At 36.1% G+C, this 57671-nt stretch carries 56 protein-coding genes (2 of these 56 cut by a window edge); all 56 read right to left on the bottom strand.

All coding sequences use genetic code 11. The features are described from left to right. On the bottom strand, window positions 1-1609 hold the 5' portion of the coding sequence (pnp, locus tag K9V48_RS06575; RefSeq protein WP_224137913.1) for a polyribonucleotide nucleotidyltransferase. It extends 542 nt beyond the left edge of the window; the window shows 1609 of its 2151 coding nt (coding positions 1-1609); the start codon lies at window positions 1607-1609; its stop codon lies beyond the left edge, outside the window. Between the two features lie 211 nt (window positions 1610-1820). After that, complete coding sequence (rpsO, locus tag K9V48_RS06570; protein ID WP_224137912.1) at window positions 1821-2090, bottom strand: 30S ribosomal protein S15; 270 nt, start codon at window positions 2088-2090, stop codon at window positions 1821-1823. Between the two features lie 125 nt (window positions 2091-2215). Next, window positions 2216-3163 (bottom strand): bifunctional riboflavin kinase/FAD synthetase, encoded by a 948-nt coding sequence (gene ribF, locus K9V48_RS06565; RefSeq protein WP_224137911.1) that lies wholly within the window; start codon window positions 3161-3163, stop codon window positions 2216-2218. Window positions 3164-3256: 93 nt separating this feature from the next. Continuing rightward, entirely contained in the window at window positions 3257-4177 is a 921-nt protein-coding gene (truB, locus tag K9V48_RS06560; protein WP_224137910.1) for a tRNA pseudouridine(55) synthase TruB, read from the bottom strand. A gap of 253 nt (window positions 4178-4430) precedes the next feature. Then, a complete protein-coding gene (gene rbfA, locus K9V48_RS06555; protein ID WP_224137909.1) occupies window positions 4431-4787 on the bottom strand; it encodes a 30S ribosome-binding factor RbfA in 357 nt (118 codons plus the stop codon). Between the two features lie 16 nt (window positions 4788-4803). Further along, on the bottom strand, window positions 4804-5082 hold the full coding sequence (locus tag K9V48_RS06550) for a DUF503 domain-containing protein (RefSeq protein WP_224137908.1): 279 nt from the start codon (window positions 5080-5082) through the stop codon (window positions 4804-4806). Further along, window positions 5079-7253 (bottom strand): translation initiation factor IF-2, encoded by a 2175-nt coding sequence (gene infB / locus K9V48_RS06545; protein WP_224137907.1) that lies wholly within the window; start codon window positions 7251-7253, stop codon window positions 5079-5081. The genes K9V48_RS06550 and infB overlap by 4 nt, the downstream gene beginning before the upstream one ends. Window positions 7254-7272: 19 nt before the next feature. After that, window positions 7273-7578: a YlxQ family RNA-binding protein gene (locus K9V48_RS06540; RefSeq protein ID WP_224137906.1), complete on the bottom strand. Its 306-nt coding sequence runs from the start codon at window positions 7576-7578 to the stop codon at window positions 7273-7275. 5 nt (window positions 7579-7583) lie between these two features. Further along, window positions 7584-7856, bottom strand: a complete 273-nt coding sequence (rnpM, locus tag K9V48_RS06535) for an RNase P modulator RnpM (protein ID WP_224137905.1) — start codon at window positions 7854-7856, stop codon at window positions 7584-7586. A 13-nt stretch (window positions 7857-7869) separates the two neighbouring features. Continuing rightward, window positions 7870-8997 (bottom strand): transcription termination factor NusA, encoded by a 1128-nt coding sequence (gene nusA, locus K9V48_RS06530; protein WP_224137904.1) that lies wholly within the window; start codon window positions 8995-8997, stop codon window positions 7870-7872. 169 nt (window positions 8998-9166) lie between these two features. Next, window positions 9167-9640: a ribosome maturation factor RimP gene (rimP, locus tag K9V48_RS06525; protein WP_224137903.1), complete on the bottom strand. Its 474-nt coding sequence runs from the start codon at window positions 9638-9640 to the stop codon at window positions 9167-9169. Between the two features lie 715 nt (window positions 9641-10355). Then, the gene (locus tag K9V48_RS06520; RefSeq protein WP_224137902.1) at window positions 10356-14669 is read right to left on the bottom strand and encodes a PolC-type DNA polymerase III; all 4314 of its coding nucleotides are present in this window, start codon (window positions 14667-14669) and stop codon (window positions 10356-10358) included. Between the two features lie 284 nt (window positions 14670-14953). Continuing rightward, complete coding sequence (locus K9V48_RS06515; RefSeq protein ID WP_224137901.1) at window positions 14954-16657, bottom strand: proline--tRNA ligase; 1704 nt, start codon at window positions 16655-16657, stop codon at window positions 14954-14956. Window positions 16658-16941: 284 nt separating this feature from the next. Beyond that, the gene (rseP, locus tag K9V48_RS06510; protein WP_224137900.1) at window positions 16942-18201 is read right to left on the bottom strand and encodes an RIP metalloprotease RseP; all 1260 of its coding nucleotides are present in this window, start codon (window positions 18199-18201) and stop codon (window positions 16942-16944) included. A 16-nt stretch (window positions 18202-18217) separates the two neighbouring features. After that, window positions 18218-19369 (bottom strand): 1-deoxy-D-xylulose-5-phosphate reductoisomerase, encoded by a 1152-nt coding sequence (dxr, locus tag K9V48_RS06505; protein ID WP_224137899.1) that lies wholly within the window; start codon window positions 19367-19369, stop codon window positions 18218-18220. A gap of 357 nt (window positions 19370-19726) precedes the next feature. Next, window positions 19727-20521, bottom strand: a complete 795-nt coding sequence (locus tag K9V48_RS06500) for a phosphatidate cytidylyltransferase (protein WP_224137898.1) — start codon at window positions 20519-20521, stop codon at window positions 19727-19729. A 16-nt stretch (window positions 20522-20537) separates the two neighbouring features. After that, complete coding sequence (uppS, locus tag K9V48_RS06495) at window positions 20538-21317, bottom strand: undecaprenyl pyrophosphate synthase (RefSeq protein ID WP_285872563.1); 780 nt, start codon at window positions 21315-21317, stop codon at window positions 20538-20540. 127 nt (window positions 21318-21444) lie between these two features. After that, entirely contained in the window at window positions 21445-21966 is a 522-nt protein-coding gene (frr, locus tag K9V48_RS06490) for a ribosome recycling factor (protein WP_410429688.1), read from the bottom strand. A gap of 38 nt (window positions 21967-22004) precedes the next feature. Then, window positions 22005-22727 carry a UMP kinase gene (gene pyrH / locus K9V48_RS06485; RefSeq protein ID WP_224137896.1) on the bottom strand — a complete coding sequence of 241 codons (723 nt, stop codon included), beginning with the start codon at window positions 22725-22727 and terminating at the stop codon, window positions 22005-22007. Between the two features lie 572 nt (window positions 22728-23299). Next, window positions 23300-24181 (bottom strand): translation elongation factor Ts, encoded by an 882-nt coding sequence (tsf, locus tag K9V48_RS06480; protein ID WP_224137895.1) that lies wholly within the window; start codon window positions 24179-24181, stop codon window positions 23300-23302. A gap of 179 nt (window positions 24182-24360) precedes the next feature. Next, the gene (gene rpsB, locus K9V48_RS06475; RefSeq protein ID WP_111614959.1) at window positions 24361-25062 is read right to left on the bottom strand and encodes a 30S ribosomal protein S2; all 702 of its coding nucleotides are present in this window, start codon (window positions 25060-25062) and stop codon (window positions 24361-24363) included. A gap of 181 nt (window positions 25063-25243) precedes the next feature. After that, window positions 25244-25768 (bottom strand): hypothetical protein, encoded by a 525-nt coding sequence (locus K9V48_RS06470; RefSeq protein ID WP_224137894.1) that lies wholly within the window; start codon window positions 25766-25768, stop codon window positions 25244-25246. Between the two features lie 63 nt (window positions 25769-25831). After that, window positions 25832-26599 (bottom strand): FliA/WhiG family RNA polymerase sigma factor, encoded by a 768-nt coding sequence (locus tag K9V48_RS06465; RefSeq protein ID WP_224137893.1) that lies wholly within the window; start codon window positions 26597-26599, stop codon window positions 25832-25834. A gap of 40 nt (window positions 26600-26639) precedes the next feature. Then, complete coding sequence (locus tag K9V48_RS06460; RefSeq protein ID WP_224137892.1) at window positions 26640-27140, bottom strand: chemotaxis protein CheD; 501 nt, start codon at window positions 27138-27140, stop codon at window positions 26640-26642. Continuing rightward, window positions 27130-27771 carry a chemotaxis protein CheC gene (locus K9V48_RS06455; RefSeq protein WP_224137891.1) on the bottom strand — a complete coding sequence of 214 codons (642 nt, stop codon included), beginning with the start codon at window positions 27769-27771 and terminating at the stop codon, window positions 27130-27132. Before K9V48_RS06455 ends, K9V48_RS06460 begins: the two co-directional genes overlap by 11 nt. 10 nt (window positions 27772-27781) lie before the next feature. Then, window positions 27782-28234, bottom strand: a complete 453-nt coding sequence (locus K9V48_RS06450; protein ID WP_224137890.1) for a chemotaxis protein CheW — start codon at window positions 28232-28234, stop codon at window positions 27782-27784. 30 nt (window positions 28235-28264) lie between these two features. Continuing rightward, window positions 28265-30310: a chemotaxis protein CheA gene (locus K9V48_RS06445; protein WP_224137889.1), complete on the bottom strand. Its 2046-nt coding sequence runs from the start codon at window positions 30308-30310 to the stop codon at window positions 28265-28267. 123 nt (window positions 30311-30433) lie between these two features. Continuing rightward, a complete protein-coding gene (locus K9V48_RS06440; protein ID WP_224137888.1) occupies window positions 30434-31537 on the bottom strand; it encodes a protein-glutamate methylesterase/protein-glutamine glutaminase in 1104 nt (367 codons plus the stop codon). A gap of 5 nt (window positions 31538-31542) precedes the next feature. Further along, a complete protein-coding gene (locus K9V48_RS06435) occupies window positions 31543-32406 on the bottom strand; it encodes a MinD/ParA family protein (protein ID WP_224137887.1) in 864 nt (287 codons plus the stop codon). Window positions 32407-32416: 10 nt separating this feature from the next. Beyond that, window positions 32417-33580 (bottom strand): flagellar biosynthesis GTPase FlhF, encoded by a 1164-nt coding sequence (flhF, locus tag K9V48_RS06430; protein WP_224137886.1) that lies wholly within the window; start codon window positions 33578-33580, stop codon window positions 32417-32419. Then, a complete protein-coding gene (flhA, locus tag K9V48_RS06425; protein ID WP_224137885.1) occupies window positions 33577-35613 on the bottom strand; it encodes a flagellar biosynthesis protein FlhA in 2037 nt (678 codons plus the stop codon). The genes flhF and flhA overlap by 4 nt, the downstream gene beginning before the upstream one ends. 50 nt (window positions 35614-35663) lie before the next feature. Continuing rightward, a complete protein-coding gene (flhB, locus tag K9V48_RS06420) occupies window positions 35664-36764 on the bottom strand; it encodes a flagellar biosynthesis protein FlhB (protein ID WP_224137884.1) in 1101 nt (366 codons plus the stop codon). Then, window positions 36751-37542, bottom strand: a complete 792-nt coding sequence (gene fliR, locus K9V48_RS06415) for a flagellar biosynthetic protein FliR (RefSeq protein ID WP_224137883.1) — start codon at window positions 37540-37542, stop codon at window positions 36751-36753. Before fliR ends, flhB begins: the two co-directional genes overlap by 14 nt. Before the next feature lie 2 nt (window positions 37543-37544). Continuing rightward, entirely contained in the window at window positions 37545-37814 is a 270-nt protein-coding gene (gene fliQ / locus K9V48_RS06410; protein ID WP_111614971.1) for a flagellar biosynthesis protein FliQ, read from the bottom strand. A 15-nt stretch (window positions 37815-37829) separates the two neighbouring features. Further along, the gene (gene fliP / locus K9V48_RS06405) at window positions 37830-38495 is read right to left on the bottom strand and encodes a flagellar type III secretion system pore protein FliP (RefSeq protein ID WP_111614972.1); all 666 of its coding nucleotides are present in this window, start codon (window positions 38493-38495) and stop codon (window positions 37830-37832) included. Beyond that, complete coding sequence (locus tag K9V48_RS06400) at window positions 38488-39183, bottom strand: flagellar biosynthetic protein FliO (RefSeq protein ID WP_224137882.1); 696 nt, start codon at window positions 39181-39183, stop codon at window positions 38488-38490. Before K9V48_RS06400 ends, fliP begins: the two co-directional genes overlap by 8 nt. 13 nt (window positions 39184-39196) lie before the next feature. Next, window positions 39197-39562, bottom strand: a complete 366-nt coding sequence (locus tag K9V48_RS06395) for a response regulator (RefSeq protein WP_224137881.1) — start codon at window positions 39560-39562, stop codon at window positions 39197-39199. A gap of 26 nt (window positions 39563-39588) precedes the next feature. Continuing rightward, window positions 39589-40785, bottom strand: coding sequence for a flagellar motor switch phosphatase FliY (fliY, locus tag K9V48_RS06390; RefSeq protein ID WP_438803870.1), 1197 nt, complete (start codon window positions 40783-40785; stop codon window positions 39589-39591). Beyond that, window positions 40778-41776 (bottom strand): flagellar motor switch protein FliM, encoded by a 999-nt coding sequence (gene fliM, locus K9V48_RS06385; protein ID WP_224137880.1) that lies wholly within the window; start codon window positions 41774-41776, stop codon window positions 40778-40780. Before fliM ends, fliY begins: the two co-directional genes overlap by 8 nt. A gap of 159 nt (window positions 41777-41935) precedes the next feature. Beyond that, complete coding sequence (gene fliL / locus K9V48_RS06380) at window positions 41936-42364, bottom strand: flagellar basal body-associated protein FliL (RefSeq protein WP_224137879.1); 429 nt, start codon at window positions 42362-42364, stop codon at window positions 41936-41938. Then, window positions 42357-42578 (bottom strand): flagellar FlbD family protein, encoded by a 222-nt coding sequence (locus K9V48_RS06375; protein ID WP_224137878.1) that lies wholly within the window; start codon window positions 42576-42578, stop codon window positions 42357-42359. The genes fliL and K9V48_RS06375 overlap by 8 nt, the downstream gene beginning before the upstream one ends. 57 nt (window positions 42579-42635) lie before the next feature. Continuing rightward, window positions 42636-44135: a flagellar hook-basal body complex protein gene (locus tag K9V48_RS06370; protein ID WP_224137877.1), complete on the bottom strand. Its 1500-nt coding sequence runs from the start codon at window positions 44133-44135 to the stop codon at window positions 42636-42638. A 209-nt stretch (window positions 44136-44344) separates the two neighbouring features. Further along, window positions 44345-44773, bottom strand: coding sequence for a flagellar hook assembly protein FlgD (flgD, locus tag K9V48_RS06365; protein ID WP_224137876.1), 429 nt, complete (start codon window positions 44771-44773; stop codon window positions 44345-44347). A 9-nt stretch (window positions 44774-44782) separates the two neighbouring features. After that, complete coding sequence (locus K9V48_RS29390) at window positions 44783-47524, bottom strand: flagellar hook-length control protein FliK (protein ID WP_224137875.1); 2742 nt, start codon at window positions 47522-47524, stop codon at window positions 44783-44785. Between the two features lie 17 nt (window positions 47525-47541). Further along, window positions 47542-48144 (bottom strand): MotE family protein, encoded by a 603-nt coding sequence (locus tag K9V48_RS06355; protein ID WP_224137874.1) that lies wholly within the window; start codon window positions 48142-48144, stop codon window positions 47542-47544. 11 nt (window positions 48145-48155) lie between these two features. Then, window positions 48156-48599, bottom strand: coding sequence for a flagellar export protein FliJ (gene fliJ, locus K9V48_RS06350; protein WP_224137873.1), 444 nt, complete (start codon window positions 48597-48599; stop codon window positions 48156-48158). Further along, window positions 48599-49918, bottom strand: a complete 1320-nt coding sequence (gene fliI / locus K9V48_RS06345; RefSeq protein WP_224137872.1) for a flagellar protein export ATPase FliI — start codon at window positions 49916-49918, stop codon at window positions 48599-48601. Before fliI ends, fliJ begins: the two co-directional genes overlap by 1 nt. A 13-nt stretch (window positions 49919-49931) precedes the next feature. Next, entirely contained in the window at window positions 49932-50690 is a 759-nt protein-coding gene (gene fliH, locus K9V48_RS06340) for a flagellar assembly protein FliH (protein ID WP_224137871.1), read from the bottom strand. Next, complete coding sequence (fliG, locus tag K9V48_RS06335; RefSeq protein ID WP_224137870.1) at window positions 50683-51702, bottom strand: flagellar motor switch protein FliG; 1020 nt, start codon at window positions 51700-51702, stop codon at window positions 50683-50685. The genes fliH and fliG overlap by 8 nt, the downstream gene beginning before the upstream one ends. Before the next feature lie 12 nt (window positions 51703-51714). Beyond that, a complete protein-coding gene (gene fliF, locus K9V48_RS06330) occupies window positions 51715-53319 on the bottom strand; it encodes a flagellar basal-body MS-ring/collar protein FliF (RefSeq protein ID WP_224137869.1) in 1605 nt (534 codons plus the stop codon). Window positions 53320-53395: 76 nt separating this feature from the next. After that, a complete protein-coding gene (gene fliE, locus K9V48_RS06325) occupies window positions 53396-53716 on the bottom strand; it encodes a flagellar hook-basal body complex protein FliE (protein ID WP_224137868.1) in 321 nt (106 codons plus the stop codon). A gap of 10 nt (window positions 53717-53726) precedes the next feature. Further along, the gene (gene flgC / locus K9V48_RS06320; RefSeq protein WP_224137867.1) at window positions 53727-54176 is read right to left on the bottom strand and encodes a flagellar basal body rod protein FlgC; all 450 of its coding nucleotides are present in this window, start codon (window positions 54174-54176) and stop codon (window positions 53727-53729) included. Window positions 54177-54178: 2 nt separating this feature from the next. After that, a complete protein-coding gene (flgB, locus tag K9V48_RS06315; protein ID WP_224137866.1) occupies window positions 54179-54568 on the bottom strand; it encodes a flagellar basal body rod protein FlgB in 390 nt (129 codons plus the stop codon). Between the two features lie 503 nt (window positions 54569-55071). Then, on the bottom strand, window positions 55072-55851 hold the full coding sequence (codY, locus tag K9V48_RS06310; protein ID WP_224137865.1) for a GTP-sensing pleiotropic transcriptional regulator CodY: 780 nt from the start codon (window positions 55849-55851) through the stop codon (window positions 55072-55074). Between the two features lie 30 nt (window positions 55852-55881). Then, the gene (gene hslU / locus K9V48_RS06305; protein WP_224137863.1) at window positions 55882-57282 is read right to left on the bottom strand and encodes an ATP-dependent protease ATPase subunit HslU; all 1401 of its coding nucleotides are present in this window, start codon (window positions 57280-57282) and stop codon (window positions 55882-55884) included. Between the two features lie 17 nt (window positions 57283-57299). Next, window positions 57300-57671, bottom strand: the 3' portion of a protein-coding gene (gene hslV / locus K9V48_RS06300; RefSeq protein ID WP_224137861.1) for an ATP-dependent protease subunit HslV. The gene runs 171 nt beyond the window's last position; only the last 372 of its 543 coding nucleotides appear in the window; the start codon falls outside the window, past its right edge; it ends in the stop codon at window positions 57300-57302.

Raw genomic sequence — 57671 nt, 5'->3', positions numbered from 1 at the left:
ATTTTAAAATTTCCATTCTGCCTTTTTTAGCTTGTTGGAGGGCTTCCTCAAGAATTTCACGGGAAAGTCCATCAATTTTAATATCCATTTGTAAAGCAGTTACACCTTTTTCTGTACCTGCAACTTTAAAGTCCATATCACCTAAAGCATCTTCCATACCTTGGATATCTGTCAATACTGTATAATGCTCTCCAGATTTCACAAGACCCATTGCAATACCAGCTACAGGAGCTTTTATCGGCACACCAGCATCCATCATCGCTAGCGTACTTGCACAAATACTTGCTTGTGACGTAGAACCATTTGATTCTAAAACTTCTGATACAAGACGAATTGTATATGGGAAATCCTTTTCTGAAGGAATAATTGGTTCCAATGCTCGTTCACCTAATGCACCATGACCAATTTCACGACGCCCCGGTCCTCTCATCGGTCCTGTTTCCCCAACACTAAATTGTGGGAAATTATAATGATGCATGAAACGTTTAGATTCTTCGATACCAAGACCGTCTAATATTTGCACATCTCCAAGTGCTCCAAGTGTACAAATACTTAATGCTTGAGTTTGTCCACGTGTGAACAAGCCAGAACCATGTGTTCTTGATAATAAATTAACTTCAGATGAAAGTGGTCGAATCTCGTCAACTCCACGGCCATCAGGTCTAACTTTTTCTTCTGTAATTAGGCGACGAACTTCAGCTTTCACTAGCTTAGAAAGGATTTGCTTTACTTGTTTAAGCGTGCTTTCATCAGCATCTTTTTCTTCAAATTTCTCAACTACTGCATTTTTCACTTCAGAAATAGCTGCTTCTCTTGCATGTTTTTCTTGAACTTGAATCGCTTGTAATAAATCATTTTCTGCAAGCTCGCGAATTTCTTTTTCTAGATTAGCGTCTAATTCAAAAAGTGAAACGGCCGTTTTTTCTTTCCCAACTGCTGCAGCGATTTCTTCTTGGAAGACAATTAGACGTTTAATTTCTTCATGACCAAACATAATTGCTTCAAGCATTGTTTCTTCCGGAACTTCCTCTGCACCAGCTTCAACCATATTGATTGCATCCTTAGTACCAGCAACAACTAAATGGATATCGCTTTTTTCAGTTTGCTCAACATTAGGATTAATAATAAATTCATTATCTATTCTGCCGACTGTTACACCAGCAATTGGTCCTTCAAACGGAATATCAGAAACGCAAAGTGCAAGTGAAGATCCGAACATCGCTGCCATTTCTGATGAACAATCTTGATCAACACTCATGACGATGCTGATTACTTGTACTTCATTTCTAAAGCCATCTGCGAATAATGGTCTAATTGGACGATCGATTAATCGACTCGCCAAAATTGCCTTTTCACTTGGACGACCCTCTCTTTTAATAAATCCACCCGGAATTTTACCTACCGCGTATAAACGCTCTTCATAATTCACTGTTAAAGGAAAGAAATCAAGCGGCTTTGGCTCCTTTGAAGCAGTTGCTGTACTTAATACTGCAGTATCGCCGTATCGAATGAGAACTGCTCCATTTGCTTGTTTAGCTAGTTGCCCGATTTCAACAGACAGGTTTCTTCCAGCCCAATCTATGGAAAATATTTTCTTTTCTTGACCCATGTACGTAAAAACTCCTCTCTTATATAGTAACGTTATGTATTAATATGAACCATTTAAATTCAACATATCAATGTTGTTATTGTATGTAAATGGGTTTATAAAAAAACGTGTTTTGTTTTGCTAATTTCACTACTTTTTTTAAAAGTTCAATTATTTATTTCCCAATTTTAAATACACTAAAAAAGCGGGAAAAATCCCGCTTTTGAAGTAATTATCGACGTAAACCAAGCTTGTTGATTAATTCACGATAACGAGCTACGTCTTTATTACGTAGGTAAGTTAGTAAGTTACGACGTTTACCTACCATTTTTAATAGACCGCGACGAGAATGGTGGTCTTTTTTGTGAACGCGTAAGTGTTCGTTTAAGTTATTGATGTCCTCAGTAAGGATAGCAATTTGAACCTCTGGTGATCCAGTATCAGATTCATGTGTTTTGAAACTTGCGATTAGTTCGTTTTTACGTTCTTGTGTGATAGCCATCCTTTTCACCTCCTTAATTTACAAAAAACCCCTATTACTGAGCAATCGTTGGTGAATCGATTTGCCAAGCAACGGTTTTAAGTTACGTCAATTAGAATACTATTTTTTGAACAATATTGCAAGGGCTAAACTGTTTTTTGCATAAAAAATTGTAATGCAGCTGTTTTATCTTTTGTAATTTGTTCAATAAGTTCCTCTACATTATTAAACTTTTGTTCACTTCTTATACGCTTATACCAAGAAACTGCTACATTTTCATCATAAATTTCACTATGAAAATCAAAAATATGTACTTCAATACTTGGTCTTGCGGCTTTTTCTTTGTTGAACGTAGGTTTGAATCCAATATTACATACCCCTTTGTATTCCTTCCCACGAACGGTTGCTGTTACAGCATATACCCCTGTTGGAGGTAATAAATAGCCCTCACCCACTTCAATATTCGCTGTGGGAAAGCCAATTGTTCTTCCTCTTTTATCACCATGAATGACTAAGCCATTGACTGAATAGGGTCTTCCCAGAAGGGTTTGTGCGTATGTTACATCTCCACTTCTTACTACTTTACGGATTAAAGATGAACTAATCTTGCGAGCATGGTCAGTTTGTTTCTCAACCGTCGTATATAAAAATTGATTTCGAGAATGGAACGGTAAGGTCTCCATCGTCCCCTTCCCTAAAGAACCATATGTAAAATCATAGCCTGCAACTACATGCTTCACATTTAAATTTATTATATACTCGTCGATAAATTGCTGAGGTAATAAGCTTGCAAATTCTTTTGTAAATTCTACAATAAACAAAAGATCAATCTCAAATCTCTCAATCAATTGAATCTTTTCTTCAAGCGATGTAATACAGTCTTCTTCCACTTGATTTCGCAGAACGGTGAGTGGATGAGGGGTAAATGTCATAACTGCACTTTTATACCCTTTTGTCTCAGCTATTTCTTTTGCTTTTAGGATTACCTTTTGATGTCCTTTATGAACACCATCAAAATACCCTAAAGCTACGACCATTTCATCGAAATCTTGCTTATTAAAATTATGCGCTTGAGATAATTTAATTATTTTCACTGTCAACTTCACCTTTTTCCCACTTAAAATACAGTTTAATAAAGAAGACTAAAAAGTTAACTTAGAGACTTTTTAACACCTTCTTTAAACTTATTAAGATTCATTCATCAGCACCTTCGTAGGCTTCATGAGATGTTGCTTAGTAGGATGTTTCGCATAAATAGCAATGCAGCTTCCATCTTCACCATAAACGGCAATCGGAGAGCCAACTTCAAACTCAAGAAACTCAGAAGGTAACTCAAGTACAGCACCATTTCTCACTTTCTCTGTAAGCGTATCATGGATAATTAATTTCGGCAAATCTTTTAACGCTTCACCGATTGTAAGTAAAGAATCTTGAAGCTCACCACATTCGATTGCTGCTTCGATTTCTTCAAACGTTAGACAATTGGCGATGTCAAATTCTCCAGATTTTGTGCGGATAAGATGTGACATATGGGCAGGATATCCAAGTCTCTCTCCAATCATTACCGCTAAAGTTCGGACGTAAGTACCTTTTGAGCATGTCACACGGAAACGAAATTTAGCTAAACCATCCTCATTGTTGACTGAACTTAATAGAACTAATTCGCTGATCGTAATCATTCTAGAAGGTCTCTCAACCTCTATTCCGGCTCTTGCATATTCGTATAGCTTCTTACCTTTCACTTTAACAGCTGAATACATTGGAGGAATCTGTTCAATTATTCCAGTCATTGAAAGTAATACTTGCTCTACTTCTTCTTGTGTAATCTGAGGATTTACACTTTTTCTCTCTATTACCTCTCCAGAAGCATCTTCAGTTGTTGTTGAAAAGCCAATCGTCACTTCTGCTTCATATGTTTTTGAGGATGCAGTTAAATATTCAACAATTTTCGTTGCTCTACCTAAACAAAGAGGTAATACACCTGTCACATCTGGATCAAGAGTACCTGTATGACCTACTTTTTTTGTCTTTGCAAGCCTCCTCATTTTCGCTACACAATCATGGGATGTCATCCCAGCTGGCTTATTCAGTAATAAAACACCTTCCATTAATAACCCACCAATCCTATTTTTTTATCTTTTCGAAGTTTAATATGTACTTTGACATTCACTCACTATATTAAGTAGCTAGTTACTTGTACCAATCAACATATGCGCAACTAATTGCTTGCACGTCATTTCCCGTCTACATCAATCTTAGAGCTGTAAATTTATATGGAACGCTTTTGTATAGGACAAGTATATTACATTTCTAAAAGCTAAAGAAAGGGATAGACAAGGTGTCTATCCCTTTAAAAAGGAGTTATTCCTCCTCTTTATTTTGTGCATTTATTTCATGAATTAATGTTTCAATTCGATTTCCATAATCAATTGATTCGTCAAATTCGAACTGGATTTCAGGTGTCTTTCTTAAGCGGATTCGTTGACCAATTTCTGAACGAATAAACCCTCTCGCCTTTGCCAATCCTTTTAAAGTGTTTTGTCTTTGTTCCTCATCACCAAGTACTGAAATAAACACTTTCGCAATTTGCAAGTCACCTGACACACTAACATCTGTTACAGTTACAAAGCCGATACGTGGGTCTTTGATTTTTCGACCAATGATATCGCCAAGTTCTTTTTTCATTTGTTCACCGACACGGTTTGCTCTTAAGCTCATGTCATCACCTCTTCATCTACAACCATTCAATCGTCGTTACTGTACGTTCAATTTCAGGAAAAGAATCGATAAAATGTAAAACACTTTGCAATTCTTTTTCTGTTTGCACTTTTTGGGAACTAATAGCAACAATACCAAACTTCGTCCGTTGCCATGTATCTTGAAAGTCAATTTCTGAAATTGAAACATTGTATTTTTGTTTTATCCTTGTCAAAACCCGCTGCAATACTGCCCGTTTATCTTTTAATGACTGTGAATCATAAATGATGCACTCGCAGTCAACATATCCGATCATTTGCGTTCGATTTCCACCATAATGTAGGATTCAATAATGTCGCCTTCTTTGACATCATTGTAGTTTTTAAGCGTAATCCCACATTCGTAATTTCGAGCTACTTCCTTAACATCATCTTTAAATCGTTTTAGTGCATCAATTTCACCTTCAAATACAACAATACCATCACGAATCAATCTTACTCCACTATCGCGAGTGATTTTACCCTCGGTTACGTATGCACCAGCAATTGTACCAATTTTAGATACTTTAAAGGTTGTACGAACTTCAACTTGACCAATAACTTTTTCTTCATATTCTGGGTCAAGCATACCTTTCATCGCTAATTCAATTTCTTCAATTGCTTTATAGATGATACGGTGGAGGCGAATATCTACTTCCTCAGCATCAGCTGTTTTCTTAGCACCACTATCAGGACGGACGTTAAAGCCGATGACAATGGCATTTGAAGCAGACGCTAGGATAATATCCGACTCAGTTATCGCACCTACACCTGTATGGATGATTTTAACGCGGACACCTTCGACTTCTATTTTTTGTAAAGATGCTGCTAATGCTTCAGCAGAACCTTGTACATCCGCTTTTAAAATTAAATTAATATCTTTAATTTCACCTTGCTTAATTTGTTCAAATAGGTCATCAAGGCTTAATTTAGAACCTTCGCTACGTTGGGCGTCAAGCTGCTTTTGCGCTCTTGCTTCCCCTACCTGACGAGCTTGCTTCTCATCCTCAAATACCATAAATTGATCTCCAGCTAATGGTACATCATTTAAACCTGTGACTTCAACAGGAGTAGATGGACCAGCCTCTTTTACTCTTCGACCAATATCATTGACCATTGCACGAACACGACCAAATGTATTTCCTACGACAATTGGGTCACCTACATGAAGTGTACCATTTTGAACGAGAAGTGTAGCGACTGAACCGCGACCCTTATCTAATTGTGCTTCAATTACGGTACCAGTAGCACGTCTGTTTGGATTTGCTTTAAGTTCTTCTACTTCTGTTACTAAGATAATCATTTCAAGTAAATCATCAATTCCTTGACCATTTAATGCGGAGACAGGTACAAAGATAGTATCTCCACCCCAAGCTTCTGGTACTAGACCATGTTCTGTTAATTCCTGCATAACCCGGTCTGGATTTGCAGTTGGTTTATCAACTTTGTTAACAGCAACAATAATCGGTACCTCAGCTGCTTTTGCATGGTTAATTGCTTCGACTGTTTGTGGCATTACACCGTCATCAGCAGCAACTACTAGAATGGTAATATCTGTTACTTGTGCACCACGAGCACGCATTGTCGTGAACGCAGCATGACCTGGTGTATCCAAGAAGGTAATCTTCTGATCGTTTGAAACAATTTGATATGCACCAATATGCTGTGTGATTCCACCAGCTTCGCCCGCTGTCACTTTCGTATTTCGAATCGAGTCAAGAAGAGTCGTTTTACCATGGTCAACGTGACCCATGATTGTCACAACTGCAGGACGAATTTGTAGATCTTCCGCACGGTCTTCTTCTTCGTATTTCTCGAATTCAGTTTTTTCAAATACAATTTCCTCTTCAACTTCGACACCATAATCACCAGCGATTAATTCGATTGAGTCTTTATCAAGTTCTTGATTAATTGTTGCCATTGTCCCAAGTAGAAGTAGCTTTTTAATGATTTCTGATGGCTCTTTACCGAGCTTTGAAGCTAATTCTCCTACAGATAAACTACCGATGAATGTAATTTTGCTTGGTAGCTCTTTTTTAGGTTTAGGTTGCGCAGGCTGTTGGAAATTACCTTTATTTTTCTTAGCGTTATTATTTTTCTTCCCTTTGTTTTGATTAAAAGGTTTATTATTTGCTTGGTTTGGCCTGTTATTGTTTCGATTGGAATTCGTCGCAGGCTGTTTTTTGCCATTATTTGTGTTTGTATTTTCTGATTTGTTATTACTTGTATTAGTATTATTCACTTGATTCCCCGTTTTCTTAGTTAATTCGTTACTTGTATTTTTTTTGTTAGCTGTATTAAATTTTTGATCAAGCTTAACAATTACATTGTCTTCGATCGTAGACATGTGATTGCTAACTTCAACATCCATCTCTTGTAACGTAGAAATAATGTCTTTACTTGACACATTTGTTTGTTTTGCATATTCATATACGCGCATCTTTGTCATACGTCCACCCCCAAGAATATTAATCGAGCAAGGTTTTTAATTTTGCAGCAAAGCCTGCATCATTTATCGAGACAACAACTCTCGCGTCTTTACCAATCGCCTGACCCAATTGGTAGCGATCTTCAACAGTTTTAAAGGGGACTTGATAAAACGTGCATTTATCTTTTACCTTCTTCATTGTATTAGCGGATGCATCTTGTGAAAGCAGTACAAGCTTAGCTTTTTGTTGTCTAATTTCTTTAACAACAAGTTCCTCTCCAGAAATAACTTTTCGCGCTCGATTTGCTAAGCCTAATAAGGACATCCATTTTTGCTGCTGATTCATATTATTTATTGTTTCTCCTTCTCAGCCAATTGAAGTAACTCTTCATATACAGTTTCTTCGATATGTGTCTTTAAATGATTGGCAAGAATATTTTTCTTTTTCGCTTGCAGGATACACTCTTTATCGAGAGTGATATAAGCACCGCGTCCATTTTTTTTGCCGGTTAGGTCGACAGAAACATCGTCATCCTTTGACCTGACAACTCGGACAAGTTCTTTTTTTGTTTTCATTTCTCCTGTTGCAACACATTTACGTAAGGGAACTTTGCGGTTGTTCATGTGCATTCACCTCTTATTCACTAAGCTTTGGTTCATGGAAACTAGTTAAAAGTGGTTCGTCATCAACAACGTCAGTTTCGAATTCTCCTACTGGATAAATTCCAGCCTTTTCTGCATCTGTTTCACTTTTGATATCTATTTTCCAACCGGTAAGTTTAGCAGCTAAACGGGCATTTTGTCCTCGTTTCCCAATAGCTAACGATAATTGATAGTCAGGGACAATAACTGTCGTAGCCTTTTCTTCCTCATTAACGAGAACCTCAACTACTTTTGAAGGACTTAATGCATTAGCGACAAATTCGATAGGATCCGCAGACCATTTTACAATGTCAATTTTTTCACCTTTTAATTCATTGACAATCGCTTGTACACGTTGACCTTTTGGACCAACACATGAACCAACAGGGTCAACCTCTAAATTATCTGAATGCACAGATATTTTCGAACGATCTCCAGCTTCACGAGATACAGATTTTATTTCAACTGTCCCATCATAGATTTCTGGAACTTCAATCTCGAATAATCTTTTTAATAGCCCCGGGTGAGTTCTTGACACGAAAATTTGAGGACCCTTCGTCGTCTTTTCAACCTTCGTAATAAATACTTTAATTCGATCATGTGGTCTATATGTTTCATTTGGCATCTGTTCACTAACAGGTAAAAGAGCTTCAATCTTCCCTAAACTTACATAAATAAATTTAGAGTCGATACGCTGCACAATCCCAGTCATGATATCTTCTTCACGGTCAATAAACTCACTATATATCACACCACGTTCAGCTTCACGGACTCTCTGAGTCACGACTTGCTTAGCTGTTTGTGCTGCAATACGTCCAAAATCTTTAGGAGTTACTTCCATTTCAATCACATCATTTAGCACATAATTTGGATTGATTCCTCTTGCTTCCCCAATCGAAATTTCAAGACGTGAATCATATACTTCATCAACAACATCTTTCCTTGCATAAACTTTCATTGTACCTGTTTCTCGATTTAAATCAACACGAACATTTTGTGCTTGATTAAAATTTCTTTTGTAAGCAGAAATTAATGCAGCTTCAATCGCTTCAATAATTATATCCTTACTAATGCCCTTTTCCTTTTCTAAAATTGTTAAGGCATCTAATAGTTCACTACTCATTTTAACGGCTTCCCCCTTAAAAAATAAAACTTTCTGTTTTACCATATCCATCTTCTTCAATTTAAGTATATGAGCTTATTGCATATAAGAAGTAAGTGGAAAAATTATAGCGGGATTTGCATTGGGGAAAACCCCAACAAATCCCTTGGAAAAACTATTCTTTCAAGTATTAGTTGAAAGTGACAGCTAATCGAGCTTTTGCCACTTTATTATAAGGGATTTCCACCTGTTTTTTTCTAGTCTTAATCGTTACTGTAACTGTAACGGTTTGACCGTCAAAATCAGTTAAGACACCTTCAAATAATTTTTCTCCATTGATCGGTTCATAGGTTTTAATATGGACCTGCTTACCTATTGCTTTCTTTAAATCTTCTTCTTTTTTTAATGGTCTTTCCGCACCAGGCGACGAAACCTCTAAGAAGTAGTTATGTTGAATCGGGTCTAGTTCATCAAGCTGTTCGCTTAATCGTTCACTTACAATCCCACATTCCTCAATATCAATGCCTGTCTCAGAATCGATATATAATCGTAGAAACCAATTAGAACCTTCTTTAACATATTCGATATCAACCAATTCTAATTTCATGTCAATTAAAATTGGTGTCACTAATTGTTCCACAATTTCTGTTACTTTTTTGCTCATTCTCTTCCTCCTTGCTAAGAAAAGCGCAAGCGCGTTGCTTAGTCTAAAAACATGACATAAGATGATCATGATTAGAAGTCGTTTTTCCCTTCATTTCATGGGTGACTTATGGCTTCAAAGGGCTAGACGCTTGCGCTAGACGCAAAACTAAGTTGAAAAGCTCATGCATTTTTTAACTCGCTGTTATAGCGAGACTTATCGGGCATTTACGGGCAGTTACCCCACACCTTCGCTATTTTGATTACTCAAGCTTAAAGGTGAGGGTATTACTGCCCGTTAATGCGGGACAAAAGCACAAGCGCCTATATCTGCCTCGGACAATTATGAATCCACTTCATAAAAGGTATATTTCACCTTCTATTTTTCTGTGGTTAGGCACTTGCACTAAACATGTTAAATACGCTATAAATCCACTGTTTTCATATCATTATACAGCCTGTTTCAAGTTTTAGTAGCTGAAAAACCCTGCCTTTTGAGCAGGGAATGGTATGTATATACTATCCGAGTGACGAGGACGATAACAATACGAAAGAGTGGGTTTCCCCACTCTTTTTCTCTGCCTATCGTTAGCATTTCCATTAAAAGCATAACATAACCGTAATTTTTATGCAAACAATCCTTAACTCACACAGGGTCTTCCCCCTCAAAAAACTAAAACTTTTTATTTAAAGTAGACTAATTAGGGACAGTCTCCCATGGTTGAGGCCTAGAGTTTCTAGAATAGTGATAATTGATTTTGATCGGGTAGCTCATCTAAACAGCCATGAGTATTAAGGAACTCAATAATTGTTTTTGAGACTTTTCCTCGTTGTTGGAGATCCTCTTTTGAAAGAAATTCTCCGTCTTCTCGAGCTTTCACAATATTAATTGCTGCGTTGGTTCCAAGTCCTGGAATAGAGTTAAATGGTGGAATTAGCGTATTTCCATCAATGATAAACTCAGAAGCACTTGAACGATACAGATCTACTTTTTGGAAGGCAAATCCTCTTTCACACATTTCTAACGCCAGTTCTAAGACCGTTAATAAATTTTTCTCTTTTGGAGAAGCTTCTAATCCTTTTTGATTGATTTCATCAATTTTTGCTCGAATCGGTGTTGAGCCTTTTACCATAGTATCAATATCAAAATCATCCGCACGAACGGTAAAGTATGCTGCGTAATATAATAATGCATGATGTACTTTAAAATAGGCAATCCGTACTGCCATTAAAACGTAGGCAGCAGCATGAGCCTTCGGGAACATATATTTTATTTTCAAACATGAATCAATATACCAAGCAGGTACCTCTTGCTTTTTCATTTCCTCTTCCATCTCATCTGTTAAACCTTTCCCTTTACGAACAGACTCCATAATTTTAAAGGCAAATGAAGGCTCTAACCCTTGATAGATGAGGTAAACCATTATATCATCACGACAACCAATTACTTCACTTAACGTACAAGTATTATTGTGAATTAACTCTTGAGCATTACCGAGCCATACATCAGTTCCATGCGATAGTCCCGAAATTTGGACAAGTTCAGAGAACGTTGTTGGTTTTGTATCTTCAAGCATCTGACGAACAAATCGTGTACCGAATTCAGGAATCCCTAATGTTCCAGTTTTACACATAATTTGTTGTTCCGTAACTCCTAATGATTCAGTACCGCTAAAAATTTTCATTACTTCTGGGTCATCTGTAGGAATTGTTTTTGGATCAATGCCACTTAAATCTTGAAGCATACGGATAACTGTTGGATCATCATGTCCTAGAATATCAAGTTTTAATAAATTATCGTGGATCGAATGGAAATCAAAATGTGTCGTCCGCCATTCAGACCCAGTTGCATCTGCTGGAAATTGAATCGGTGAAAAATCAAAGATATCCATATAATCTGGGACAACGATAATTCCCCCTGGATGCTGTCCAGTTGTTCGCTTTACCCCTGTACATCCTTGTACGAGCCGATCCACTTCAGCCCCTCGATAAATAAGGTTACGATCGTTTGCATACCCTTTTACATACCCATAGGCTGTCTTTTCTGCTACAGTTCCAATTGTCCCCGCACGATAAACATTATCTTCACCGAAAAGGACCTTTGTATAGTTATGTGCTGTTGGTTGGTATTCACCAGAAAAATTGAGATCGATATCGGGAACTTTATCTCCTTTGAATCCAAGGAACGTTTCGAAAGGAATATCATGACCATCCTTTTGATAGTTTGCACCACAATTAGGACACTCTTTGTTAGGTAAGTCAAAACCTGATCCGACAGAACCATCATTAAAAAATTCAGAGTGCTGACAATCTGGACACACATAATGGGGAGGTAACGGATTAACCTCCGTTATTTCGGTCATCGTTGCAACGAATGATGAACCTACAGACCCACGTGAACCAACTAGATACCCATCATCAAGTGATTTTTTAACAAGTTTATGAGAAATTAAATAAATGACGGCAAACCCATGTCCAATGATGCTCTTTAGTTCTTTTTCTAAACGGGCTTCCACGAGTTCAGGTAGATTGTCTCCATATATACTTCTTGCTTTTGTATAGCTCATTGCTCTAATTTCTTCATCTGCACCATCAATTTTTGGTGTGTACAGATCATCTTTTATCGGCTTGATTTCATCAATCATATCGGCAATTTTATTTGTGTTTTCAACGACAATCTCTTTCGCCTTTTCATTACTAAGAAAAGAAAAGGCGCTAATCATTTCGTCAGTCGTTCTGAAATGAACATTAGGTAATTCATGACGATTTAATGGATTTGCACCGCCCTGAGAGTTTATTAAAATTTTGCGATAAATTTTATCAACAGGATTTAAATAATGAGCATTACCTGTTGCTACGACTGGCTTATCTAATTTTTCTCCAAGGTTTACAATGTTTGTGATGATTTCCTTTAAAGATGTTTCATCCTTAATATAATCTAATTCGATTAGGTGATTGTAAACTTCTGGGGGATGAACCTCTAAATAATCATAGTAAGCAGCAATCTCTTCTACTTCTTCAGGAGATTTTTGCATCATTCCCTCGAAAACCTCACCTTTGTCACAAGCTGATCCTACAATTAGACCTTCTCTAAATTTATTTAGTAACGATCTTGGAACACGTGGAACACGATAAAAATAGTTCATATGTGAAATTGATACAAGTTTAAATAAATTTTTTAAGCCTGTCTCATTCTGAGCAAGGATGATTGCATGATATGGCCGCGAACGGCGGTAAGCATTACCTTTCCCCATATTGTCATTAAACTGATTGTGATTTTCAATGCCCTTTTCAGCTGCATCCTTTAGCATTTTTATGAGCAAATATCCTGTTGCTTCAGCATCGTAAATCGCACGGTGATGTTGAGTTAATTCGATATCAAATCTTTTACAAAGTGTGTTTAGTCGATGATTTTTAAGCTCTGGATATAAAAATCTTCCGAGCTCTAACGTATCAATGACAGGGTTCTTTGCTTTTTCTTCACCAAGAAGTTTTTTATAACCTACGTTTAAAAACCCCATGTCAAAGCTCGCATTATGAGCGACTAAGATGTCATTGCCAATCCAATCCTTAAATTTCCTCAATACCTCATCAACATTTGGTGCATCTTTCACCATATCGTCTGTAATACCTGTTAAATCAATCGTGATTGCCGATAGCGGGTGATGAGGATTAGCAAATGATTCAAATCGGTCAACAATTTCTCCACCGCGAACTTTTACCGCTGCTAATTCGATGATTGTATCGTAGACTGCTGAAAGACCTGTTGTCTCGACATCAAACACGACATATGTTTCATCCGGAAGGAACCGATTATCATCATTGTAAGCAATAGGCACACCATCATTGACTAAATTGATTTCAACCCCATATAAAACTTTTATTCCATTCTTTTTACCTGCGGAATACGCTTCAGGGAACGATTGAGCGATTGCATGATCCGTTAAGGCAATCGCCTTATGCCCCCACTTCTTAGCTTGCTCAATATACTTGCCCACCGAAGTTACAGCATCCATTTGACTCATTGGTGAATGAAGATGGAGTTCAACTCTTTTCTCACCTTCTGGAGCTTGGTCTTGGCGTTCTAGTGGTTTCACTTCATTAATATCATTTGCAATCATAACAAGATCTCTTACAAATGTATCATTTTGAATGCTACCACGAACTCTTAACCACATACCCTTTTTCACAGCTTGTACTAATACTGCATCCTCTTTATCTCGTGCAAACATTTTAACAAGGATGGAGCTAGTATAGTCCGTTATTTTAAAGGTAAGAAGGGTTCTCCCACTTCTCAACTCTTTCGTTTCAGCATCAAAGACATATCCCTGTATCGCTATTCTTCTCTCTTCATCTTCTATCGAGGCTAGCGTCCGTATTTCCTCATCATTTTTAATCGTATAACCGATTGTTAATGGGCCAGTTAATTCAGGTTGACTAGCCTCTTCTTTCTCTGCATTAACCATATCTATTAAAGCTTTTAACCCTTTTTCTTTATCTTCCTGCAGCTTTTGATCTTGGAATTTCTGAATTTCCTCTTCTGTCACTGCAACAGTTGTCTCTATTTGAAATGCAGGAAAACCAAACTGTTGAAAGCTATCTTGAATAAGTGGTGCATATTTTCGTTTAATCGTCATCGATTCGGTATCATTTTTCGTTTTAACAATGACCTTTACTCCTTGAACAGATGGCTTTTGCTCATTTAAAAGGGCAAGCATTGGTGGTGAAATCCCATCCATTTGCTGAATACAGAGCGACCAATAATCCTGTACATTTTTTTCATCAAAAAACGGATCTTTCGTTTCAATTGAAAATGTCACATCCGCTATATGAGAAAACGACTTTACAAGTCTAGTTTGAAACAATTGAAACACATCAAAAGGCAGAATTTTTTCAAATTGAAAATGGAAATGCCATTTTTTTATTTTTTTATGAACGACCAACCTGGCAATTGAACCATTTTTAAAATGAACGACCGCTGCATCTTCAGTCAAATTTATTTGTTGAAGCAGGAGATGAAATCGCTCGATTTGGTTGATTTGCATATCCATTCTTACATCCCCTCTCTTTCTTATTCTCCATCCATTTGTTAGACAAATTGGACTTATTTCGCGGGATTCGCCTTTATTCAAAATTTATTTTATCCCATTCTTGTTAGGCAGTAAAATTCCTACCTCATATTTAGGTAAGTTTCACTTTATCACAAGTGAAGAGGCTGCCTCATTGAAAAACAATAGCATTTATATACTCTTTCGTATATAAATGCTATGTCCACTACATTCGAGTCAGCCTCTTTTAGAATCAATTTTTTGTTTTATTCTTTATTATAAATCGTTTAGTTCCCAAGTAATTGTTTTAGTAGACCTTGAAGTTCACTAAGTGCTACTTCAAAAGATTCACCTGTTTTACGAACTTTTACTTCAACAATACCTTCTTCAGCTTTTTTCCCAATCGTTACACGTACAGGTAAGCCGATTAGATCAGCATCTGCAAATTTAACACCAACACGCTCAGGACGATCATCAAGTAAAACTTCATATCCTTGCTCGATAAATTCAGCATAAAGTTTTTCTGATAAATCCTTTTGTGAATCATTTTTCATATTTACTGGAATCAGATGAATTTGGAATGGGGCAATTGAATTAGGCCAAACAATTCCATTTTCATCATGATGTTGTTCGATGATCGCTGCAAGAGTTCTTGATACCCCAATACCGTAGCAACCCATTATCATTGGTTGTGTACGACCATTTTCATCTAAAAACGTTGCATTCATTGCTTCACTATATTTAGTACCGAGCTTAAATACGTGACCGACTTCAATCCCTTTGGCAAATTTAATTGTCCCTTCACCATCTGGAGATACGTCACCCTCTTGAATAAAGCGAAGATCCGCATATTGTGAAACCTTAGTATCACGATCAATGTTGACACCTTGGAAATGGAATTGCTCTTCGTTTGCTCCACATACTCCATTTACTACCGAAGCAATCGCATGGTCAGCCACAACTTCTACATTCTCAGATACATTAATCGGACCAACAAATCCTGGAACACAATTTAGAGCTTCTTTTGTTTCATCCGCTGTTGCCAAATCTACATTTGTCGCGTCATATAAATTCTTCAATTTGATATCATTAACTTCATGGTCACCACGAACGAGAACGAGAACGAAACGATCATCAACCTTAAATAATACAGATTTAATGCAAGCTTCTTTTGTTACATTTAAAAACGACGATATTTCTTCAATCGTTCTTTGATCTGGTGTTTCGGTTTTTTCAAGCGGCTTTAGCTCATCTGTCTTCTTTTCATATACAGCATTGACCGGTGCCATCTCAATATTCGCAGCGAATTGTGAAGTATCTGAATAAGCAATTGTATCCTCACCAATCTCAGATAATACGATGAATTCATGCGTATCTGTACCACCGATTGCACCTGAATCCGCTATAACCGCTCGAAAATCTAAACCGCAACGTGAAAAAATATTTTGATAAGCTGTAAACATTTTATTATACGCTTCATCCAAACTCTCTTTTGTAGCATGGAATGAATAAGCATCTTTCATAATAAATTCGCGTCCACGCAAAACGCCAAAACGAGGACGTTTTTCATCACGGAATTTTGTCTGAATTTGATATAGTGAAAGTGGCAAACGCTTATATGATTTAATTTCATCGCGAACTAAGCTAGTAATTACTTCTTCATGTGTTGCCCCTAAAGCAAACTCTCGATTATGACGATCTTTTACTCTCATAAGCTCAGGACCATATGAATACCAACGTCCTGACTCTTGCCAAAGTTCAGCTTGTTGCAGAGCAGGCATTAATAATTCAGATGCTCCGGCAGTATTCATTTCTTCACGGACAATTTGTTCAATTTTCTTTAGCACAATGTTAGCTAAAGGTAAATAACTATATACACCACTTGCGTTTTGTCTTGTAAACCCAGCTCGTAGCATAAGCTGATGGCTTTTCACCTCAGCGTCAGATGGAACTTCTCTAAGAGTAGGAATAAACGTCATACTTTGTTTCATTACGAGCACCTCTATCTAATTTCAAATATACATTCTATTTTAATGAAAAACTTGCTAAAAAGTAAGAAAAAGTTTTAAATTTTCTCGTCGTTTAGAAAACGATAAAATTCTTGTACTGTTGATAAGCGCACGACATTCAGCATAAGCGTAAGCCCCTCTTGAAATGAAGGTAAAAAACACCTTCATTTCAAGAGCATCTTATTTACCTAAGGCTGACCAAGGCGCTTACACTGATATTCTTCTAACCTATCCCACTTAATTCTAAAAAAGGCGCATACGTTTTCTTATAAAAATAAACGTTGAATGTCATTCCAAGTAACGACTAACATCAATAGCATTAATAATGAGAATCCGATAAAGTGAACAATACCTTCTTTTTGGCGATCAATCGGCTTCCCTCTCAATGCTTCAATAAATAAGAATAATAATCGACCACCGTCTAAAGCAGGGAGTGGTAATAGGTTTACAATTCCTAAATTAATACTTAAAAGGGCAGCCCATCTTAGTAAATTAAGTGTACCTGATTGAGCAACCTGATCCGTCATATCGTAGATACCAACCGGCCCGGAAAGCATTTCAATGGAGAATTGACCTGTAATTAACTTACCAAAACCAATTAATATTTCTTTTGCCCATGTATAAGTTTCAACAAATCCATATTTGAAAGAGCTAACAAATGATTTGTCTACTGGATTATAAGCACCAATTTGTCCAATTGTTTCCTCACCTAATTTGGCTGATTTTGGTACAACCTCATACGAAAGAATTTGTCCCGCTCTCTCTACTTCAAATGTTAATTCTTTTTCAGGATTTTCGCGAATAATCTCGACTACTTCCCCCCAAGAGGATGTAGATTGTCCTTCAATTGTCTGAATGACATCATTTTCTTGCAATCCAGCTTCCTTTGCAGCTCCATCAGCTGTGAGCTGTCCTAATCTTGGGTCATCCACAGGAGCACCTTGAATAAACCCTAATACAACTAAAATGACAAATGCAAGGATAAAATTCATCAATGGTCCAGCCGCAATCGCTGCTATTCTCTGTCCTACTTTTTTCGATTGAAATTGACGGTTGTATGGAGCTAGTTGTATTTCTTGACCGTCGACAACAAAATAAGATGTTTCACTTACATCAAAACGCTTGATGAAATCTTCTTCACCATGCTCATAACCAGAAATAAACATATTATGTTCTAAATCGACGTTTTCCACTTCAACAATTCGTGCATTTGGGTACTTCTCTTTATTATTTAAGATAATCTTTTCAACTTTACCTTCTTTATTAAAAAGTAACCCTACGTTATGACCGGGTTTCACCTCAATTACTTCAGGATCCTCACCGGCCATCTTCACAAATCCACCTATTGGTAACAGGCGAATCGTATAAACCGTTTCATTCCTTTTAAAAGACAAGATTTTCGGTCCAAAACCAATTGCGAATTCCCGGCATAGTATTCCCGCTCGATTAGCAAGAACTAAATGGCCTAGCTCGTGAAAAAATACAAGGGCACCGAAAATGAGAACAAACGCTATCACTGTATTCATTTTGTATGACCACCTTTTAAGAGATTAATGTTTGGACAAACTTGCGTGTTCGTTGATCAACTTCTTGGATTTGCTCTAAACCTGGCTGTGCAATGCACACATGTTTATCCATGGCCCTTTCAATAAATTCTTCGATTTGAAGAAATTTTATTGAACCTTTTAAGAATGCAGCTACAGCTTCTTCATTAGCAGCATTTAAGACAGTTGGCATTGTTCCACCAATTTTACCTGAATCAAATGCAAATTGTAAGCATCTAAATCTGTTAAAATCTGCTTTTTCAAAATGTAGTTTTCCAACTTCCCAGAGCTCAAGCCCTTTAACTTCTGGTAATGATAATCTCTCAGGGTATGTTAGGGCATATTGAATCGGTACTCTCATGTCTGGCGATCCTAGTTGGGCAATGATGCTCCGATCATGAAACTCAACTAAAGAGTGGATAATACTTTCTTTATGTAATAATACATCAATCTTTTCATATGGCATGTTAAATAACCAGTGTGCTTCAATAACTTCTAATCCTTTATTCATCATCGTAGCTGAATCAATTGTTATTTTTGCGCCCATTGACCAATTTGGATGATTCAATGCTTGTTCAACTGTAACATCTACTAGTTCTTCTCGCTTTTTATCACGAAAGCTTCCTCCAGATGCTGTAACGATAAGACGTTCAATGGATTTTACATTTTCACCTTGTAAACATTGAAAGATTGCCGAGTGCTCACTATCTACTGGTAAAATATCAACATTGTATTTTTTCGCATGCTCTGTCACTAAATGCCCAGCGGTAACAAGTGTTTCCTTATTAGCAAGCGCAATCGTTATTTTATTTTCAATTGCTTTTAACGTAGGGATTAATCCGACGCTTCCAACAACAGCGTTGACTAAAATTTCGACTCCATCAAATACTGCTGCTTCTATGAGGGCCTCTTGTCCATAGCCGATTTTCACCGATTCTCCCGATAGCTCTTGTTTCAGATGGTCATATGTTTCTTTATCCTTTACTGCTACAAATTGTGGCTTGAATTTTTTAATAATTTCGCTACCGGATTTATAATTGCTTCCGAATGACATTGCTACTAGCTTAAATTCTTCTGGGTGGGCTGCAATTACATCTAAGGTTTGAATTCCAATGGAACCTGTTGCACCTAATAAACTGATTTTCTTCATAATGTCACGTCCAATCAAAAAAAGAAATACGCAAGCGTCTAAAAAAACTGATAAAAAAGCTAGACTTCAATTAGTGGAGGCTTTATCCCTCACTGATTGTTAGTGAGAGTTATCTTAGCTGTTTCCCCCACCTTCACTTCCTCGATTCAGTAAAATCTATTTTAGGTGGGGATATTACAGCTAGTTTAAGCGGGATAAAGCGCTCGAGAAAGGAAGATGTTACTAACCTTTTGTTTTTAGTTGCTAAATTGTAGACACAAGTACAAACGCGTAGTTAAGCACTACTACTGCTTTTGCACTTCATGAGTTTAACTCTAGAATCAAAACTAAATACAATAGATACATTCCGTCTATCCTTTAAAAAAGTATATTCATCAAGAAATGTAAGATAGGTAATACAAATAACAGACTATCAAATCGATCTAAAATCCCACCATGTCCAGGTAGTATCGTACCCGAATCCTTTACTTGGTAATGACGTTTTAATGCCGATTCTACAAGATCACCAATTTGTCCAAAAACAGATAGGAAAATTGTCATGACCGTCACAATCAAATAGTTATCAAGAACACCTGTGAAATAATGATAGATCCAAGAGAATAATACCGCAAATACTACGCCACCAATGGCACCCTCTATTGTTTTATTTGGACTTATCTCTGGCCAAAGCTTATTCTTACCCATTGCGCGACCTACAAAATAAGCACCTGAATCAGTTACCCATATTAATAGTAACGCATAAAACACAAGCTCTAGACCAACATTTCTCGTTTCAATTAGAAAATAAAAGCCAATTCCTAAATAAAAGATTGCGATGACAACAAATCCGACATCATCAAACGTAAATTTATTTTTCGTTACAACTGTATATGTCAATAACAACAGTAAAGCCAATAATGCAAATTCAGCCTTTGAAAAATTAACCTCGTCTAATATTGTTATGTACGAAGTTGGAATTAATAGAACCCATAAAATCACTAAACTCACTAAACCTGGAATACTTGCTAATGATATTTTTTTCATTTTTAATAATTCATGCAATGCAATCGAGGCTAGTAAATAAACAAATATTGTAAACGGTAATTTCCCGTAAATGACAAATGGTAGAAATAGAGCTGCAGCTATAACTGCAGTTAAAATTCGTTGTTTCATTGTATCTCATCACCTTTTATACGCCACCAAATCTGCGTCCTCTTTGTTGATATGTATAAATTGCTTGTAAAAAGTTTTGTTCATCAAAATCTGGCCACAGCACATCAGTAAACCAAAATTCTGTATAAGCAAGCTGCCACAACATAAAATTACTAAGTCTAATTTCACCACTTGTACGTATTAATAGATCAGGATCATTCAAAGACTGCGTCATTAAATAGTCGGCAAAAAGGGATTCATCAATTGATGTACTATCAATTTGGCCACTTTTTACATCTTGAGCAATTTTTTGTACCGCAGAAATGATTTCTGCACGGCTACCGTAGTTAATGGCAAAATTGAGAATTAACCCTTTATTGTCCTTTGTGTCTAACATAGCTTTTTCAACCGCTCTTTGCGTATGAGTTGGAAGTCTGCCCATATCACCGATAATCCGAACTCGTACATTCTCATCAATTAACTCCGGTAAATATGTATTTAAAAATTCCTCAGGCAGTCTCATTATATAATCAACCTCTGTTTTAGGTCTTTTCCAATTTTCTGTTGAGAAAGCATAAAGTGTTAGAACTTTAACACCGAGTTGACTTGCTTGTTTTGTAATTTTCCGGACAACCTTCATTCCTTCATGATGTCCAGCTATTCGCGGAAGTGCCCGTTTTTTTGCCCATCGGCCATTGCCGTCCATAATGATCGCAATGTGATCTGGTATTTCTCCATTTACTATATCCTCATTGACAAGTGTTTGTTCATTGGAAGGTTGAGGACTTCCTTTCCACATCTTTAATAAGTTGAGCATGTGATTCCTCCATCACCCAATAATTCATGACCTTTTTATATCATGATGATATGTTAATAGTATTAACAAAAAAACCCCCTGTAAACATTAGAGGGTCTTTCACATATCAATTGTACATATGCTTTAATTAAACATCCATAATTTCTTTTTCTTTATCTTTTGCCACATTATCCACTTTTACAATAAATTCATCCGTCAATTTTTGGACATTCTCATTGTTGTTTCTTAGCTCATCCTCTGTGATTTCACCATTTTTTTCAAGCTTTTTCAACTCATCGTTAGCATCACGTCTAACGTTGCGGACAGCTATTTTTGCTTCTTCCGCATATTTTTTAACCAATTTGACAAGTTCTTTACGTCTTTCTTCTGTAAGAGCAGGAATTGATAAACGAATCAGTGAACCATCATTTGATGGAGTTAATCCTAGGTCTGACTTCAAAATAGCCTTTTCGATGTCTGCTAGTACAGTCTTATCATAAGGTTGAATAACAAGAAGACGAGCTTCTGGAACACTAATTGATGCAAGTTGATTAACAGGTGTTGGTGCACCATAGTATTCAACAGAGATTTTATCTAATAAATTTGCGCTAGCTCTACCTGCTCTTACTGAAGCAAGTTCACGACTTAGTGATGATACTGCTTTTTCCATTTTATCTTTTGTGTTTGCTAATATTTGTTTAGCCAAGGTTATTTCCCCCTAACGATTGTTCCAATATTTTCGCCAGTTACGGCACGTTTAATGTTTCCTTCTTCCATTATAGAGAAGACAATTAATGGGATATCATTATCCATACATAAAGAAGAGGCAGTTGAATCCATAACAGCAAGACCTTCTTTTATTACGTCTAAATAGGATAGTGAATCATATTTTACAGCACTGTCATCAATTCTAGGATCTGCGTTGTATACACCATCCACATTGTTTTTCGCCATTAAAATGACATCCGCTTCAATTTCTGCAGCACGTAAAGCAGCTGTCGTGTCTGTAGAGAAATATGGGTTACCTGTTCCAGCTGCGAATATCACAACACGTTTTTTCTCTAGATGACGAATAGCCTTTCTTCTTATGTAAGGCTCCGCAACTTGTCTCATTTCAATAGAAGTTTGAACACGTGTTTGAATACCTTGAGTTTCAAGACTGTCTTGTAATGCTAAAGAGTTCATGACAGTTGCAAGCATGCCCATGTAGTCAGCAGTCGCACGGTCCATCCCCATTTCACTACCGATTTTACCACGCCAAATATTTCCACCGCCAACAACCACAGCAACTTCAACATCTAGCTCTGCAATTTCCTTCACTTGTTTCGCGATTGATTGGATTACAGATGGATTAATACCAAATCCATTATCACCTGCAAGTGCTTCACCACTTAATTTTAGAACAATACGTTTATATTTAGGATTACTCATGTTTACCTCCATCATTGTTGCTTGTTAGAAAAGCAGAAGCGCCTAAAGGAATATACCAGTCATAACTAGACGCTGGAGCTAGCTTCCAAATTTAAGTTCAAAATTTTTTTCTAAGAAACGAGTAACTACCATACTTAGAGTAGGTTAATGCGAGACTCCAGGCAGTGAATTTTCTATTTCCCCCATTAATGTGAGATAAATAAGAGCCTCAATAATCAAAGGTGTACTTTACCTTCAATTATTGAGTTGCTTATAATCTCCCGAAAGTTAAAAAATTCGACGTTTATTCGTGTCTTCAATTTTTTAAGTACAGCTTTTTGTTACACTCATTTATATTTTCTTTTTTGCAAATCTACCCTGTAGCCACTATACAAGGTGTTCACGAAAAGATGATATATTTAGCAATATTTCATACCTTAATATAGATCATCTACAAACAATCAGTAAGGAAAACAAACCATTTATTTCGAAAAGAAGGGAACACAGCCTGTGTTCCCTTTTTGCATTTTTTGAAATGTATAATCATTCGTTCTAACATGTAAGGTGACTAAAGCTAGTGTTCGAAAACAGGATTATTTTTTAACTTGGTTCATTACTTCTTCAGCAAAGTTGTCTTGGCGTTTTTCGATTCCTTCGCCAACTTCGTAACGGATAAATGTGTTAACTGTACCGCCATGAGACTCAACAAATTGTTTTACTTTTTGATCTGGATTTTTAACGAAGCTTTGATCTAATAAACAAATATCTTCAAAGTATTTGCTTAAACGACCTTCAACCATTTTCGCAACGATATTTTCTGGTTTACCTTCGTTAAGTGCTTGCTCAGTCAATATTTTACGCTCATGCTCAGCTTCTTCTGCAGAAACTTGATCACGTGATACATATTTAGGATTAACTGCAGCGATATGCATTGCAACATCTTTAGCAGCAACTTCATTAGTAGTACCTTCTAATAATGTTAGAACGCCGATACGTCCTCCCATATGTAAATATGCACCAAAAGCATCGTTATCTGTTTTTGTAACAACTGTAAAACGGCGAAGTGTAATTTTCTCACCAATTTTCGCAATTGCAGAGTTAATGTAATCTTCTACAGTTGAACCGTTATCCATTGTTTCTGCTAATGCAGCATCTAAATCAGCAGGCTTTTTAGCTAATAAGAAATCAGCTAAACCATTAATTAACTCAATGAAACCTTCGTTTTTCGCAACGAAATCTGTTTCAGAGTTAACTTCTAAAATAACAGCTTCATTACCTTCTACTTTTACTAAAGTAGAACCTTCAGCTGCAATACGGTCAGCTTTTTTAGCTGCTTTTGCAATTCCTTTTTCACGAAGGTAGTCAATCGCTTGATCCATATCTCCGTTTGTTTCAGTTAACGCCTTTTTACAATCCATCATTCCAGCGCCAGTTTTTTCACGTAGTTCTTTTACCATTTGTGCAGTTACTGCCATAATAGTATTCCTCCTTAAGGTTCATTGTCATTTATTATTTGTTTAATAAAATAAAGTCTCTTCTTTTAGCGACAGCGACATTTGCGATACTGACTCAAAGCAAAGTGCAGTGTAAGTTTTATGTAACTTGCTTAAAAAAAGGTGATAAAAGGCCAATTCCTCTTATCACCCTTTGCAAATTAAGCAGGTGTTGTTTCTTCACCTTGTTTAGATTCTAAAATTGCATCTGCAATCTTTGCAGTAAGAAGCTTAACAGCGCGAATTGCATCATCGTTTGCAGGGATTACGTAATCAATTTCATCTGGATCACAGTTTGTATCAACGATACCAACGATCGGAATGTTTAATTTACGAGCTTCTGCTACAGCGATACGCTCTTTACGAGGATCGATAATAAATAATGCATCCGGTAATTGCTTCATGTCTTTAATTCCACCTAGGAATTTTTCAAGACGCTCAAGCTCTTTATTAAGTTGAACAACTTCTTTTTTAGGAAGCACTTCAAAAGTACCATCTTCCTGCATTCTTTGAATATCTTTTAAACGTTTAATACGTTTTTGGATTGTTTCAAAGTTCGTTAACGTACCACCTAACCAACGTTGGTTAATATAGTACATGCCTGAACGTTCTGCTTCTTCTTTAACAGAGTCCTGTGCTTGTTTTTTCGTACCAACGAAAAGGATTGTACCGCCTTCAGCTCCAAGTTCTCTAACGAATTTGTAAGCTTCTTCAACCTTTTTAACAGTTTTTTGAAGGTCGATAATGTAGATACCGTTACGCTCAGTGAAGATGTAACGTTTCATTTTTGGGTTCCAACGGCGTGTTTGGTGGCCGAAGTGAACACCAGCTTCTAGCAATTGCTTCATAGAAATTACTGACATGTGTTTGTTCCTCCTAATGGTTTTGTTCTCCTCCGCTTATATCATCTTTAGGCATAACTGTAAAAACAGCACCAATGCTTAAATCTATAAGCGTGTGTATTAACACCAAAAATTAATATACCATAACCTAACTTGACAATCAAGGTTAAAGTGCAACTTATTACAGGACAAAGTAGGGTATCTATTTTTGACGAAATTTTAGCAGAAGCTCGATTTCAATCTTCCCTTTATTTAATTTTTTAGCAATCTGTTCCACAGTATGGCCATTTTTAAAAAGATTTATAGCCTCTAATTCAAAGGGAATCATTTTTTCTTGTGGTGCATTCGTTATTTCGATAATGTCTTCTACCAAATTGGCTGCAGCTAAATAATCAGGTAAGTCTTCTTGACGTTCTACAATTAAGTCATTCCTTCTACTTTCTTTAGATGGAATCTCATTTTGTTGAAGGTCTTTCTTTTCCAACATCACTGACTTATTTCTTTGTTGTGGATGTTCAGAGCTAGAATTTAAGTGTTGAAGCAGTCTTTCGTTCTCATCCTTCATTTCAATTAAAAAACTAGTCATTGCCTGTTCCGTTTCCTCAATCATCTTTTTTTGCGTGTCTGAAAGTTCTTTAATCGTTGAATATTTCATATATAAAACGGCGATAAAATAAAAAGCTACTACATGAAGTAGTAAACTTATCGAAAGTAATATTGCTGTCATAGAGATCCTCTCTTAACCATGCTCCTAAGTAAGCCAAATTTCAACTCCAGATTCTATAGATCGTTAATGAATCAAATTTTCTAGTATTTTTCTTAATTTAAATAAAGCTTTTGAATGGATTTGCGAAATTCTGGATGTGGATAAATTCATAACTTGTCCGATCTCAGTTAACGTTAATTCTTCTTTGTAAAAAAAACTAATAACAAGCTGTTCTTTTTCACTTAATTGTGTTATGACTTCTGATAGTTGTGCAATTAGTTCATCCTTCAGGACTTTATCCTCTGGAGTATGTTGATGATCATCCTTAATGGTAAATCCAATGCTTTCTCCATCATCTTGATCAAAAAGCTGATCATCAATAGATAGAATATGTGCAAAAAAGCCTTCGTTCATTACATGAACAACTTCCCCTTCTGAAAGTCCTAATTCATTAGCAATTTCTTTAGGAGAAACATTTCTCAAATATTTTTGCTCTAACTTCTCAATTGTTGCTTCAACCCGTTTCGCCTTTTCTCTTGAGCTACGTGGTAGCCAATCCTCTTTTCGTAACCCATCAATAATGGCTCCCCTTACCCGAAATGACGCATACGTATCAAATTTCAAATCACGAGTTGGATCGAATTTTTCCAAAGCATCATACAACCCGAATATACCTAAACTCATTAAATCATCTTTATTAACGGTTTTAGGAAGCCCAATCGAAATCCGTTGAACATAATAAGAAACGAGCGGCATATACTTTTTGATAAGGACATCACCAGCATGTGGGTCACGTACATCCTTCCATTTTCGCCATATCACTTGTTCATCAGTCAATGTTAATTGTGTCATTATTCTCCCTCACCCAGAGTTGTTTATTTACCAATTCGCATCAAATTACTTTTGTACCTTGATTCACCGTTCGTATCATTAATTCACATGTTTTCGGATCAAATTCAATTGTTCTCCCTTTGTTTCCGCCCACTTCTTCACTTATTAGAGGAATGTTTTTCAAAATCAGCTGTTGCTTTATTGCTTCTACATTTCTTGGACCTATTCTTATCGTATCGCTTGCCGATTGAAATTGGAACATCTGTGCACCACCTGCCATTTTCGCTTGTAATGAGCTAATTCTAGCACCTGCTTCCGCTAATTTAGTCATTAGTTTTGGTATCGCGGTATCTGCATATTTCGCATGGTTCAAAGAATCTTTATTCGCAAGCGAGGAATCTGGTAGCATAATATGGGCTAATCCAGCTATACTATTTACTTTATCGAATAAAACCACACCTACACATGAACCTAATCCCATGGTTCGAATAAGCTTTGGTGACTTAACTACATTTAAATCAGCAATACCGACCTTTATGATTTCTGAGGGTTCACGTTTCATCTGTAACACCTAACGCCTCGAAAAGCTTTTTAAATGATTCTGGGTCAGGTAATAAGAAAAAGTGCCCTTTTACTGTATCTACTTCAAAATGATCCTCTTCCTTAATCACCGTGTCGATGATAATCGCATAGTCACTAACATGAGAGAGCTCGATTAATCCGTGACTAATCACCGCACCAAACATATCGATTGATAAAGAAGGTACAGAAGGATAAAGATTTGTTCCTGTTAAGTCTGACAAAGATGAAAGGTAAGAACCAGTTAATATGTTTCCAAGTTCCTGAAAAGCAGATAAACCAAGCTCGTGTTCAGTTGAATTAATAAGTGAAAAATGATCATCGGCTATTAATTGTTTTATGAAACGTTCCGCTTGCTCAATACTAAGGACAAAAAATAGCGATCCAGAAACATCTCCTTTAATCCTTAAGTAAACACTCGCAATGACAACTTCCGAACCACCGAGCCACTCCATAAGTTCATTAAATGAAACAATCTCGACATTTGGGACCGTCATATTGATTTTTTTATTTATAAGCATGGATAGAGCAGTAGCAGAATGACCCGCCCCGATATTTCCGACCTCTTTCAAAATATCTATATGCTTATTCGTAATACTATTTATATAATCCATTTGTTTGGCCCTATATATTTACAAAAGATTGTCCTATTTCAACCTTTAAAACTTCTTCTAAATCAATCATTACGATTAATCTTTTCTCCACCTTTGCTACACCTTTAATATATTCAGCTTGAACAGATCCTACTACATCTGGTGCTGGCTCAATGGTGTCTTCACCAAGATCAATGACATCATTTGCTGCATCTACAATAAAACCAACATCCATATCCTCATTAGAAACAATGATTATCCTCGTACTTTCATTAACACTAAGCTCTGCAAGACCAAGGCGGATACGCAAGTCAATGATTGGAGTTATTACCCCTCTTAAATTAATGACACCTTTAATAAAGGGTGCTGTTCTTGGTACTCGAGTAATGTGTTGTACCCTTTCAATCGAACGAACTTGTTGAACTGGAATTCCATATTCCTCATTCTCTAATTGAAACACAATGACTTTCATATCTTCAGACATAGATTCACTAGACTCCTTTCCAACAATCCACTATTTTATTAATGAATTACAATCAATAATTAAGGCTACTTGCCCATCTCCTAAAATTGTTGCTCCGGAAATTGCAAATACATTATTTAAATAATTTCCAAGTGATTTTAAAACAATTTCCTGTTGACCAATAAATGAATCAACTACTAAAGCAGCCATTTTATCTCCTTTTCTTACAATTAATAAGGATATAAAATCATCATTAACATGTTCCACAGGCACATCAAAGATCTCAGTCAAAAAGACCAATGGAACAATTTTCCCGCGGAAATCAATGACCTTTTGATTATGTGCTTGAAGAATTTCCTCTTTTTTTATAACTGCCGTTTCAATTATCGAGGATAACGGGATTGCGTATTTTTCATTTTGTAATTCAATCAACATGACAGAAATAATAGATAAGGTTAATGGGAGTTGAATCGAGAATAGTGATCCCTTCCCTTCCTCTGAATCTATCGTTACTAAACCGCCAAGAGATTCTATTTTACTCTTAACAACATCTAGGCCAACTCCACGTCCTGAAACATCAGAAATTTGATCAGCAGTAGAAAATCCTGATGAGAAAATTAGCTCGTAAATTTGTTGGTCAGTTAATGTTGGTGCTTGTTGTTCCGTAACGACACCTCTGTCAAGAGCCTTTTTAAGAACACGGTCACGATTTATTCCTGCACCATCATCTTCAATCTCTATAAACATATGATTTCCACTATGATACGCTTTTAGGAAAACATTACCTTCCTCCCGTTTACCATTTTTCATACGATCCTCTGGCATCTCTATACCATGATCGATTGCATTTCGTAAAAGGTGAACGAGCGGATCACCGATTTCATCAATAACTGTCCGATCTAATTCCGTTTCAGCACCGATAATTTCAAGATTGATCCTTTTATTTAAATCCTTTGCAAGCTGACGAATCATTCGAGGGAAACGATTAAATACTGTTTCTACCGGAACCATGCGCATGTTTAAAATAATTGACTGAAGATCACCTGAAATTCTTGACATTCTTTCAACTGTTTCGTCAAGTTCATTATTGTTTAATTCTTTAGAAATCTGCTCTAAGCGACCACGATCAATAACGAGCTCTTCAAACAAATTCATTAAGATGTCTAAGCGTTCAATATTTACTCGAATTGTTTTTGCATTTTTAGCGGAACCTTGTTTTGCAGCAGTTTTCTCTGTACTTTCTTGTTCTGAATCTTGTTTAGTATCTTTTTGCTCTATACCATTCTGCATAATAGATTGCGAGTTTGATTGAGTATTTACGCTATTTATAGGGTCTAATAAATGAACCTTTACTTCTTCAATTTCAGATACTTTCATTATTTTACTGTGAATATCAGCACTTGACTCTTTTGAAACAATTGCTACAGTAAATTGTGAATCGAATTTTTCATCTTCTAGTTGATCTACCGAAGGAACAGCTTTTATGATTTCACCGATTTTTTCTAAAATTTCGAATACCATAAACACTCTTGCTGCCTTTAATAAGCAATCCTCACGAAGTGTTATAACCAATTCATAAGCAAAAAATCCTTGTTCCTTTGATTGTTGAATAACTGCATTTTCAAAGTCATCATATTCTTGGTTGATGTGATTTAGAGAATAATTTTCAGAAAGTTGATTTGTATCCTCGCTCTTCATTTCTTTTTGATTAACACCCTGACCACTTTCTAACTTTTTTAGCATTTCAACAACAACCGTTACATCCTTTTTCCCATCTCCGCCCTCAGCAATTGAAAAGACCATTTCTTCAAGATTATCAACGGAAGCAAAAACGATATCTAAAAAAGTAGGCGTTACTGAAAGCTTTTCATTTCTGATTGCATCTAGAACATTTTCCATTTGATGGGTCAAATTAGCCAAATCTTCGTAGCCCATAGTGGCACTCATCCCTTTAAGAGTATGAGCAGAACGGAAAATATCATTTACAATTGATAAATCATTTGGATTTTTCTCTAATACTAGTAATTTCTCATTACATGCTTGTAAATGTTCCTTGCTCTCTTCAATAAACACTTCTAAATATTGATTCATATCCATACGGTAACACCTCTTAGTTTCGTATAAAGCACAACGTCTATCAATAGGGGTTATTTCCACCAATGATTAGTTGAGCTTATCGGACTTTTACTGGCAGTTCCCCCTTACTCGAATTGTCTTACCTCAATAAAGGGGATTTCTTACATACTTCATAATTGTATCGCCTATATCTTCTACATCTTCAACTCTATCGATAAGTTGTGTGTTTATTGCTGATTTTGGCATGCCGAATACAATAGCAGTTTGCTCTGATTCGGAAATGGCTTTGACAGTGCCTGTTAATTTTAGTGACTTCAATCCTTCTGTTCCATCAGCTCCCATTCCTGTCATAATGACAGCAATTTTTAGATACCCCTGGAGTTCACTGATTGACTCAAACAACACATCTACTGAAGGTCGATGCCCATTTCTTACTGCTGATTGATCAATGTTAATCTTTAATGAAGTTCCAGATTTTTCGATTTTTAAATGGAAGCCTCCAGGTGCAATATAAGCAACTCCATTCTGGGCCAATTCATTATTTTCCGCTTCTTTTACAGTAATCATTGAAACAGAATTTAAACGTTTGGCTAACGATTTTGTAAAGCCTGGTGGCATATGCTGGACAATAAAAATCGGTGCGTCAATCGGTGCTGGTAATTTTGTCAGTACTTGTTGTAAGGCTCGAGGTCCTCCAGTTGAGGTTCCGATACAAACAATTTTTTTATTTTGATGGATGTTGTCGCTAAATCCAGGACTTTTGTCTTTTTTTAAATCTATTTTACTGCATTCCAACTTTTCAACGGGATTCTTTTCTCTATTCACTTCATTTGACAATTTACGAACGTTTGCAAACTTTGCAAGGGTAACTTTTTCGATAATTTCGGCTTTTATTTTGTGTAAATCCATAGAAATGGCGCCTGACGGTTTAGCAATGAAATCGACTGCACCATATTGTAACGATTTTATTGTATTTTTAGCGCTTTCTTTCGTCGCACTAGACAACATGATAACCGGTCTTGGGAATTGCTCCATTATCACTTGTAATGCTTCAAGTCCATTCATTACTGGCATTTCTATATCCATCGTGACAACATCTGGCTTTAATAATTGGACCTTTTTTATAGCATCTTGTCCATTTCTAGCCGTTCCAACGACTTCAATCCCTTCTTCTTGATTAAGAAAATCTGATATTAATTTTCTCATGAAGGCTGAATCATCGACTACTAGTACACCTATTTTCCCCATCTATCTTACCTGCCTTTCATGAAGAAATGCTTTAATTTCAATATAAAAGGTGTTGGTTCTTGAACAAAGTTATTTAATTCTTGCCTATTTACATACTCCTTAGATATCCTAACGATCGCTTTACTAGCTTGAGAATTAGGCTGATATAATAAAAAGGGATTTTGATTGATTACAGCTTTCATAATTGTTGAATCATCTGGGATAATTCCTAATAACGTAGGGTTCCGTTTCAAAAACTGAGTCATCGTTGTCGATAACCTATCAAACGTTGAATGACCTACATCATGATGAAACGCACGATTTACTACGATTAAAAATTGCATCGTTTCATGATTTACACAAATACTTTTTATCGCAGAATAAGCATCTGTCATCGATGTGGGCTCTGGTGTTGTAATAATAATGATTTCATCCACTGAGAGTAAAAAACGTAGGCTATCTTCTGAAATGCCTGCACCCATATCAAAAATAACAAAATCATATGCTTTAAACAGGAGGCCAAGCTCATCAATGAATCGTTGAAATTTCTCTTCATTAAGACTAAAAATTGTCCCTAAACCAGTGCCACCTGAAATGTAATCGAGACCACAAGGACCCGTTGTAATAATATCTGTTAATGATTGTTGGTTTTCAAAAAAGTCAACGATCGAATACCGCGAACTTTCTCCAATTAGAATATCAATATTTCCCATCCCAATATCTAAATCGAATAAGAGAACTCTTTTATTGAGCTTTTTTAAGGCAAGCGAGAAATTTAATGAAAAATTTGACTTACCTACCCCACCTTTTCCACTCATTATTGCGATGGATTTTGCTTGGGTTCTCAAAGCTTTTATTCGCTCTCTTAAACGTTCTGCTTGATCATTCACCATATCACCACTATCTTAATATCTGTTCGATTATGCGATCTTTTGTTGTTACTTCGATATCATCAGGGACATTTTGACCATGAGTTGTATAGGCAATACCTTTGTTCGTTTTCATCATCACTTCAAATAAAGAACCTCTTGTTGAAGTTTCATCGAGTTTTGTAATAATGAGTCTCTTAATCGGAATGATTGAAAACCGTTCATAAATCGCTAACATGTCTGCCGTTTTAGCGGTTGCAGCAAGTACAAGAAAGGTTTCCATCTCTTCGTTAAAATCAATAATTGATTGTAGGTCTTTCACATATTGTGATTCTAAAAAGTTTCTCCCAGCCGTATCAATAAAGATAAAATCATATCCATCAAGTTTCTTTTTAGCTTCCTTAAAATCGTCAAGGCTATAACAAACTTCAATCGGTACATCTAAAATTTTCGCGTAAGTCTTTAATTGATCAATCGCAGCAATTCTAAAAGTGTCGGTCGTAATGAATGCTACTTTTTTATTTTTTTGTAATACACATTCTGCGGCAAGCTTTGCAAGCGTCGTTGTTTTACCAACACCAGTGGGACCAACAACGTTAATATATTTCCTTTGGTGGGAAATCCCACCAAAGGAAATATTCTTTAGTTTCTGAGCAAATAATTCTTTTTCTTTTTCTTGTAATTGATTATTTGTCAAATTTCCATTCATTTGATACCAATAGGCTAAAAGCTCCGCCATAATTTGTCCTTTAAGGGAAGGATTGATCTCTTGCTTCGTCATTTTCTGTAAGATTGCTTTTAATGGCTCGGGATAAAGTTCACTTTTATCATTCGTAGCTATGGATTGAAGCATATCTTTCAATTCTTTTATTTGTTCGGCTAAATGTAGATTATTCTCTTCACTAATGGGCGATTGAATCTGTTCTTTTGAATTTAATCCTCCATTGGAAGTTATCGGGTAAACCAGCTTTTCTTGGAAAAAGGGCTGTTCTTCTTTCCCTTTTGAATGGACCGGTACATCTAGTTCTTGATCCAAAGCAGCGATAACTTCTATCTTCTTTTTAGCAAAAAGTCCTAAGAATCCGCCTGACTGAATCGCCTTTGAATTCAAAATAACTGCTTCGTTCCCCATTTCAGAACGGATTTTTTTCATCGCCTCTTGCATAGAGGGTGCGATATATTTTTTTACCTTCATTCTACATTCACCACCCCAATACTCTGTACTTCAACATTTGCTTCTAATTCGTTATAGGATAATATTGGCACCTGAGGAAAATAGCGATTTGTTAGCTGTCTAACATACATTCTTACTGCAGGTGAACATAGTAATATTGGAGTTTGCTGTTGTAACGATAGGTTTTCTATTTCTTTCGCAATTGCCTCAATGATTGATTGAGATACGTCAGGACTTAATGATAAGTAGTTACCATGTTCTGTTTGTTGTACGCCATCAGCAATGATTTTTTCAATTTTCCCCGACAAGGTTACAACTTTTAGCATTTGATCTTGGTCTACATATTGTGTCGTTATTTGTTTAGCCAAAGCTTGTCTCACATATTCACCAAGTAACTCCGCATCAGACGTCATTTTCCCAAAATCGGCTAATGTTTCAAAGATAATTGGCAAATTTCGAATTGAAACCTTTTCTCGTAAAAGCTTTGCAAGTACTTTTTGAATATCACCTATGCTAAGTGGAGTTGGTGTTACTTCCTCCACTAATATTGAATACGATTCTTTTAAGTGGTCAACTAATTGTTTAGTCTCTTGTCTTCCAAGAAGCTCATGTGCATGTTGTTTAATGACTTCCGTTATATGCGTTGATACAACAGAAGGCGGATCAACAACTGTATAACCATACATTTCAGCTGTGTCTTTCATTTCTTCTGTGATCCATTTAGCCGGTAGACCAAAAGAGGGCTCTACTGTGTCAATCCCTTCAATAGAATCATCCTCTATTCCCGGAGCCATAGCTAAGTAATGATCAAGAAGGATTAAACCCTTGGCTACTTCATTTCCCTTTATTTTCAGACGGTACTCATTTGGTTCTAACTGAATATTATCCCTTATTCTGACCACAGGGATGACAATGCCAAATTCAATTGCTAATTGTCTTCTAATCATGATAACCCTATCGAGAAGGTCGCCACCTTGGTTCGTATCTGCAAGCGGGATTAAACCATAGCCAAATTCAAATTCAATCGGATCAATCGTTAACAGGTTTATGACACTCTCTGGACTTTTCATTTCATCCATCTCAATTTCCTGCTCGATCTCTTCCTCATCAGAAATGGGTTGATCTTTCGTTTTAGAGATGCTATAGCCAGCAAAAGCGAGTAAACCAGCAATCGGTAATGGTATCAAAATACCAATCGGTGTAAACAATCCTAATGCAAAAATCGTACCGGCAGCTACATAAAGCATTTTCGGATAGGCAAATAATTGTTTGGTAATATCCGATCCCAAGTTACCTTCAGATGCTGCTCTCGTGACTACGATTCCTGTCGCTGTTGAGATTAATAAAGCAGGGATTTGACTAACAATCCCATCTCCGACAGTTAACATTGTATAGTGAGAGGCTGCTTCACCAATTGCCATCCCATTTTGCATCATGCCAATAATGATACCAACGAGCATGTTTATGATCACCATGATGACTCCGGCAATCGCATCACCTTTAACAAATTTACTCGCACCATCCATTGCACCATAAAAATCTGCTTCATTTGCAACTTTTTCCCGGCGCTCCCGAGCCTGTTGTTCTGAGATCATTCCTGCATTCAAATCAGCATCAATACTCATTTGCTTACCTGGCATGGCATCCAACGTAAAACGTGCGGCAACTTCAGATACACGTTCAGAACCTTTCGTTATGACAATAAATTGGATAATAATGAGAATGATAAAGACAACGAACCCGACAAGGATGTTTCCACCGGTTACAAACGTACCAAATGTTTCGACAACCTTACCTGCATCACCTTCTGATAAAATTGCTCGCGTCGTTGATACATTTAAACCGAGGCGAAACAAGGTTAGAAGTAAGATTAATGAAGGAAAAATCGAAAATTGTAACGGTTCATTCATATTCATTGACGTAAGGATAACTAATAGCGCAAGAGAAATATTGATGATAATTAAAAAGCTTAATAACCACCCTGGAAATGGGATGATTAGCATAGCAACAATTAAAATAACACTTAGTAATACAGTTAAATCTCTTGCCTTCATGGATTTTTCTCTCCTTAAAACCAATCAAATCTTTTTAGTGCTTGGTGTTTTTAAAATATGGTCTGGTTGTTTACCATCGACTTTGCTTGGTAAACATAAGCAATAATTTCTGCAACAGCCTGGAAGAACTCCTCCGGTACAGCTTGACCTATATCTACTTGATCATAAAGCGCCCTGGCAAGAGGTCTGTTTTCAACCATCATGATGTCATTCTCTTTCGCAATTTCTTTTATTTTTTGTGCAACAAGGTCAACACCCATCGCAACAACAAATGGAGCATCCATTTTTGATTCATCATATTTTAAAGCAATCGCATAATGAGTTGGATTTGTAATGACAACATCTGCGGAAGGTACATCCTCCATCATTCTTCTCATTGCCATCTCACGCTGCTTTTGCTTAATTTTCGACTTTATCAGTGGATCACCTTCAGATTTTTTATATTCATCCTTTATGTCTTGCTTTGACATTTTAAGATTCTTTTCATAATCAAAGCGCTGGTATAGATAATCTAATAAGGATAAAAACAAAAGTGCAACAGACGCAAATAACCCCATTCTAACTGTTAATGAAGCAATATAAAGTAGAGATTGTTCAACAGTCATGTACGATAAGCGCAAAATATTTTCCATATCAAACCAAATGACAGCAAACGTTACAAAACCAACAAAAGAGATTTTTAAGAGTGATTTTAATAACTCCACAATTGCACGCATTGAATAAATTCTTTTGAAGCCTTTGATTGGATCCAATTTATTAAATTTCATTTGAATCGCTTCAGTTGAAAACAGGAACCCTACTTGAAGATAGTTTGCTAATACACCCGCAACTAACGCAATGCCCATAATTGGTGCAAGAATCATTCCTGCTTGTAAAGCCATTGTTAAAAAAAATTCATGCACGTTTTGATCGGTTAAATCGAGAAGTAAATAATCTTGAAAAGTCCCTCTTATCATAAGAATAATTCGGTCTCTCATAAATGCCCCAATGAATAAAAACGATAAAAACACAGTTAGGAGTGAGAGTGCAGTGTTAACATCTGCACTTTTAGCAACCTGACCTTTCTTTCTTGCATCAAGTTTTTTACGTGGCGTCGCTTTTTCTGTTTTTTCTCCTGAAAAAAACTGTAAATCCAATTTAAGAAGGTTCATTGCCCATCACTCCAAATAATTCCATGAGACCTCGCATTGTAATTGCCATCGTATCAAATAGCTGCTGCATTGAAACAAATAATGCTGCCATCACGACAATGAGCAATATAAAACTAACTCCAATTTTTAAAGGTAACCCAACGACGAAAATATTTAATTGAGGTACAGTCCTCGCTACAATTCCGAGTGCAATGTCAACTAAAAATAATGATCCAACAACAGGAATTGACATTTGAAAAGCAATCAAAAACATTGAATTAAATGATCTGACTATGAATTCAATTACATTGTCTTTCCCTAATGGCAAATAAAGTTGATCAATTGGAACAAACTGATAGCTATAAAACACACCGTCTAATAATAAATGATGTGCATTCACACTAACCATTAACAGCAAAGCAAAAGTATAAAGAAATTGTCCTATTAGCGGACTTTGTGCACCGGTTTGCGGATCAATTACATTTGCGATTGCAAACCCCATTTGAAAGTCAATAAAGCTACCTGCTATTTGCACAGCAGCAATAATAAAATAAGCTGTAAAACCAGTTAGTAATCCAAAAAGCGCCTCTTTTAGTATTAACATAAAATACTCGCCATCAATTTCAATTGGTGGCGGCTCGATCGCAATGAACATGATCCAAGCTAACAAAAATGAAAAGCTAATTTTATACATATTGGGAATATTTCGATAAGAAAACAACGGCAACGTAACAAAAAATGCTGTTATTCTCATAAAAACTAGCAGGAATGCTGGGTAATTTTCAATAACAGTGACCATCTTTACCCCACGAACCTATTTAAATTACCGAAGATATCTTGCGCATAGGAAACTAGTGTTGTTAACATCCATGGACCGAAAAGAATTAAACATAATAGCACACCGACGATTTTTGGAATAAACGCAAGCGTTTGTTCTTGAATTTGCGTTGTCGCTTGAAAAATACTAACGACTAAACCAATCACAAGTGCAACTAATAGTAATGGTCCACAAATGATTAACGTTGTATAAACTGCTTTCTCGGCTAATGAAATAACAAACTCTGAACTCATTCGATCTCACCCATTCTAAAAGCTTTGTAGCAAAGATTTTATAATTAAATGCCAACCATCTACTAATACAAATAAGAGGATCTTAAATGGTAGTGAAATCATCACTGGTGGAAGCATCATCATTCCCATCGACATGAGAACACTAGCAACGACCATATCAATAACTAAAAATGGAATAAAAATCATAAACCCAATTTGAAAGGCAGTCTTAATTTCACTAATTGCAAAGGCAGGTACTAAAGCCGTTAGTGGGATATCTTCGATTGAATTAGGACTTTCAATACCAGCATAATTGAGGAAGAGAGCTAGATCCTTTTGCCTCGTATGTTTGCTCATAAACTCCTTAAATGGAAGAGCTGCGCGGTCATATGCTTCCTCTAAGTTAATTTCTTCATTAAATAATGGTGTTAGCGCTTGATCATTCACCTCTGAAAAAGTCGGTGCCATAATAAAAAAGGTTAAAAACATCGCAATCCCAATCAATACTTGGTTAGGTGGCATCGATTGTGTTGCTAGTGAAGTCCGTACAAACGAAAGAACAATAATAATACGAGTAAAACAGGTCATTAAAATTAAAATACTCGGGGCAATTGAAAGAACAGTTAATAATAGTAATAGCTTTACAGATGTACTAACAGTACCGGCATCACTATTATTAAAGAACTCCATAAATTCATTCATTCTTGTTTAAACCCTTTCTTTTAACTTCCTCAAACTGTTTTGTCCGCTCTTTCTTTACCTTTTCCAATTGGTCCTTGAAGGTTGTTGAAAATGATGATTGTGTATCCTTCGTTACCCTGTTTAACTTTTTGCTTTGATTAACAAACATTGTTAACGTATGTAAAAAATTTTTCGATACCATAACTTGTTCTTGCTTCCACTCAAATTCTTCAATGAATTTCTTTCTCTCTTGCTCGCTCTCAATTTCTTTCAGTAATGAAATCGATTCTCCAACACCTACTACTAATACCCTGTTCCCTACTTTAATTAGTTGAATTGATTTATTCTGGCCTAAACTTGTACCGCCTAGATTGACAATAGACTTTCCTTGCTGAAACAATTGGTTCCGCTTTGTGACGAACTTTAATAGAACGTAAATCAACATAAGCACAAATGCTAAAGCAATGAACATTTTAATAAAATCAAATGCTGTAACAGATAGTGAATCATTTTCTGCTTTTGGTTCTAATTCTTCATCTTGAACATTTGAAATCGGATTACCATCTTTCGATTTTTCTGATTGCTCTTTATTTAAATTTCCATATTCACTCTCATCAATTGCATCCTCCGCAAATATCTTTATCATGGCTTGCGGAGAAAAGGTTATAAGCGCGACTAACATCAATATGAAGTAATTTCTATGAAGCAATTTCACTCCACCTTTAGTTGCTTAGTATTTTGCCAACTGCCTCTAAAACACGGTCTGCTTGGAATGGCTTAACGATAAAATCTTTTGCACCTGCTTGAATTGCATCAATAACCATCGCTTGTTGCCCCATCGCTGAGCACATAATTACTTTTGCGTTTGGATTGATTTGCTTTATTTCTTTTAATGCTGCAATTCCATCCATTTCAGGCATTGTAATATCCATTGTTACAAGGTCTGGTTGGTGCTCTTTATATTTTTCAACTGCTTGTGCCCCATCTGCTGCTTCTGCAACAATCTCATATCCATTTTTCGTTAATATATCTTTAATCATCATTCTCATAAATGCTGCATCATCAACGATCATAATTCTTTGTGCCATAATTTTCCCACTCCTAATTCAATTCATTATTTTAATTTATTTAAGCGTTCCTTTTGACTGACGATATCCGTTACACGCACACCAAAATTTTCATCAATTACTACGACTTCACCTTTAGCGACAATTTTGCTATTCACTAAAATATCTACTGGTTCACCAGCTAGTTTATCAAGTTCAATAATTGAACCAGATGATAATTCAAGAATCTCTTTAACAGAACGTTTTGTTCTTCCTAATTCAACTGTTACCTGTAGAGGTATATCGAGTAACATATCAAGATTTTGCATCTCTTGTTGTTGATAGGAAGCTTGTTCAAATGTAGTAAACTCTGCTGGTTTGACATCAACGGTCGGCTGCTGTTTCGTTGGTTGTGGTGCTGTGTACATCTGTTGTCCAGGCTGCTCCATATAGTGTTGCTGCTGAACATGATCGGTCTCTGGTTGATGATCATTTGTCTGAGCGTATGTGTCTTTCATAACTGGATCTGATTGTTGGACCACACTGCTTGGTTCAGCTACAACTTCTTGTGTTGGATTCATTAACTCGTTGATTAAATCCTTCGCAAATAATAATGGTAATAATTGCATAATATTTGAATCTATAAGTCTGCCAATTTTGAGTCTAAATGAGACTTTTGCCAGTAAATCTTCGTCAGCGATTGAATTTGTTCCTTCAGTCGCATAAGCCTCCAGCAATTCGACTCTTGGTGGTGAAATATCAACTTTTTTATTAAAAATTGTAGACATCGATGTTGCCGCAGATCCCATCATCTGATTCATTGCTTCCTGGACAGCACTAATTTGAATGTCACCAAGCATTTCATCAGGATTCGTCCCGTCACCACCAATCATTAAATCAGCAATGATCGCTGCATCACTTTGCTTAATAACAAGTAAATTGCTACCAGAAAAGCCAGCTGTATAATTTACTTCTATCGCGACATATGGCTGTTGAAATTCATCACCTAACTTACTCTTTTGGATAACTGAGACACTTGGTGTCGTAATTTCAACTTTCTGTTGTAGCAGTGTTGATAATGCAGTCGCAGAATTTCCGAATGAAATGTTACCAATTTCTCCGATTGCATCCTCTTCCATTGCATTGAAGTAATCTTCATTCTTAAGTACGTATTCCACTTTCGTTTCTGCAGGAGTTTCTTTATCAACGCTTGTTCCTTTTAATAGGGCATCGATTTCATCTTGTGATAACATTCCATTACTCACGATCTTCGTCACCTCTCGATAAGTGGTCAATAATTTGAACCGCTATTTTTTTGTTCAATTTCCCTGGTTGCCCAATAAACTTTGGCTTATCGCCTATTTTAACCACCAATGGTTTATCTATGGAACTATCCAATTGAATGACATCTCCAGGATGTAGTTGGAGAAAATCTTGAATTGATAATTCTGACGATCCTAGTTCTGCAGAAACAGTTAAATCAGCAAGTTGAATCTGTGATTTTAGAGCTTCAATTTCGATTGACTTAGGTTCCTTCCGATCAGACTGCATCCAATAATGAGCAGATAATCTAGGGATAATCGGTTCTAGAACAACATGTGGTATACATAAATTGATCATTCCACTTACTTCGCCTACTTGAACGTTTAATGAAATAACAACGACGGTTTCATTTGGTGACACCATCTGTAAAAATTGTGGATTCACTTCAAATTCTTCCATTATTGGCTCTATTTCAATGATTGATTCCCATGCTTCTTGGTAATTTTCAAGTGATTTTTCAAAAATATTCGAAATAATTTTCGTTTCAATTTCGGTCAGGGTATCAATTTTGTTAACACTGGCACCAATTCCCCCCATAATCCGATCCATCATAGCGTATGCTATATTAGGACTAACTTCCATTAGTATTCTTCCTTGAAGCGGTTGAACCTCAAAAACATTTAATACCGTCATTTTCGGAATTGAACGAATAAATTCTTCATATGGTAATTGATCAACTGAACCAACCATTATTTGGATATATGTCCTTAATTGTGCTGAAAAATATGTCGTTAATAACCTAGCAAAGTTATCATGGATACGGGTCAGGCTACGGACCTGATCCTTTGAGAAACGCAGAGCCCTTTTAAAATCGTACACCTTTACTTTTTTTCTCGACTCTTCCTTCTTTAACTCATCTGCATCCATCTCACCTGTTGAAATCGCAGAGAGTAAGGCGTCAATTTCACTTTGTGATAATATATCACCTGCCAAAGTTTTCACCTCCTAAAGGTAAGGGACGGAACCCGTTTTCTATTAAATCCATTTGACTAAGTAGGCAAACGGATCTGTTTTGCGAGATAACATCGTGTTGAACTTGTAGCAGTGCTCAATTTTCTGTTCATTTTAATCTTGACGCTAATACATCTTTAACTATTGAAGGATATAGGAAGTGGTATAAACCTTATTGACCTTGCCTCCATGCATTAGTTCATTGGTTTTCGTTTTTACTGTTTCTTTCAGTTTGTCCATTCCTTCTTTACCATCAAGCTGATCAGCACTCATATTTGCCAATTCTGAAATGATAATATCTCGAATTTGAAACTCTCGTTGCTGTAATTCTTCCTTTGCTTTCTTCGAATCTGTTTCAACCTTAAAAGACAAGCGTACAATATTTCCACTAGATAAATTAGTCGTTATCTCTGGAATATCAACAGATGCTGCTACTACTTCTTCAATAGTGGGTTCAGAATTATCCCCTTCGTTTCCTAAAAATTTCATAACGACAACGAGTGCTGTTACACCAATTAATGTTATTGAAACGATAATGACAAGCATAATACTTAAAAGCTTTTTATTCATCGTCCAAAACCTCCGAGCCCTTTCTTAACGACAGAACATTTATCTCTCTATAAAAAGAAGCTATTTTTTTACAAACCTCTTGTTCTGTCTCCTTCACAACGTATTTATGTCCATTTGTTAAAGTAATCGTTGTATCAGGAAATGATTCAATGACTTCAATAAATAATGCATTTAGTGAAAATGTTTTTCCATTTAACCTTGTTAATTGAATCATATATTGAGAGACTGACTAAACGAATTGAAAATATAAAGCCAGCCCCCTTCCCCCTTATTAACGTTTTAAGCCCATGAGCTCTTGAAGAATTTCATCAGATGTTGTTATGATTTTTGTATTTGATTGGAATGCACGTTGAGCTACGATCATTTCTGTGAACTCTTCTGATAAGTCCACATTCGACATTTCTAATGCACCGGCAACGATTGAAGCAACTCCATCTTCTCCTGCAACAGATAATTCATCAAGTTGAATGCCATTGTTGTTTTTATCAATCAATCCAGAGTTTGCAGATTGTCTAAATGAATTGCCTCCAACTTTCTCCAAACCGCTTGCATTGGAAAAAGTCGCGATTCGAACTTGTCCAGCAACGTTCAATTCACCTTTAGCATTTACAAAAGTTACTGTACCATCTGATCCGATACTAAAGCTTTGAGCATCTAATGGGATTTGAATTAACCCTGCTTCTCCGCTTAATTTATTTGAGAATTGTGGTTTTTGCAGGTCTTCTGCTAGTCCTTCAAAATTCACAACAGACTGTCCGATTTTTTCCAAGTCGATCATGTAACTATTTAAGTTAGAGATGACTGTATTCATAGTTGATAAAGTTGTATCAGGAACTGCAGTCCCCTGTCCTGGAGCAGTAAAAGGACCTACAATTGGAGAAACAGTTGTTGTAAACTCTCTAACGATTGTTCCAAATGGTTGACTGCCATTAAATTGTGTAACTCCTCCGTTTAGTGTAGTTATACTGTTCCTAAAATTATTTGCAAGGTTCGAAAAATTCGTTACTGCAGGAGTAAATTGATTAAGAATCGTTGTTAATGCACCATATGAGCTAACCATCGAATTGTATAGTGTACCTTGTGCAGGTGATTCATTTTTGAGATAGTTCGTTTGTGCGTCATTATATTCTTGGTATGCGTTGAGTAATTCATTGGCTTCTTTTGAAATGTCCTCTAAGCCTGTCATCATATTTCCATAAGGTGTACTGAAATTACCAATCGAATTCAGTGCATTTTGTGATTTTTGAATCGCTTGTGTTGAAGGAACCGTCTTTTCACCAGCCTCACCAATCACATACATCCCATCAGCTGTTACTAGGTAACCTTTATCATCCATATATAAATTTCCTGCTCTAGTGTAATTTAAGTCAACAGCGCCATCAATTACACCAATAATTAAGTTGTTACCGATTTGATTTCCTTGGTCAATATTAATTCTACTTAAATCCGTTAATGTTCCAACTGGAAAGAACCCATCCCCAGATAATGCTAAATCTAGTGTTCTAGAAGTAGTTTGTGTTGCACCTGAAGAGTGAATTGTATCAATTGAGCTAATTTGTGATCCAAGTCCAATTTGTTGTGGGTTCGTACCAGCAGTTGTTTGCGTTGCCCCTGCTGCACCTGCGATCTGTTGGCTAACTAAATCCGAAAAAGTTACACGTGATTTTTTAAATCCATAAGTATTTACATTGGCAATGTTATTCCCAATTACATCTAACTTCGTTTGAAAGTTTTTCATACCACTTATTCCAGAGTATAGTGAACGTAACATTAATTATTCTCTCCCTTTGCTAATTCTATCAGTTGCTTCTGTCATTTCGCTGCTACAGGCCTCTGTTTCTGGTTCAGTTATTTATCGATCATAAGCTTTCCATTACTGTTAGTGTAAAGCTCTATTTTTTACTTGTTGATTGCAGTTGTGGCTTTAGCGGCTGAGCATTTTTTAATTGAACAATTCGAACTGTCATTTGTTTACACACATTAATCAGGCTTACTAACTTTTATGACAGAATCATTTGAGATCTCTTCTCCATTTTCAAGCTCAAGAAGGATGCCACCTTCACTTTGTTTAATTGATTTTACAATGTCACTTTCATTTTCTGCGTCATCGTTCTTCCATTCTACTTTCTTGCCAATCATTTCAGAGTATTTTAAGATGGAATCATTTTGTGTTTGCGTATTAATTAATTTTTCCAACATACTTGCCATATTTGTCGTTTGTTCAAGTGTTGAGAATTGAGCCATTTGTGCAATAAATTCTTTATCTTCCATTGGATTCATTGGATCTTGGTTTTGCAATTGGGTCATGAGGATTTTTAAAAATTCATCTTTTCCTAGATTTGAATTACCTGTCCGCGCCGTATTAGGTTTGTTCGATAATAATAAGCTCGTATCAATTGATGTCATCATTTCCCCTCCTTATACAGTTATATTGAATACCTCGTTTAATGAATCAATAAAGCTTTTTTCGTTCTCTTGTTCATCTTCATGATCAGTTGCTTCATGTTCTTTCTCATTTTTATCCTTATGATTTGACTGCCCCCGCAATTCTCTTGAGAATGGCTCTGTAAAAATTTCAAAGCGCTCGATTTCAATTTGAACTGAAGGAAGTACTTGTTTAAGTTGATGCACACTGTGGTCTAATAATTCTTTTGCTGATTCAGTTGATGCCATAATTCGAGCAATCATTTCACCGTTTTTTTGGACGAGCTTAACTGTTAAAGAACCAAGATGATCAGGGTTCAGTTTAATGACTAATCGATTTGCGCCATTTGGTAATTGCGCAAACTTGCTTGTTTTAAATACGTTCAGAAGCTGATTGGTGAATTCTTGTCGCGTTGGTAATTCTGTTTTTGTGAATTCCAACGGTGTGCCTGTTTGATTCGTTATAAATTTATCTATTTGAATCGTGAACCTTTCTTCATTTCCTTCAACCTTTTTTGTCAGTTCGCGAGATTGAAATTGTGAATAAGTCATCTTTATCCTTTGTTGATTCAGAGATTCAATTGGATTTTCAGTTAAAATTTGACTGGCAAATGGATTATTTATCTTTGGCGTAACCGTCTCATTAGCTGCTGACAATTGTTCACTTATTTTGCCCTTTAATTTCCCATCCTGTTTTGACAAGTTCGATACTAAAAACTCGTACAAATGAGGAACGTCATCAATCAACGTTACTTTTTGACCTTCCAGTGCAAATTTAAAAAGCTCAGTCTGAAGACTATTTTCAACTTTGGAAAAAATTTCAGTTAATTCAATTGATTTCTCTGTTGACAGCAGTTCGACCCCTTTTATAAATTGGCGAACACTTTTCATAAGTGGAACTATTTGACGAATAACTTCATTTCGGACAATACCGTTTGATATTTGTTGGTCATTACGATTCAGACTAGGTAAATTCAAAAAATCATATCCGATTTTTTCAATCTCAGGAAAGACTTCGTTAACATCAACTGAAAGTTCATCCGCTACATCATCAACTGTTTTGGAAATTTCCATTATGTTATCAATGATTGGCGTTGCTTTTCTTTGCTCAAAGATTCTGTCAAAAGGGAGTGCCGTTTCTAAGCTTATCTTTGATTTCAATCGATCAGTCTTTAAATCAAATGGTTCTTGAATTCGGTGGAGATGGGTATATGTCCTATCGATAGACGTTTCACGACCCATTTGTACCTGCTCAATTATGTTCATATTATTTGTAAAATCATTCCGTACGTTTTTCTCTAATTGTTTACTATCTTCATTACTACTAGTGTATTGATTTAACAAACTAACAAATTCTTTAAGTATATGTGAAAGATCTATTCCTGACGTCTCACTAAGTTGATTTAGTTCTGAATATAACAAATTTATCGTTGCCTCAAATGTTTTGGCAGAGGGGGTATACTCCCGATCTTCTATGTTTTCTTTACATGTTTTTACTACAGAAATTTCATTATTTTCTTCATTTTCAACCTGATTATTCTGAGTTATCCAAGACTGGTTCTTACTCTCATTTTGCAAATCATTCAGTAGACGATTATCATTAGATATTTCTGTTGAATCAATGGACATAAATTGATCTTGGATAGTTGCCTCAAATGTTTTGAAAGAGGGGGTATACTCCCGATCTTCTATGTTTTCTTTACGTGTTTTTATTACAGAAATTTCATTATTTTCTTCATTTTCAACCTGATTATTCTGAGTTATCCAAGACTGGTTCTTACTCTCATTTTGCAAATCATTCAGTAGACGATTATCATTAGATATTTCTGTTGAATCAATAGACATAAATTGATCTTGGATAACGAAATTATTTACCTGAGGTTCTATTATTGCATCATTAAAAATGCTTTTAACTGTTTTATTAATAATCAATTGCAAAGTTGTAAAATCAATTTCCCAAAAGAAATCCTCCATTCGAGAGTCAAGCTTTTCCTCGGAGGAAAAAGCAAAAATCTCATTTAAGATCTCATTTTTCACAATTATTTCTTGCATTGGCATTCGTTTTACTTCAGTTATTCTATTATTTATGATTAATAACTTTTCAAGATTAAGTATCCTAGTTGTATCTTTACCTTCTGTCCAATTAGCTAGCAACAATTGTCCTTCAACCAATGCTTTATCCCTAGGCTCCATTTGATCAATTGCTTGTACCATACTGGTAAATTGGACGGTGTCTTTATTCGAATAACTTGGAAACTCAAGTTCTAGCAGATGATTTAACTTAGAAATAAAAGGTGTAAAGTCGACATTCTGTTCGTTAGATATGTCTTCTATTACTTTTACTAAAGATAGGACTGCAACAGTTGAAGACGATGACATTGTCTTTTCGATCAATTCATCAATTGAATTTGCTTGACTTAGACTCTCATTGATTTCATTTTCAAGAAGCGAAATCATAGTTGATCCTGTACCATCAGCTTCATCATCTATGTGCAATCTAGACTTTATTTCAACCTGATCTAATGAAAGATTTTCTAAAAAATGCGTTAATTCATCTGAAATGTTGTGAAAAGTAAGCGATTTGGAAGATTCCACATGTTTTCCCATACTAGGTAACTGTTTAACCTTTTGGTTAATAACTAAAAAGTCACTAAAACTAAGTGTCTCTGAATTCAAGCTAGTTTTAATTGTACTTGCATTTTGATTCACTATCTGTAATAGTGGTGCAATTTTCACTTGTTCACCTCCTTTTATTATTGAGTGTTTGATGATAAGAGATTGGTATATTTCACTGCATCATCAACAGCCATTTTCGATAATATATCTGCTAGATGCCTGTCGTCTAATGAAGTTAAAATGAGAATTGCATCTTCTTCATTTAGATTCGGAATAATTTCAGCTGCTTTTTTACTCGACATATTGTCATAAAGCTTTGCAATATCTTTCGAATTTTTTTCTAAATCTGCTTCTTTTATCTCTTCAATTTGGGTTTCTAAGGATTTTATTTCTTGATTTAACGTTAGAATTTCTTTTTCTTTCATTGATACATCTTTCTCTAGCGCACCAATCATTGTTGCTTGTTCTTCAATCGTTTGCTCGCGCTGTTTTTTTGCTTCTTTTTGCGTTGCAGTTTCTTGTGCTACTATTTCTCTATCATTTATGGTATCTTGTTTTTCATCTTTAAAAAGCTTTTCTATAACTGGAATTTCCGCTAAAACTGCTTTTGATTTGCCGAAGACATCGAAGCCTGCTACGGACAGGATGATCACGACTAACGTTACAGTGAAGATGATCGGTATTAAAATAACGAAGAAAAACCATTGAAATTTACCGTAATCTTGCTTTTCGCTTTCCATCTTACTCTCACCTAATTTCTACGATACATATAGGATTGAATTGCAAGATCATCCATATGCTTGCTCTCTAGATGCTTCATTTCGAATAAATAATTTTCATGTTGCTTTTGCTTAAGCTTTTCGTATTTCTTCACTTCAATATTGTATTGCATTAATTTTACTTGCTTTTCATTCATTCGATTCCGTGTTAGAAGAACAAGATTTTGATAGTGTGCTATTGTCTTTTCTAAATTACTCACAAACTGCTGGTTATGTCTTATTTCCTGAACAGACATTCCATTTGCAAGCCTAGAAAGAGTATTTTCTTCAATTACTTCTTTTTGTTTAAGAGAATCATATAATTTATTTGCTACATTTTCGAAATCATTAACCGATTGATTGTATTCAGCTAATGATTTTTCTTTTTCATTTTCTTTAACATCCATAATTTTTTGAAATCGGAATTGGTAAGCCATTAAAAATCACCTTTTTCCATTAACAATGTAAGCGATTCGATACTTTTTTCAATTGACACTTTATCTTCAACATTTTGCTTTAAGAATGATATGATTTTCGGATAGAACTTAATCGCGTCATCTATTTCTCGTGATGAGCCTCGTTTATATGCACCGATATTGATAAGATCCTCTGAATTCAAGTAGGTTGAGAGCAAATCTCTTAGTTTCGTTGCTGATGCCTGATGGCCTGGGTCTATGATGTGATTCATTACCCGACTTATACTTTTTAAAACATTTATTGCTGGAAATTGCCCTTTATTTGCAAGCTGACGATCTAAAACGATATGACCATCAAGAATCCCACGAACTGTATCTGAAATCGGTTCATTTAAATCATCACCATCAACTAGAACAGTATAAAATGCAGTAATTGTCCCTTGCTCATTTGTTCCAGTTCGTTCTAAAAGCTTAGGAAGAATCGCAAAGACTGAAGGTGTATACCCTTTTGTTGTCGGCGGTTCGCCAACAGCAAGCCCAATTTCACGTTGCGCCATCGCGACACGTGTCACGGAATCCATCATAAACATGACGTTTGACCCTTTATCACGAAAATATTCCGCTACTGCTGTTGCTGTATAGGCTGCTTTCATTCTCATCAGTGCTGGTTGATCAGATGTAGCAACAATGACGATTGACCTTTTTAATCCTTCAGGCCCTAAATCACGATCTATGAATTCACGAACTTCACGACCACGTTCACCGATTAGCGCGATAACATTTAAATCAGCATTTGTATTACGTGCAATCATTCCCATTAAGGTACTTTTCCCCACACCACTACCTGCGAAAATACCAACACGTTGCCCTTTTCCAACCGTTAATAAACTATCTATGACCCGGACACCAACTTCAATTTTTTCATGAATTGGCGGTCGTTTCATAGGGTTTGGCGGTGACTGATCAGTTGGCACAGATGTTAAGCCTTTTGAGAGGCTTGAATCATCTAATGGTTGTCCAAATGCATCAATTACTTTGCCAATCAAACCAGTTCCTACTTTCACTTTTAACGGCTCATCCGTTGCTTCAACAATGCTGCCAGGTGATATATGTGTCACTTGTAAATAAGGCATAAGCAGGACATTCTCATCCTTAAATCCTACTACCTCTGCTGGGATTTTTGTTTTCAAATTTGTGCCTGTGTAGATATAGCACAAATCGCCAATCGAGCTTTCAGGCCCCTTCGATTCAATCATAAGGCCAACTACTCTAGATACTTTTCCATAGCGTTTATAGGGATCTAATAAATCAATTGAATGAATCAGCTCTAATGCTCTCAATTGGTGTCACCCCTCAACTTAGTAATTCGATTAATTGTTTCTTTAATTGTTGAAGCTGTGTATCTACACTAATATCAATTCGGCCAAACGCTGATTCAATAAAACAGTCATTTACTCCTAATTCTGCATTAGCATAGATGCTTATGTCTGTGGCATTTGTCACTAGTAAATTAAGTTCATCCTTTTGACTTAATAGAAGCTCATAAGAAGCGGGATGAACATAAATTTTTATATTTTCGTATTCTTTTACTTCATTAAGTGCTTGCTTTATAAGTGGAAGAAAGTTCTCACGGGATTCAAGTAATTTAGTAGAGATGACCTTTTCAGCTAGCTTTATGGAAAGGGCTAAAATCGTCTCCTCTGACGATTGAACTTTTTCATCATAGTCTTTTTTTGCCAAATCGATTATTCTTTGCGATTCTTCGATGTTTGCTTGATATTGCTTCCAAGCTTCTTGCCTACCTAGCTCCAAGCCTTCCGCATAGCCTTCACGTCTTACTTGCTCAACAAGCTGTTCTTTCTCCTCAATCCAAGCATTTTGTTCTTTGGCAATCTGTTTTGAGATTTCTAATTTTTCTGCAAGAGCAGATTGTATAATTTGCTCTGCCTCTTTCTTAGACGTTTGTAAAAGATAAGAAGCTTGCTGTGATATCTCTGGGTCAACATTTTTTTTATATTTCTCGTTTAAAAGCTCCGAAATTGCCTGCACCGCTATTGGTTGCTTATCATTGTCCTTTTTATTGGTAAATTGGGATTTTATCAAACTAGACAATGATATCATCTCCTCCACCACGTGCAATGACAATTTCTCCTGCTTCTTCAAGTCTTCTAATAACCCCTACAATTCTCGATTGCGCTTCTTCTACATCACGCAATCGAACAGGACCCATATATTCCATTTCTTCTTTAAATGTATCGACCATCCGTTTTGACATGTTTTTAAAGACAATTTCCCTAACTTCCTCACTTGCAACTTTAAGTGAAAGCATTAAATCATCATTTTCAACATCTCTTATGACACGCTGAATAGCACGATTATCAAGTGTAACAATATCTTCAAAGACAAACATTCTCTTTTTAATTTCTTCTGCAAGCTCTGGATCTTGAATTTCAAGTGAATCAAGGATTGTTTTTTCGGTAGATCTGTCTACTCCATTTAACACCTCAACCACCGCTTCGATCCCACCTGTTTGTGTATAGTCCTGTGTAACAGTTGAAGAAAGCTTGCGTTCAAGGATTTGTTCAATTTCATTGATAATCTCAGGTGAAGTACGGTCCATTACAGCAATTCTTCTAGCAACATCTGCTTGAAGCTCTTGTGGAAGCTCAGATAAAATTTGACCTGACTGCACTGGTTCAAGATATGATAAAACAAGTGCCATCGTTTGTGGATGCTCGTTTTGGATAAAATTTAAAATTTGCCCCGGATCCGCTTTTCTCGCAAAGTCAAAAGGTCTCACCTGTAAGGATGAGGTTAATCGATGAATGATGCTTGTTGCTTTTTCTTCACCTAATGCTTTCTCAAGAACTTGCTTTGCGTAAGCAATTCCTCCTTGGGAAATGAAGTCCTGCGCCATGGCAATATCATGGAACTCCTCGATGATTTCATCTTTTTTATTTGCTTCTACTTTTCGAACGCCAGATATTTCTAACGTTAATTTCTCAATTTCTTCCTCAGATAAATGCTTGTATACAGATGCTGACACTTCAGGACCTAAAGAGATTAAGAGGATAGCTGCTTTTTGCTTACCAGTTAATGCATTACTAAAATCTTTCCTTGCCAAATTCTATCTCCCCTATTCTTCCGAAATCCATGTGCGCAAAAGTTTTGCAAAATCCTCAGGTTTTTCTTTCGCCATTTTTTCAAGCTGTTTTTTACGGACAGTTCCTTCTGTTTCAACTTCATTATTAATATCTTGCACTTTAATCGGTTCTTGAATAATTAAGTCTTCATCCTTATCATACTCTTCATTTTCTTGTCTTTTCTTTCTTATTAACAAAATCAAAAGAATGATAATAGCTATGAGAAGGATTCCAGCAACGATGTAAACCCACATCGGAATAACTGAAGCAGCTTCTGTTTCAGCAAATTGTTGTTTGCCATCAAATTGTTGTACAGAAACAACAATCTTATTTGCAATTTCTTCCTCTGTTAATGGCTCGACAGTCGTGTCTTTATTAATTGAGGTACGTATTACCGTTGAGAGAATTCGTTGTATATCTTCTTCTCGCTCTGCTGTAAACGATAGTGGATCTTCAAGATTAGGTGGTTCAACCATAACTTGAATTCCGATATCACGTATTTTATATGGACTCTCGACTATTTGTTTATTAATTCGATTTACTTCATTGTTGATTCTTTCTTCAATCCGTTCATAATCTCCATCACCAGAAGATTCTGTTGTAGCTTGATAGCCAGGAACATCCGTTTCACCCGTTCCATTAATACCACCTGCAGTTGCGGCTCCGTTACCAGTATAAGCTTCGGTAATTCTTTCAACACTTACTGCAATTCCTTCTTCACTATCCTCACTTACCGGCGCAACAATACTTTCTTCCCGATTTTCCTGTGTGAAATCGATGTCAGTTGTAACAGAAACGACAACCTTATCTTGTCCTATCATCGTACCAAGCATTTTTTGCACATCTCGTCTAATATCTTGCTCAATTTGCGCTTGTATTTCTTGTTGTGTAGCATAGCTAGTAGCTGGAGAAGAATTTTCCCCATTATTAAGATCATAGTAGTTAAAGTTTTGATCCATAATAACGATACTATCTGTAGTAAGATTCGGAACACTTTTAGACACTAAATGGAATAGTGCAGTTACCTTTTCTTGATCTAATTGAGCACCAGGCTTTAGCTTAAGGACTACTGAAGCAGATGAACCTTCTGACTGATCTCCTACAAAAACAGATTCTGCTGGTAGGTTGATCATGACATTTGCATTATCTACTCCTTCAATCCCCTTCATTAAATTTTCAAGCTCAGTTTGTGTTGCTTTTAACTTTATTACATCAAATTCTTTATCTGTCATTCCAAAACCAGAACTCTGTCCAAAAAAAGAATAATCGATTGTACCTGTATTTGGTACCCCCTCTGCAGCAAGCTCGACCATTAGCGTATCAACTTGCTCTTTAGGTACTAATATACTTGATCCATTATTTGCAATTTCAGATTGAACACCTTTGGAATCCAGCGTTTCTTTTATTTGTCCTGTCTCAGCTGGAGAAAGATTTGAGTATAACGGAACTAAATTTGGTTTAGATATGATATAAGTTAAGAAACCTGCTAACACAAAAAATAAAAGGGCACCTGTAATAAGTAAGATTTTTTGTCCTTTACTTTTACTTTGCCACAATCCATTTAGTTTATTTTTCGTACTTACTAATTTTTCGTTCATTCCATAAAGTCCCCCGGACATGATGATATGTGTTTTTATAGTGACCGATAACCGTCCTTAAGATTAAGATCAATTACTACACTTGCATTCTCATCATTTCTTGATAAGCCTCTATTGCTTTATTGCGAACTTCGATTGCAAGAGACATAGTGACACTTGCTTTTTGCGCTGTAATCATCACATCATGTAATTCAACATTCTTACCGGTTGCAAGCGCCTCAGTCATATTATCTGATTCAATTTGTGATTGATTAACTTGTTCAATGGCTTGCTTTAATGTCTCGCTAAAGTTCATTTTCATTTTCGTTTTCGTATCATTCATTGAAAGATTTGGCTTTAAATCTATTTGATTTTGCGCCGTTGGAGATAATCTAAAAGGAGTTACACTATTAATCATTTAAACCACCCTATTTCCCAATTTCTAAAGCCTTCATTAGCATACCTTTTGTTGCGTTCATCGCTGTAACATTCGCTTCATAAGATCTTGTACTACTTATGAGGTCAACCATTTCCTTTAATGGGTCAACATTCGGCATCGCCACATACCCTTCTTCATTTGCATCAGGATGTTCTGGATCATAGTTTAGCTCAAAAGGGGTCTCATCTTCAGTAATTTTTGTTACTTTCACACCGTTCACTTCTTTGGATGAGCCTAGAGCCTTGTTTAAAAAAGATGAGAATTGACTACCTTGAGACTGAGTCACGACCATTTTCCTCCGATAAGGTTGCCATTCCCCATTTACAAGTTCTCCTCTTGTTGTATCCATATTAGCCATATTAGATGAAATGACATCCATTCTTACTCGTTGTGCTGTTAATGCAGAAGCAGATATATTAATTGATTGAAAAATCGACATTCTTAATTTCCACCCTTAATTACTGTTTTTAACGAATTGAATTTACTACTTAATCGATCGATTAATGCATTGTACTGAATTTGATTTTTCGCCAAGTCAGTCATTTCTTGATCAATATCGACATTATTTCCATTTTGTTGATAACGCGTACTATTTCTAGACATGATTCTATAGTTAGAAGATGATGAACCAAAATTAATATGCTGATTATTTGTTTTTAAAGCTTGTAGCTTTTGCATTTCATTGCCAAGTGCTTGATTAAAACGAACTTCTTGAGCTTTATAATTCGGGGTATCAAGATTGGCTATATTATTCGAGGTAACTTTTTGTTTTGCAGTAGAAAAAGTTATCGCTTTTTCGATACTTTGAATTGTATTTGAAAATAATTTCATGGTGCCCCCCAAAAAAAGATATATGTACACGTATCGTATAATGTCGAATTTTGTTATTCGTTACATCAATTGTATGAAATAATAGTCTTAAAGTCTATTAAGACTTTGTAAAAAAAGTCGGATTTTCTGCATATTCTAAAAAAGAGGTCTATTTTCCTATTAATATCACTGTGTGAATAATTAGAATATGAATGAAACTGAGGAAGTTATTTAGCTACATCTCTTTTATCAAAACAACATATTTTCTTCCAAAAAAACCATACTAATTTTTCACTTATTTTAAGAACAAAATCGCAAGCGCCTTGAATAGCTCTGACAAGCATAAGACTCTCTTGAATAGAAAGTGTTTTTTTTACCTTCAATTCACAAAAGGGCTCTAGAACTAAGAGGGGCTAGGCACTTACGCTGGAGGTCGTGCGCTTATCCACAGTAAAAGGATTTTATAGTACGCTAAGCGATAAAAATAAAAGGCACTTCAAGAATTCTTGAAGTGCCTTTTACCATTATTTCGTTTTTAACTTTTCTAGCTCTAAAAGGAATTTGTTATTTAAAACTTTAATATATGTTCCTTTCATTCCTAATGAGCGTGATTCGATTACACCAGCACTTTCAAGTTTACGAAGTGCGTTAACAATAACGGAACGAGTAATCCCTACACGATCTGCAATTTTACTTGCAACTAATAAACCTTCATTACCATTTAGTTCCTCAAAGATATGCTCTATCGCTTCTAATTCACTATATGATAGTGAGCTAATTGCCATTTGTACGACAGCTTTACTTCGAGCTTCCTCTTCAATTTCATCTGCCTTTTCACGTAGAATTTCCATACCTACAACTGTTGCACCGTATTCAGCAAGAATTAAATCCTCATCTTCAAATTGTTCTTCTACTCTTGCTAAAATTAACGTTCCGAGACGTTCTCCCCCACCAATAATCGGTACGATTGTTGTTAATCCATTTTTGAATAATTCAGGATTTTCCACTGGAAATGCAGTATATTCACTTTCAAAATCAATGTTTGGTGATGTTTCAGTGATATTGAATAGATTTTTTGTATATTCTTCTGGAAATTGACGATCTTCTAGCATTTGTTTCATTCGATCGCTTTCTATTCTATTATTGATCGCAAATCCTAGTAGTTTCCCCCTACGGCTAACGACGAAAATATTCGCTGTGATAACCTCACTTAACGTTTCAGCCATTTCGTTGAAATTTACTGGTTTACCTGCCGCTCTTTGGAGCATCGCATTAATTTTGCGTGTCTTTTGTAATAATGGCATGTTTAGTTCCTCCTGTAGCATATTAAATTATTATAATATAAATTGACTTAGATCTTTGTTTTTTGATATTTTCCCAAGCTTATCTTCAACATATTGAGGTGTAATGATGATTTTTTCTAAATTTATATCTGGCGCTTCAAAGGAAAGGTCTTCTAATAGTCGTTCTAGTATTGTATGTAACCTTCTAGCACCAATATTATCAGTATCCTGATTTACTTCAAATGCAATTTCGGCGATTTTATATATAGCATCGTCAGAAAATTCCAATTCTATACCTTCAGTCTCAATTAAAGCTTGATATTGCTTTAATAAAGCATTATCAGGCTCTACTAAAATTTTCACAAAATCTTCAATACTAAGTTTCGTTAGTTCTACGCGAATTGGAAAACGCCCCTGAAGCTCTGGAATTAAATCTGATGGCTTTGCAATATGAAAAGCACCGGCAGCAATAAAAAGTACATGATCTGTTTTTACAGCCCCATACTTCGTTACAACCGTTGAACCTTCAACAATTGGTAGGATGTCACGCTGAACACCTTCTCTAGAGACGTCAGCAGATCCACCTTTCGATTTCCCTGCAATTTTATCAATCTCATCAATAAAGATGATTCCTGTTTGTTCAGCACGAATGATTGCTTCTTGAGTAACCTCATCCATATCAATTAATTTACTCGCTTCTTCATTTGTTAATACTTTTCTAGCTTCTCTTACTGTGAGTTTACGTCTTTTCTTTTTCTTTGGCATAAAGCTTCCTAAGGCATCCTGCATATTCATTCCCATTTGCTCCATACCTGAGCCTTGAAGCATATCAAACATCGATGCCTGTTGCTCTTCAACCTCAATCGTTACATAGTGATCTTCTAACTCTCCTAACGCTAACTGGTGTGAAATGCGTCGGCGTTTTTCTTGAACTGTGGATTCTTCATTCACACTTTCTTCTGACTCCTGGGATTGATTCCCTACACCACCAAATAACATTTCTAACGGATTTTTCACAGTGGTTTGTTTCTTTTTCCCTGGTACTAGGAGCTCAATTAAACGTTTATTCGCATTTTCTTCTGCAAGCCCGGTTACATCAGATATTTTTTCTTCTTTCACTAAACGAACTGCCGTTTCAGCTAAATCACGTACCATTGATTCAACATCTCTGCCTACGTATCCAACCTCTGTAAATTTCGTTGCCTCAACTTTAATAAACGGTGCGCGAACAAGCTTAGCAATTCTTCTTGCTATCTCTGTTTTCCCAACACCTGTAGGTCCGATCATTAAAATATTTTTAGGAACAATCTCTTCACGTAGTTTCTCATTTAATAAACTTCTTCGATAGCGATTTCTGAGTGCTACTGCTACTGCTTTCTTTGCATCCTTTTGTCCTATAATATATTGATCTAATCGTTCAACAATTTGTTTTGGTGTCAATTGTTTATTCAACCTATTTGCCTCCCTTATTAAAGTTCTTCGACAATGATATTTTGATTGGTATACACACAAATTTCCCCTGCAATTGTCAATGCTCCTTCAGCAATATCTTTTGCAGCTAAGTTGTCTCCCGCATAACGTTTCAAAGCTCTTCCAGCTGATAAGGCATAGTTTCCGCCAGATCCAATTGCTAAAATGCCATCATCTGGTTCAATAACTTCACCAGTTCCAGAAACAAGTAATAGATGCTCTTCATTCATAACGATTAGCATTGCTTCAAGCCTTCTTAACACTTTATCACTACGCCATTCTTTCGCTAGTTCAACAGCTGCACGTTGCAAATTACCATTATACTCTTCAAGTCTACTCTCAAAAAGCTCAAATAATGTAAAAGCATCTGC

This window comes from Metabacillus rhizolycopersici, from assembly GCF_020075705.1.
The sequence above is the reverse complement of the archived record's forward strand: the minus strand, read 5'-3'. Positions and strand labels throughout refer to the sequence as shown.

What these genes read in the sequence shown, in the direction of transcription:
- rpsO (WP_224137912.1), bottom strand. Translation starts at nt 2,090, where the DNA reads ATGGCTATCACACAAGAACGTAAAAACGAACTAATCGCAAGTTTCAAA.
- truB (WP_224137910.1), bottom strand. Translation starts at nt 4,177, where the DNA reads ATGGAAGGTGTTTTATTACTGAATAAGCCAGCTGGGATGACATCCCAT.
- rbfA (WP_224137909.1), bottom strand. Translation starts at nt 4,787, where the DNA reads ATGAGCTTAAGAGCAAACCGTGTCGGTGAACAAATGAAAAAAGAACTT.
- K9V48_RS06550 (WP_224137908.1), bottom strand. Translation starts at nt 5,082, where the DNA reads ATGATCGGATATGTTGACTGCGAGTGCATCATTTATGATTCACAGTCA.
- infB (WP_224137907.1), bottom strand. Translation starts at nt 7,253, where the DNA reads ATGACAAAGATGCGCGTATATGAATATGCAAAACAAACAAATGTGTCA.
- K9V48_RS06540 (WP_224137906.1), bottom strand. Translation starts at nt 7,578, where the DNA reads ATGAATCAGCAGCAAAAATGGATGTCCTTATTAGGCTTAGCAAATCGA.
- rnpM (WP_224137905.1), bottom strand. Translation starts at nt 7,856, where the DNA reads ATGAACAACCGCAAAGTTCCCTTACGTAAATGTGTTGCAACAGGAGAA.
- nusA (WP_224137904.1), bottom strand. Translation starts at nt 8,997, where the DNA reads ATGAGTAGTGAACTATTAGATGCCTTAACAATTTTAGAAAAGGAAAAG.
- rimP (WP_224137903.1), bottom strand. Translation starts at nt 9,640, where the DNA reads ATGAGCAAAAAAGTAACAGAAATTGTGGAACAATTAGTGACACCAATT.
- K9V48_RS06520 (WP_224137902.1), bottom strand. Translation starts at nt 14,669, where the DNA reads ATGGATATGCAAATCAACCAAATCGAGCGATTTCATCTCCTGCTTCAA.
- K9V48_RS06515 (WP_224137901.1), bottom strand. Translation starts at nt 16,657, where the DNA reads ATGAAACAAAGTATGACGTTTATTCCTACTCTTAGAGAAGTTCCATCT.
- rseP (WP_224137900.1), bottom strand. Translation starts at nt 18,201, where the DNA reads ATGAATACAGTGATAGCGTTTGTTCTCATTTTCGGTGCCCTTGTATTT.
- dxr (WP_224137899.1), bottom strand. Translation starts at nt 19,369, where the DNA reads ATGAAGAAAATCAGTTTATTAGGTGCAACAGGTTCCATTGGAATTCAA.
- K9V48_RS06500 (WP_224137898.1), bottom strand. Translation starts at nt 20,521, where the DNA reads ATGAAACAACGAATTTTAACTGCAGTTATAGCTGCAGCTCTATTTCTA.
- uppS (WP_285872563.1), bottom strand. Translation starts at nt 21,317, where the DNA reads ATGCTCAACTTATTAAAGATGTGGAAAGGAAGTCCTCAACCTTCCAAT.
- frr (WP_410429688.1), bottom strand. Translation starts at nt 21,966, where the DNA reads ATGGAAAAAGCAGTATCATCACTAAGTCGTGAACTTGCTTCAGTAAGA.
- pyrH (WP_224137896.1), bottom strand. Translation starts at nt 22,727, where the DNA reads ATGAGTAATCCTAAATATAAACGTATTGTTCTAAAATTAAGTGGTGAA.
- tsf (WP_224137895.1), bottom strand. Translation starts at nt 24,181, where the DNA reads ATGGCAGTAACTGCACAAATGGTAAAAGAACTACGTGAAAAAACTGGC.
- rpsB (WP_111614959.1), bottom strand. Translation starts at nt 25,062, where the DNA reads ATGTCAGTAATTTCTATGAAGCAATTGCTAGAAGCTGGTGTTCACTTC.
- K9V48_RS06470 (WP_224137894.1), bottom strand. Translation starts at nt 25,768, where the DNA reads ATGACAGCAATATTACTTTCGATAAGTTTACTACTTCATGTAGTAGCT.
- K9V48_RS06465 (WP_224137893.1), bottom strand. Translation starts at nt 26,599, where the DNA reads ATGACACAATTAACATTGACTGATGAACAAGTGATATGGCGAAAATGG.
- K9V48_RS06460 (WP_224137892.1), bottom strand. Translation starts at nt 27,140, where the DNA reads ATGAAACGTGAACCCTCAGAAATCATAAAGGTCGGTATTGCTGATTTA.
- K9V48_RS06455 (WP_224137891.1), bottom strand. Translation starts at nt 27,771, where the DNA reads ATGGATTATATAAATAGTATTACGAATAAGCATATAGATATTTTGAAA.
- K9V48_RS06450 (WP_224137890.1), bottom strand. Translation starts at nt 28,234, where the DNA reads ATGTCTGAAGATATGAAAGTCATTGTGTTTCAATTAGAGAATGAGGAA.
- K9V48_RS06445 (WP_224137889.1), bottom strand. Translation starts at nt 30,310, where the DNA reads ATGGATATGAATCAATATTTAGAAGTGTTTATTGAAGAGAGCAAGGAA.
- K9V48_RS06440 (WP_224137888.1), bottom strand. Translation starts at nt 31,537, where the DNA reads ATGGGGAAAATAGGTGTACTAGTAGTCGATGATTCAGCCTTCATGAGA.
- flhF (WP_224137886.1), bottom strand. Translation starts at nt 33,580, where the DNA reads ATGAAGGTAAAAAAATATATCGCACCCTCTATGCAAGAGGCGATGAAA.
- flhA (WP_224137885.1), bottom strand. Translation starts at nt 35,613, where the DNA reads ATGAAGGCAAGAGATTTAACTGTATTACTAAGTGTTATTTTAATTGTT.
- flhB (WP_224137884.1), bottom strand. Translation starts at nt 36,764, where the DNA reads ATGAACCTTCTTAAATTGGATTTACAGTTTTTTTCAGGAGAAAAAACA.
- fliR (WP_224137883.1), bottom strand. Translation starts at nt 37,542, where the DNA reads ATGGTCACTGTTATTGAAAATTACCCAGCATTCCTGCTAGTTTTTATG.
- fliQ (WP_111614971.1), bottom strand. Translation starts at nt 37,814, where the DNA reads ATGAGTTCAGAGTTTGTTATTTCATTAGCCGAGAAAGCAGTTTATACA.
- fliP (WP_111614972.1), bottom strand. Translation starts at nt 38,495, where the DNA reads ATGAATGAATTTATGGAGTTCTTTAATAATAGTGATGCCGGTACTGTT.
- K9V48_RS06395 (WP_224137881.1), bottom strand. Translation starts at nt 39,562, where the DNA reads ATGGCACAAAGAATTATGATCGTTGATGATGCAGCATTTATGAGAATG.
- fliL (WP_224137879.1), bottom strand. Translation starts at nt 42,364, where the DNA reads ATGAATAAAAAGCTTTTAAGTATTATGCTTGTCATTATCGTTTCAATA.
- K9V48_RS06375 (WP_224137878.1), bottom strand. Translation starts at nt 42,578, where the DNA reads ATGATTCAATTAACAAGGTTAAATGGAAAAACATTTTCACTAAATGCA.
- K9V48_RS06370 (WP_224137877.1), bottom strand. Translation starts at nt 44,135, where the DNA reads ATGTTACGTTCACTATACTCTGGAATAAGTGGTATGAAAAACTTTCAA.
- flgD (WP_224137876.1), bottom strand. Translation starts at nt 44,773, where the DNA reads ATGATGACATCAATTGATACGAGCTTATTATTATCGAACAAACCTAAT.
- K9V48_RS06355 (WP_224137874.1), bottom strand. Translation starts at nt 48,144, where the DNA reads ATGGAAAGCGAAAAGCAAGATTACGGTAAATTTCAATGGTTTTTCTTC.
- fliJ (WP_224137873.1), bottom strand. Translation starts at nt 48,599, where the DNA reads ATGGCTTACCAATTCCGATTTCAAAAAATTATGGATGTTAAAGAAAAT.
- fliF (WP_224137869.1), bottom strand. Translation starts at nt 53,319, where the DNA reads ATGAACGAAAAATTAGTAAGTACGAAAAATAAACTAAATGGATTGTGG.
- fliE (WP_224137868.1), bottom strand. Translation starts at nt 53,716, where the DNA reads ATGATTAATAGTGTAACTCCTTTTAGATTATCTCCAACGGCGCAAAAT.
- flgC (WP_224137867.1), bottom strand. Translation starts at nt 54,176, where the DNA reads ATGTCGATTTTTCAATCAATTAATATATCTGCTTCTGCATTAACAGCA.
- flgB (WP_224137866.1), bottom strand. Translation starts at nt 54,568, where the DNA reads ATGAAATTATTTTCAAATACAATTCAAAGTATCGAAAAAGCGATAACT.
- codY (WP_224137865.1), bottom strand. Translation starts at nt 55,851, where the DNA reads ATGCCATTATTACAAAAGACACGCAAAATTAATGCGATGCTCCAAAGA.